The sequence below is a fragment of the Mycoplasma todarodis genome (assembly GCF_004335995.1).
Lineage (GTDB): Bacteria > Bacillota_I > Bacilli_A > Mycoplasmatales > Metamycoplasmataceae > Mycoplasma_K > Mycoplasma_K todarodis.
In genome coordinates this window covers 1-57671 of record NZ_PSZP01000003.1, presented here as the reverse complement: position 1 = coordinate 57671, position 57671 = coordinate 1, and the positions used below count along the sequence as shown (strand labels likewise).

The following is a 57671-nucleotide window of genomic DNA, read 5'->3' as shown; positions in this document are numbered from 1 at the left end:
GAACTGTTCTTTGATATTGTCGTTGTAGCTCTTATAGGTGGTATTGGCCACAAATTAATTAGTGAATTCCAACACAATGAATATACATGGCACTCAATTTCATTTGTTGTATTACAAACACTTTCAGTTTTATTAATATGACGTACTATAACAATGTACAGTATTAAATTTGAAGTTCATGATTTAAGGCATAGACTTGTAATTATTTCTTGTATGTTGCCGATGTCATTAATGGCAACTGCGGGGTATGTTCACAATTCTCATAACGATGCTTATACAATTTACTTGAATACTATTTCTTATGCAATGTTAATGGTTGTTGTTGCTTATATATTATTATCAGCTGCAAGATTTAATAAAGAGGATAAATTCTTTTATTGACACTTAATGATTAAAGGTCTAGCAAGAGTTGTTGCATTTGTATTAATAATTATAAAAATAATAGTTCCAATAATTTCCGAAGGACCAAATTCATTGGGTGATCCAAAATGAAAAGAATTCTTTGTTGCAATGTGAGCTTCTGAATTTATTATTCAAATGATTGCGGATATGTATTCATTTACAAAGAAATATATGTGTCACTTCCCAACTATAAGTCGACATTTACTTAAAGAAAGATATTCAATACTCTATATAGCTTTCCTTGGTGAAATGCTAATACAAGTTATTTCTTCATTTGCTGGTGAAAAATCTCATAGTGCGAATTCATTCATTTTTCTACTTGGGTCAATATTCCAAATATTCTTAATGTTTTGATTGTATTTTGATTTATTAAATTACAACCACTTGAAGAAATCATATAAATCAATGTGAATATATACATTTGTAATGTTGCTTCACTTCTTCTCTATGTTATTTATTTCAGCTGGATTATCATTAATTATCCAAAAACATGCAAGACCAGCTATATTGCTTCTGGCTATCGGTAATGCAATCCACTGAACAACTTCAAAACTCGTTTTATACTCATTTAAGAGCTTTAATAGAGATACAAGATACTTGAGACCTAAATGATTCCACAGTGTGTTAATTGGATTATTTATCATTGGTATCGTTACATCTTCAGTATTAGCTTATACTTATACATCACCACATATTCTTATATGGACTGTTATTGGATTACAAATAACCACGATTGTATTACTGGTTGTCACACTCAAGATTTCAATTAAGAAATATAAAGATATGACCTTAGAAGAATTCGATAAGATAGTTCCAACTATAAAACAAGATTGATAAACAACTGATTAAAGGTTGTTTTTTTCTTTATAATTCATATACTATGAAATACATATCAACAACATTACAAGAAACCAAAGAAATTGCTTATAAATTAGTTGAAGAACTAAAAAACAAAAACACTAAGTTTATTTTATTTAACGGACAAATGGGTGCTGGTAAAACAACCCTAATTAAATTTATAGCTGAAGCGCTAGGAGAAACAAGCGTTGTTACATCTCCAACATTCAATATTATGAAAGTGTATGATAAGTTTGTGCATATTGATGCTTATAAAATATCTGGAACTTTAGAAGAGTATGAAGATTATTTCGAAGATAAACTTGTATTCATTGAATGATCTAAAAATCTTGATGAAGAATTTGAAGATTCATTAATGATTGAAGCATCTATGAATGAAAAAAATGAACATATATATGATATTAAATAATAAAAAATACCGCATATGGGTATTTTTTATTAAAACATATTTTTTCAAATATTTTTATTATAATCACTATATTCTCATTTTTCCTTTTTATAAATATCATCAGTTACTCTAATTTTATCTTTTAAATGAGAGTGGTTTTTTTTGTCGTATTCTGGATGTCATTGGCCAGGTTTGACGGGGTATAAAGTTATTGTTCTATTAGTTGTTTGATTTAATGGATTTTCTCTATAAGATGAGAAGTCAGTTCCATTTTTATCAATAATATTATAGTTAAAGGAGTTATCGTATTCTTGTAAAGCATTTTTAATTATTGCGGGGACGTCGTAATTTGAAAGTAATGTTTTCTTATTGAAGAGTAAAGGTTGTGTTTTTTCTTTGTTATTCTTAAATGGTTTGATCATTAATGTTGGATTCATTCTAGAAAGGTGAACACCAGTACTTTCTGCCATATCATCGAATAATCATTTATTTTCCATCCAACCATCTTTATTCAAATTAATCATTTCTTTTGAATTATTATTTGTTAAACCGTCTTTTTGTCTTGCTGACCCGTGATCTGAAACAAAAATGACCATAGTATTATCCCATACTCGTTTATTCATCGATCTTACTTTTTCAGCAAAATCCCCAACATAATTAATGGCGCCAATTGTTGCTTCGTCTGAAGTTGCGTTATCATCAGGCTCATTTGTATTTGGGTTAATAGCTGCAAAGTTTGAATGTGTAGCTTCATTACCTAAAAATTTAAACATTGGTTTCTCAGTTTTTTCAATCGCTAAATTTTCTTTAATTTCCATAGATGCCTTAAGGTGTTCTTCTACCCAAGAATATTTTTTATTATTCTTATAATGTTTATTTAAAGCTTTGGGGTAAGTGACTGTTAAGTCTTTTTGTTCCGGGTATCAACGTTTTACATCCTCGGGGTGAGCAGCCGCTTCATTAATTTCTTTAGTTGCGTATTGCATCGAATGTCATTGCTGAGAATAACCTGCTTTTGACATCATATTCATCATCCTAGAGTGAGCAGCATGTATTGATTCTCAATTTGTTTTTTCTTTAAAAGTTCCGGTGTCCTGATTTTTTAATGTAAAATCTCACCCACCTAAAATTGCTGGTATCCCGAAATTAGTATATTGATTTGTGATTGTGTTTTTATATATGGTAAAATCATTTAATTTAGTTTGGATATCCTTTCGTTTCTTTAACATTTCGTATGCAGTATCTCCAGTTACTTCATCATTAAAAAATATAATAATATTTTTATGATTTTCTGATAATGTAGAAATCCTTTGAAAACTATCGAGTTTTTTATAAACTTCTTTTTTAACATCGGTTGTTTTATCGTTCGATCTTTTAGTTGCATTATTTCCACACGAAACAACACTTAAAATTGGTATTGTTGAAATTGCTAAAATCCCAACACCTATTTTTATTTTTTTATTCATTTTATACTCCCTTTTTATTCATTAACTTATTCAAATTATAAATCAACTTATAAAATACAATTTAAAATAGTTGTTCCAAATGATAAATAAGGAAAAGCACCTAATAAAAGAACTCTTAATATTGGGTTTGAATGTATAATACCTTTATGAAGATAATAATAGATACGTCAAATAAAGATTTATATGTTGCTCTTATTGAAAATGGTAAAACATTAAGATATAAATTACATGAAAATTTAGTTAAGAAAGCTGATGCACTTCCCGGAACTTTTTTGGAAGTTATGGGAGATATCAAAGCGAAAGAGATTACTGACTTTTATATCACTTTAGGACCTGGTTCATTTACAGGTGCAAGAACAGGTTTGGTGTTTGCAAGATCAATCTGTCAAATGACAAAAGCTAATTTGCATACAACAAGTTCGATCCAACTTATCGCAGGACCAAATGGAGAAAAAGAAGTTTTTATAGATGCGAGAAGTAAGAAGTCTTACTATGCAAAAGTTAAAAACGGTCAATTACAAGAATCTATAACATTAGTTCCTTTTCAGGACTCAACAATACAAGCATTCGATAACTTAATTAAAAATCCTGAGGAATACCTTTCACTTTTTAATCTTGAGGAAGATATTTTCAATGTTCACCCATATTACATAAAAGACGCCAAAATAGGTGGAAACTAGCCCTAAAAGGGTTATTTTTATACACTTTTAGCCTTTATGTGTTAAAGTTAATTAAAGTTAGTTGGATTTAAAAATACGTGATTGAAAGAAATACTTTATACCTTAATAAATTAATTAGAAGATTACAAATGAATAAAATCATTTAAAGACTACGAATAAAAGAAAGCGGGACAGATGAGAATATATTTAAAAGAAATTATTTTAAATAAGAAGTTTACGAAGAAAATTAAGCCAGAGATGAAAGAATTAATTGAAAAATTTAATGCTAATCCTACTGGTAATGCTATGTTAGCATCCAACATTGGATTGGTAGCTAAAAAAAGCGGAGATAATGAAGAATTAAACGAAGGTGTTAATAATGTTGTGATTACATTTAAAATTAACAAGAAATTCCTTACTTTAATTGGTAATTTAATTTACTCTCCAGAAACTAAAACTGGAACGCTGTTAGCATTTATTGGTCACATTAATGAGATGGAATCTTTTGATGGGATTGAAGTTGAAATTAATAGAGAAGAAGCAACTGCTGAACAATATTCATTTAACATTAAGCAAATTATGGATCAATCTGATAAGATCAATGCTGATTTGTCAGATCACAACATCGTAAAAGCACTTAGTGTTTATTCGGAAATATTATCTAGAGAAGAAGAAGCAACTTCTATGGATATACCAACTGATAAGATTAGGCTTATTAATGGTTATTTAGTTGATAACTCAATTTCAAAAGAAAGAGATAAAAGAAAATTAAGTTTCATCAGACACTTAGGTAGAAGAAGATATGTTGAACAAAAAGACGTTAAACATGTTGATAGGCAATATCTTTCACATGAAATAACAATCATGCATATTGAAGTTACTGGTGTTAAAAACGTCGGGGTAACAATTAAAGATGTAATTAAATCAAAAGGCCAATTACCTATGAGTGATAGAAAGAAATTTATCGCTACAGGTGATTACTCTGGTGTTTCGCCACTGGATTATTCAATTGCGGAATCAATCACAAGAAGACCATCATTTAAAATAATGATTGATGGTAAACATACTTCACTAAACAAATCTCATTTACACATTATTAACGTTGCAAGTACAATCAAAAATAGAACAATTTTAAAGGTTGTTACTGATATTGAAAATGATACTGTAAGTAATAATGAAGTTTTCCAATATTTATTTAATAAAGGAAGTTGAAATGCAATTAAACCTTTACCAAAATGAATCCCTGATTTTAAAGCTAAGCAATTCGCTAAATCAACTAATTTAAATGAATCACAAAGAAAAGCATTCAAGATATGTTCAGATAATACACCTGTTGCATTTGTTCAAGGTCCTCCAGGTACTGGTAAGACACACTTAATTGAAAAGTTAGTGGACTTTTATGCTTCTAATAAGAAAAAGGTTCTAATAGCCTCTCAAACTAACGTAGCAGTAGAAAACGTACTTGACAAACTACATAAAGACAAAGAATTCCCTTATTTACCTATAAAAATCGAATATAGAAATAAAAGTTTATATTCAGAAGAACAAATTGGTGAACAAATTGGTAAGAAAATTGAAAATATTACAGGTTGAAATCTTGAAGGTATGGAAATTCCAAATATTAAAGAAATTCATGCACCTAGAGATTTCAGAGTTGTAGGGAGTACAACTACTTCTTCAGCCATCGAAAACAAAAGATGAAAAGAATGATTGAAACAATTAGACGTTCTAATCATCGATGAAATTTCTAAGTCAAATGTTCCTGAAATAATAAGATTTACAACTATGGCTAAGAAAGTTATCTTTATTGGTGATCAGAAACAACTGGATCCAATGTCAGAAATAAATTGAAGTACTTTTGATAAAGACTTTAAAAAGGATAATGAAGATATTATTTCTAAATATATAAGTCTTTCAATATTTGAAAATAAATATGAAGATATGAGAAAAAGAAAAAGAGCGGTAATGCTTAATATTAACTATCGTTCAGTGGAACCAATTGCTAGACAATATGCAATGTTCTACAACAATAAACTTGAAATCGGCAGACAAACAGAAACTGTTATTAAATATAAAGGTGAACCAGCTTTCAAACCATTTACATTTATCTCAGCTTCAGGATCTAAAGAAGAATTTACAGGTCCTTCAAACTCAAGATTTAATATACGTGAAATTGATATCATCAATGATACACTTGAAAAATTATTGAGCACATTAGATGATCCTAAGAAATATTCAGTTGCAGTTATAACAACATATGGCGCACAAACTGAACAAATTCAAAAGAGTATAAACACACATATGATGAGAGAATATTTCCAATCATTTAAAGTTAATACTGTTGATGCATTCCAAGGTGATCAAGCTGATATTGTTATTCTTTCAACTGTTGTTGCGGATAACTCTGGAAGTAAAGGGTTCATTAGTGACTTCAGACGTCTAAATGTTTCTATCTCTAGAGCAAGAGACTTATTAATTGTTATCGGTAGTGAGAACAAACTATCTTCAATTATGTACGAAGTTCCGGAATGTGAACCAAGAGCTTATCTAGCGGAAATGATTGAGTATGCAAAAGAAAACGACTCATTTATTAAACCGGAGGTAAACCATGATTAAATATCTATATAAAACAAAAAGAATGCAAACAACATTCAACTATACATATGAAATTGGTTCATCACTAGATCCACTTACAAGAAATGTTCTTGATTTAATCATCAACAAACCAACTATTCAATTAAAAACATTGTTAGAAGAAGTCGGACTTATTGGGGATTTGGCTACATTTGTGGAAAGAAGATTCAGTTCAGTTATGAAAGGCTTTAATAGAAATACAACATTTAATTCTTATAAAAATAAAGAGTTTTTAAAAAGAGTTTTTGAAGAAGAAGCTATGATTGAACTTGAAGATCAAAAATTTGTTATGGATGTGTATGAAGATCTTGGGGTGATTAGGGTTAATGGTGATTTAATCACTATGCCTGACAACTTAAGGAGATTTGTTTCTCAACACTTGCAAACCAATGTTGGTGTTAAAGGGTTGAAAAATGTTTCCGAAGGTTATCCAGAAGGTAAAGTCGAATTCATTAATGTTGGTATTGACTTTAAATTTAATGGTCAAATAGAAATTGACGGAGTGATGATTGAAGTTAAACACGAAGCTTACAATCAAATTGCTAGACAACTTAAAAAGACTGCGTTCAATGCTAAAGAATTCGATGAACCTCAAGTTAATGATGAAACAATTGATTGTAAAGTCTTGACAAAAGAAGCTTTGAAACAAATATTTGAAGAAGAAGTACTTTACAATGGTTGAAAAGAAGGTGCTAAAGATGGAGTCATCACAATTTCAACTAAAGACAAACACTTTAAATCAACACACTTGCTAGTATGAAATAAAACGCCTTTATTTTATGAAAAAGTATGACAAGAAAAAGAGATTATTACTAATGAATACAAAGATAGAATTCTAGAAGCCGCATTCTTGAATAATAAACTTGTCGATTCATTAACAAATAGTTTGGTTCTTGATTTAATAAATAAATACGCAGGTAAAAATATTAATATGATTAATAATATCGTTAATAGAAGACCATTGGTATTTGAAGATATTGAAATTGCAAAAGCTATATTTGCACTTGATGATAAAAAGTCATTTAACTTCACAGTTGGAGAAGAAAATATAATTAGAATATTACAAAATCTTCCGGCTGAGATCAAGAAGATGTTTATGAGTTCTTTAAATAAGAATGTTATCACTTCAATTGAAGATCAATGAATCATTAAATTCATTATTGAAAATCACTTGAGCAAATCTTTATTACCTAAACAAATTAAGAAGTATGAATCTTGATCAAAAAGACAAGACGATATGCTTGATAAGTACTTTGAAATTATTAGGAAAATTACCGAAACAGGTATCAATAACGAAAAGCTCGAACTACTTTCTTCTAAAGAATTGAATAAATTGAAAATTAATAAGCAATTTAAAAAATGAATTAATAGAAATATTGAGAACCCTAAGGGTGAAGCGTTCAAAAGGATTATTCAACCACCTGCAATTACTAAAGCTAAGGAATGTTTGGTTATTGCCAACAAGTGAGTTAAATTTATTGATGAAATATCTTAATATTCCCATGATAACTTCGAAAGAAGTTGGGGACAATTTTAAAAAAACAGTTCAACACTGTTTTTTTAAAATAAATATAATTAATCTTATAGGCCTTAAATCGCATAAATAAAATCATCTAAAACTTTTAATTTTTCATATATTCGCCTAATTAATAAAGGTGTTAATTTGAAGACTTTTAAACGCTCTATAACTTTATTATCTAGTGTTTATTTAAGGAAAAGTATTAGAAATAAAGGGGTGAGAATCTTGCACATCCTCCATGAAGAAACTTGACACAATATTTAATCATCAATAACTAAGTTATTTTTTTGCTCAAATAAATGTTATGATCAACATTATTACTTTGCATATTGACGTTAAAGCGCTTCACTTTTCAAAAAGTAAAAGCAATGGCATATATTTCCTAAATGTTCCATTTTTAAATTATTTTATCGTATGTGCAGTCAAAAAGATGTCGATTCTTTATCTTCGAAAATAAGTTTCAATATTATTGGTTGAATACAAAATAACAAACATCGACTACACTTGAAAATACTGAGCATAAAACAACTCTTTTTTTTATTAAGATGTTAAAATATATTTATGAATCAAATTAAGAATAAATTATCAATCATCATTTCTGTATATAATATTTCTCGGTGAATTGGGGAGTGTATAGAGTCAGTGAAGCCACTTGCTGATAAGGAAGGTATTGAAATAATAATTGTGAATGATGGAAGCACTGATAATTCAGTGGAAATTATCAAGGAAAATATTGAGGGGACGAGAATCAAACTTTTAAATAAAACAAATGGAGGTTTATCTGATGCACGTAATTTTGGTGCTGCTAAGTCCTCTGGTGATTTTATTTGATTTGTAGATGGAGACGATTTTATTAAGCCGGAAAAGATAGATTTACTTTTGGATAACCTTAAAAAAGACAGGGATATTATTCATTTTAAATTTGAAAAAATTGATGATAGAACAAAGGAAATTTCTAAAAATACAGGTTGAATAAATAAGAATAATATAGATGAAAAAGAAGATAGGGATTTTTTTAAGAAAAACGGTATGGAAACTACCCCATGAACAAAAATATTTAATCGAAGAATATTCCAAAAAAATTCATGACCTTCAATTGTTCATGAGGATGAATTCTTTTTATCTAAATTATTCATGGATGATAATTTAAATATTTATTTTGTAAATGATTTTTTCTATAGATATAGAATTAATCGTGAAGGTTCAATCATTGCCCAAACAACAAATACAAAAAAACAACAACAATATATAAACAATGTCTTTGATTTTTTTGAAGGTTTAAATTATGATGATCCATATTTTATTGCTGGAATTTATATAATAAGTACTAAATTACATCTTTTAACAAAAGTTCAATATAAAAAATTCAAATCTTGAATTGGACTTGTGATTAATTCTGAGCAATTCAAAAATTATTTTAATAAAAATAAAGTTTTTAAAATAGCGAGATTGTTTTTAAAATTAAAATTATTTTGAGTATTTAAGCAAATGCTAAAACTTAAAAAATAAATAAAAAATAATGCACTTAAAAGGGTGTATTTTTTATTGGATATATAATATTTCTGAAAAAACTATTTTTGGGTTGTTTAAGGGGATGTGTGATAATGAAATGCGAGGCAAACACCTTTAAGTGGGTTATTTTTTAATTATGCATCTTTTAAATAAAAGTTAACAAACACAAAGAACGTGACTCAAATCTATTGTCATGATCGTTCTTGCAATAAAATTTATCTTATCTACGTTTATATTCCTTTAAATCAATTTAAATGTTCTTATAAACTCGCATTTTTTTCATAATGATTTGCTTTATATTTTGTTATTTTTTTTGATTCTGGGATAAATCATAATTGGTTATTTATAATAAATAATTGTTATAATCTTTTTATGTCTAATTCCAATATAAAAAAAAGCCACATTATGAAAGAGGAGTATAAAAAAAGGAACAAAACTTTAGTTATCGGTGTTCTTGCTAATGTTTCAACATCTATAATAGGTTTTATATTTTTAAAATTCTTTATTACTCATGTCGGTACTGAAATTAATGGTCAAAAAGAACTGATATTATCGATACTTTCATATTTTTCACTTGTTGACGGAGGGATAATTGTAGGGGTAATTTCCCGTTTGTATATCCCTATAAAAAATGAAGATTGAAAAGAAGTCACCAAAATAGTTAATTCTCTTGAAAAATTATTAAGAAAAGCTGGGATAATTTATTTTGTTATTGGTTTAATTGCGGCCGTTGCTTTTGCAACGATTCAAGAAAAGTCACTCGATATCAAAACATTATTTCTATTCCTTTTATTTTTTATACATGTAATACCAACAACAATAAATTATCTTTTTTTTGCAAAATATCAATGCTTAATTGAAGCTGATAACAAAAAATATATAATTACTTTTTGAACTGTTGCCTTTAAGGTACTTATATATGCGCTAGGGATTTTAGCCTTACACTTTATGCCCATAGTTACAACCACGGAAACTATTACTATTGCCGGAGAGAAAGTTCAATCTAAGGTGACTACAATAAATCCCAATAGTTTTTATATTATATTGTTGGTATTTATAGTAAATATGGCATCTGTGATGGCGAATATAATTATTTATATAAAAGAAAGTGATTATTATAAAAAGCATTTGATAAAAGGATTTAATGAAAGAACTAAATTAAATTCTTTAGTTATTTATACATTGGTATTCAAAATATCTTCAATGATTGTTTTTAGTACGGATACTATAACCCTTTCCATTATGTCGAAAGACGTTTCAAAGGCCACATTAATGATTACTATTTATGCTTTATATAATACACTTTCTTCCGTCATTAGATCTATATACGCCACAATTTTTTATAGTTCTTCTGGTTTGATAGGGAGGAATATAAATAAAAAAGATATAAATAAAATCATGGCTAAAATATATCGAAATTCCTTGTTATGCTCAGTAAGTATATTATTGATTATAGTAACCGTTGTCCCAATTGTGATAGATATGTTCTTCCCTGGTAGTAATTATTTTTTCCCAAAAATAGCAATTCTTTTTGGGGTTATTAACTTATTTTATATTTGTACCACCCCTTCTGAAATGTTGATCAGATCAAATGCTCATTTCAAACAAACATGGTGAATAGTATTTGTCGAAGCAATAATCAATATTTCGCTATCAATGTTATTAATCTATTTTATAGGTATATACGGAGTATTAATAGGGACAATACTATCAATGATGTTTAAATTCTTTGCAATGGAAATATATAATAAAAAGATTTGATCATTACATTTTACAAAAATGATTAATATCAAAATATTTTTTAGGATAAGCTTCACAATAATTTTAATTGTGTTGGCATACTTATGGATGATTTTTGAATATAAACGTGGTTTTAGCACTGACATATGAAATTCTTGATTTAACCCTGTTCAATTAGGGATATTAGGTATAGCATCACTCTTGTTTATGGAACCAATAATCTCATTTGTATTTCCTAATGCTATAAACAAAATAAAAAACAAAAATAAAAAACAAAATAAAAATAATGAAAAATAATAAAACATTGTGTCACTCACAATGTTTTATTATTGGGCATAAGTTGATGTATTTTTAGGGAATTAAATTTGCGAGACTATAATGAGATGAAGCGCGTTGCAAGATTACGGCATCTATCAAACTATTGTTTATAACTAAAATAAAGCTAAATAAGTTTAATTTTAGAAGTGTGGATTATTGCAGTTTATCCATCCATGGAGAGATAATTATTTAAAATTAATTTATGATTTCGAGCAAATTTGCCAGTATATAGATACATATTACTTAATAAACATGTTAACACCTAAAATAAATCATTGCCTCCTCTCACTATAACAATGTAAGTTTTATAGTCTTCAATGAAGTGAAAAATATAGTGTGAACAAGGTTACTACAAAGTTGAACAAAATAGCAGTAGGTGCATAAACAACAAAGGTTCAAGTTTATTTTTTAGACTATTTTATAATTTGTATAACATTCTTTTCATTTGTATTTTTAATATGAGAAGCTTTTTTAAGAAATGCACTTCAGTCTTCCTGATATAAAAAAACAAATTCTAAGTAGAATTTGTTTTATGATTTAAGACTCCTCGTCTATATTTTTTTATTTTTTTCGTAAATATTCATCGTTTCATCTTCTTTGTTTAAGTGGTAGTACTTCTTAAAGAAAGTACTCTTTTTGATCATTGATATATATGTTTTATTTGAAATGAATAATTTATTAGCATCCAGCACATACTCTGTAAATAATTTTTCATTATCAAGGACTCTATCAAGTGAATAATATCAATAATACGCTTGTTGTTTTCTACCACTGCTGATAACTCATTGTGCATTATCGTACATATTGCCATAAAAGAATCATTCTCTACCCACAACTTTCAACCCATGTTTATTAGGCACAAACAAAGGATCAATTATTGAATTTACATTTTTGAGATTGAATGTCGCTAAGTCGGAATAAATTTTGTCATTAGAATTAGTATTATTTTCTATAAAACTTATCTGCTTATTGGACATAAATTCGTAGTTTGTACTGATGTTTGGATTAAAATTAAACATATCTTTTTTATGATCTAATTTAAATGCTGTTGGAACAAAAATAATAGGTATCAACGCAACAATTGAAAGGTTGATGATTTGAGTAATTTTATTGCTATTAAATTTCGTGTTAAACTTATCGAAAAATGGTATTAATGATAAAAATAAAATCATTGGAGAACTTCAAATTATAGGTGTTGATATTCTAGCTGAAACATAGCTCGGTATTTTTTTAAAATTAAAATTAAAATATAATTCATATAAAGTAGCACTAATCATTAATGAAATGAATAAAGGTATCAAAATATTTTTATTTTCACCAGGGTGACAAATTAGGAGTAGACCAGAAATAAATAAGATAATAACAAAGAATACAAAGACATTTTTATTATCACTATGAATTATAGCTGTCATTATAGGGACTGAACTTACCTTGATAAAGAAAAACAGAAAACCTAATACAAATATAAGCATAATTGCAAAAAAGGAGATTTTAAATCATTTATTGCTAGAATACTTAATGCTTTTAATTTTATCTAACGGGATATTGCGAACTTCCAACTCAGGTATGAATCTTCAAGTTAAAATAATTGCAGGTGAGAAAAATAAAATTAATTTTAAATATTCAGATTGATTTAAAAACACTATTAAACCTATGGATAAAAAGATGGTTATTGTTGATGCAAACAATAAACTATCCCTTAAATTTCATTTTTCTTTAATTAAAAATAAAACAATTGCAATTGGAGACAGAAGTAGTATTGAAGTTGAAAAAGAAAGTAATGCAATCATGGAAGTGAGACAAACTTTAATATCATCAAAGAAAACAATGAATATAAAAATCATTAGTGTCATAACTGTTCAATTTACCGAAGAAGAACCTTGGTTCATAGTGAACGATGCAATTATTGGCATTAAAATTAAAATGGAGAATTTCGGAAAAAAGTTTTTAAAAGCTATTTTTTCATATATTTTCATTATGATCAATGAATATATATAAATGTGGAGCAATTCACTGAAAATATTGGCAAACTGTCCTTTGTTGTGGAACATAGCTAAAAATCAAAAAAACGTTTGAGAACTATAACTTCTTTGACTTTTTATGTAATTAAAATTATTGGAAGAAATATCGTTTGCAAATTTTATTTGGAATAACGAGTCTGAAGTTTGGTGTTTAAATCAAATTCTAATAATAAACATAATACTTATTGTTAGGATTGTTAAAAGTAATTTATGAAAAATATCTTTTGAATTATTTTGCTTATTTTTTGTTCTGAATATAACTAAACCAATATTTATCAAACCTATTATAGATATAGAGATCCAGATAATAATTTCTAAATAAATAAAAGGGATGTGGAACAACGTTAGTAAATTAATGATAATAAAAAAGTAAGCAATTATAGACATAACTCAAAGAAAATGTTTTTCTTTTGAAATGGCGAAAGGTGATATTAATATAAATAAACAAAACATAAATAAAATGATTGTTAACATTTTCCCTCTTTCTTTCTCAAAAAATAAATCGAGAATTCAATTGCACTAATTTTAGTAATGGTGTTTTAATTAAACACTAATTCTAAAAACATAATAAAGAATTATTTCGGCAATAGCTTGCGGTGATTATTAACACAATTATAATATATATTTGCTATTCAATAACACATATAATAAAAAATGGAATAATGTTATCAATAAGATAAAACTTGAAAAGTTTTGAAATATCTTAAAATATTGAGCTTTAACTCATAAGACCAACTAATGCATTTTTTTAAAAGCGGAATACTCTTAAATCTTTTCTAGAAAATCAGCGAAATAATTGGTGCATTATTGATGTGCCTCCATGTTTATAAGTTTTTAATAATAAAATGAAATATCTTTTATAATATAAAAAAGTGAACAGAAATATAAGAACCTCCATATTGTACAAAGAAGGGATTAATTTTTATAATGCATCACTTAAATAGGAGGTTATGATGAAAGTATTATTTATAAATAGCAAACACTTAAATGCTCCAGGAGGTGCAGAAAGGTTTGCGAAAGTGACTATGGACGTCCTTGGGGATGAGCATGAATATTCTGAGATATTTGAAATAGATGATTTAAAAGTAAAGAAAAATAAGGATATAACTTCTATATTGATTAAAAATAAGAGGAATGATTTTTTGAATAGGGTGGATATAATTTTTAGTTCTCTTTTCACTTCTTCAAAAAAGAGGAAGATAAATAGAAAAATAAATGAGTACAATCCAGATGTGATAATTGTTAATAATGGGATAACTTCGGGATGTTCCTATATTTCAAAAAAGAATTTGAAAAAAAGAAAGGTTTTTATAATCCAACACACTGATATCAATGTAACTGTTGGGGTAGGTTCTTTTATAAAGAAAACTTTGTTTAAATTAGTGACTTTAAAAAGCAAATATGTCAATTGAGTTGCATTTTCAAATAAAAGTTTATCAGAATCCGAGAAACACTTTAAATTCAAGCAAGGGCACTCACTGCCTTTATTCTCTAAAAAAAACCATGCTAAAAAAACGAGACCAACGGATGTTATATTCGTGGGGAGGCTATCGCAAGAGAAGAATATACCACTTTTAAATGAGGTTTTTTCAAAAATTCCCGAATTAAAAAAAGTTATAATCGGGCGAGGGGAACAAGCTAAATATATTGATTTAAAAATGGAAAATTTAAAATATTATGATTTTCTAGAAAACGAAAAGACTGTTAATGAAATAAGCAAAAGTAAGATGTTATTTTCTTGTTCTGATTTTGAAGGTTTTTCTTATGTGGCTGTGGAAGCTATAAATAACGGTGTACCAATAATGATTAAAGATAATTTCTTAGAAGCTGAAACACTTTCCGGTAAGGGAAAAAGGGGTTTTTGCTATAAAGGTAATGATCCGATTGAAATTTCAAATCTTATAAAATCTAACATAAATTTCTTTAAAGAAAAAGAGTATGTAGAACATATAAAAAGATTTGAAGAGTTCTCAAGCCAAAAGTGTAAAGAAAAAATAAAAAAAATATTCACCACTTAAGGGTGAATATTATTTTGTTTTTCCAACTAAATTAGTTTTAATTAATGTTTTTGTATTACCGCAATATCTCCCGTCATATTTGGCGGTTTTAATACTTTTGTTTCAAGTATCTCCATAAATCTCTAAAATATAATCCAACTCATTTTTAGGGAGTCTAACTTCAAAACCATACTTAATACTATTTCCTGGATCAACAATAGGTATTTTTCTCATATAGATACCATCATCAAAAAAATGTAAAGTTTCTTCATAACCATCATTCAAATCAGCTATGAAGAATTCTACAGGTGCTTCTCCCTTGAACATATACTTATCAATAACAACTTTGTCATCAACGGTATATTCATGTCAAGGTGTTAAACTCAATTTGTCTATAATTTTTTTGAAGGATTCACTTTCATAGAATTCTCTAGAAATTATAAAATCTAAATCTTGCATTTTACACTCTTTATCTCTATATAATCTTAAAACAGTTCCAAAACCCAAATATGCATAATGACCACTCATTAGTTTGTTTGTAATGTTTAAAATTTCATTTCTATGCTTATCTGAGGCTTTGTCATATTTTCTACCTTTTAAAAACCTTCAACCTCAAAACTTTATTTTTGTTACTATTTTTTTCATATGATTATTATATAATAATAAAATAAAATGCAACATATTAAAGGAAAATACTTATGCTTGTTTAGAGGTGTGGATGTTTAATATGTTAAGTACACACTACTTCATTATTAAATAATAATATTATAGTGATAACGCATTTTTATTGGGTTTTTTATGAGAAATTAATGTCTTTAATTTTGGTCATTATTTATCAAAACACTCAAATAAGTTAAGCGTATCCGGAGGTTAATTATTGATTTGTTGTAAGTTTAATTTAAAACTTCTAAATACAAAATTTCTTTTGTAAAGTGTGAAAAATTATTATTTTCTTAAATTGTCTCCCATGTTTTAGGGTGAAATTCTACGTATTGATATGAAAGATGCAAAATGAGTATTCTTCATATTTCAAAAAATGAATTAACGAGATAACAATAAAATAAATATGCATAAACGGGAAGTTGCCTACTTTTATTTTTGCTTTATAATGAGTTTATGAAAAAAATATTTATAATAGGTGGTTCTTCTGGAATTGGCGAAGAAATTATCAAACAATTTTCAGGTGCTGAAATTTGAAATTTTTCTCGTAACACCTCATTGATAGCTCAAAAGAATGTGGAGTTTGATTTAATGGAGGATCTAGCTTATGAGAAATTTTCGAATATTGTCTTTGAAGAAAAGCCGAATATATTAATATTTAATGCAGGTATTGGTGATTTTTCTTTTATTGGAGGCAAATCCGATAAAGTGCAAAGGTTATTTCAAGTCAATGTATTAACATACATAAAGATTTTTGAAGCAATAGTTGCATACTTAAAAGAAAATAAGATTGGGGTATTGGTTACAACCTCCACGGCAGCTTATATCAATGGTGCGGGTGAGGCTATTTACAATTCAACGAAGCATGCATTAAGCGCTTATATTAAATCATTATCAACTGAATTAAAGAATGAAAAATCTGAAACACATATAACCGAATTTGTGATGCATGCAACAAATTCAACGAGAATGACTAAAGTTAAGGCCACCACAGAAGAAAAAAAATATTTGGAAGAAGTTATAGCAAAATTATTAATCGCTTTTAAAAACAAACACCAACAATTCATCCCAAGGTATCACGAAACATATAGGAAAGTTTTTGAATTTTATAATCAAGATCCGATTGAGCAAGGGATACAATCTTTGGAATACAAAAGAAAAAAAGGAGAAAAATAATGGAAAAATACATTTTATTGCTATCTGGGGGTGTTGGAACGAGGTACGAGGCGAATGAACCAAAACAATATACTAAATCTGAAAATGGGGAATATTATATTGCAGATTCAATAAAACCTTTTATCCAATCTCAATATAAGTTTTCGGCAGTAGTTGTGGTCTGTCAAATGGAATATCAAAAACTAATAGAAACTATTTTCAAAAATATTTCCTTGGAACTCCCTATTATTTTTGCCAATAACGGTAGAACTAGGCAAGAATCGATAAATAATGGAATTGATAAAATTAATGATCTTAACAAGGGCAAAATAGCCCAAGTATTTATTCAAGAAGCTGTGAGGCCCTTTGTTCCGGTGGAGTTGGTAGATAATCTTGTAGAAGTTAACCAAAAATATGGTTCGGTTTCAGCGGCAATAAACCCTTTTGTCTTATATTCTAAATTTAACATTGAAACAAATGAAGCGTATGAGTTAATGGATAAGTCGGGAATGATTGAGTTGCAATTACCGAAGCGCTATGATCTTCAAAAATATAATAAATATAGAAATAACCACGGTGGAAATCACTTGGATTTATTGGATGAATCCGTTTATTTTATCGAAAATCAAGAAATGACACATTGTATTAAGGGTTCTTTTGAAAATATCAAAATAACTAGACCTGTTCATAGGTGGATTGCAGAAGCTATAAATAAATATAAGAAAAAAACAAACGAAGACAATAAATAAAAAAAGTTGCATTCGAAATAAAAGTGAAAAAATAAAGCAACTTTTTTAAACTTTTGCTTCGGCAGGTTTTTTTATTTTACTTTACGTCCTTTCTTCTTTAGGTGTTTCAACACAAAAAGAACTCTTTTCTTGAGAGATATTTTCTCCTCGCTTTCAAGATTACAATTTTATATGTTGGAATAAATAATTTTTTGAAGAACTTTTAAGTTAATGCGGAATATTGATAAGATAATATCAGACAGAGAGATCTATTAATATATTTTATAAACGCAGCTCAACTAATCATGAATGTAAAAATAAGGATATTGGATAATGTTTTTTTGCGGAAGACATCAACAAAAAGCGAGCAAAATATATTTTATCAAATGCAAAAGTATTGATAAATTAGACGTTTTAAAACGTTATATTTATGATTAGGATATTCTCTAAATGGTCAACATTAAATAAACAAAATTAATAACAAATAATTATGGGATACATAATGTGTAGCAAAAAAGGATAAACTAGGTTGAGATTAACATAATTTAAACTGCAGTTTATTTGTTTATATTTACCCCCTCTTTTTATGAGTGTGAAATTTATTTTCTTGGTTTATAGTGTATAATTTTTTTATGAAAAAACTAACTATCATAATAGCTTTATATAATAAAGAAAAATTTATAGAAGAATGTCTAGATTCATTAATGAAACAGGAAACTAACTATAAATACGATGTAATTATAGTTGATGATGGGTCTACCGACAATTCTTTTAAGCTTGCTAATAATAAAATTAAGGGTATGAAAAATTTCAAAATTATCTCTCAAAAAAATCAAAGACAAGGTGCTGCAAGAAATAAAGGTATTAAAAATTCACAAACAGATTTTGTGGTTTTTATAGATGCTGATGATGTTGTTTATCCGCATTTTGTTGAACAAATTTCTAATGCCATAGTTGAAACTAATAAAGATATTATTAGGTATAAATTCGATTATCTTGACGATCACACAAAACAAGTTAAAAAGGTTCGTTTTCCCATGAGTTTATATTTTAGGATTGCTTATGGGGTTATGTATGCCATTAATATTAAAAAATATCCGGATTTTAAATTTGTGGAAAAAGTAAAAGTAGAAGATATGTATACGTTTTTTAGTTTTTTTAATAATTCTTTGCCTGAGTTCCATTTAATAAAAACTCCAGTGTATAAATATAGGGTAAATATTGAGGGTGCTCAAGATTCAACTTGTATTAATGAAGAATACTTAAAAGATCTTAAAGTTGCTTTGGAATTTTATAAAAAATCTAAAAATAAAAATATTTTATATAGACTGGATTATTGACGTAAAGTTTATTTACTTAAAAAATATCTTAAAGCTATAAAAAAATAAAATTTATAGTTTGAAAAGTACTGGTTATCATTGGTGCTTTTTTTATAACCTATTGTATTGTGTTGATTACTAGAATAAAGTTTTTCCCTTTCTTTTTAAACTTTATAATCACTTTTATTATTTACATATATTTCAACTATTCTTAAATTCATTTTAAAGAAGACTTATTGATGGAAATGCTTAGCAATGTTGTTTTCTTAATATTTTATTCCTGAATAAAATAAGATAAAATGATTTAATTATTTTCTTATAGCCCATGCCACAAAATGACTAAAAGTTTCTTTATAATATTTAATGCTAAAAATATAATATAATATTTCTATGATTAAATTTAAACCAAGATTTGAGAAATTAGTTGAAGCTAATTTACCAAATGCAAAAGAATTAGCTAAACAATATGGTTTCGACTACATTATTAAGCTAAATTATAATGAAAATAAATTCGGAGCAACTCCAAAGATTAAAGGATCTTTGAAAATTAACTCTTCAAATATTTACCCTGAATATAAAACACCAATACTAAATGGAAAATTAGCCGACATCTTTAAAATGAAAGAGGATAATTTCTATGTATCTAATGGATCAGATTCCATATTAGATTTAATACCAACATTATTCGCCTCAGCAACAATGAAACAAAACATAATAGTTCCTGAATTAACTTATGGGCGTATTGCATTGACTGCAACAATTAATGATGTTGATCTTATTAAGATTCCTATGAAGAACTACGAGATTGATCTCGGAGCTACTTTAGATGCTATCAATGAAAATACTGCAATTGTATATTTAGTTAACCCTAATATGCCAACTGGTACAGTTATTGAAGAAGAAGCTTTAAAAGAGTTCATAAGAAAAGTCCCTTCTGATGTGTTGGTTGTAATTGATAATGCCTATTCTGAATATGCTTTTGGAATTGAAAAAGCATTCACTTTAGATAAAGAAATAGTAGAAGAATTTGATAATGTAATTATTACTCATACCCTTTCTAAATTATTTGGTCTTGCTTCATTTAGAATTGGTTACCTTGTATCTAATCCAAGAATTGTAGATCTATTCAGGAGGGCTGCTCAATACCTACCCGTGAATAAATACTCATTACAAGTTGCTAGGGTAGCTATGGATGATTTACCATACTATGATGATGTTATTGAAAAAACAAGGGTGGAAAAAGACTATTTAATGAAAGAGTTTGATGAAATGGAGTTAACTTACATCAAATCTCATGGTAACTTTATTTTTATTGAAACCATCAATGAAAAATTCACTAATTCTGAACTTAGAGAACACATATTAAAAACAGAAGGTGTTGTCATTCGTAACGTTAGAAAAATAGGTCTAAGATTAACTGTGGGTACACACGAAGAAAATGTTAAAGTTATAAGAGCTATGAAGGGGTTTGTAAATGATAAAAGTAGATAATGCTGTTATTTTAGCTGCTGGTAGAGGGAGTAGATTAAAACATCTAACGAGTGAAACACCCAAACCATTATTAGCACCGAGAGGCATCCCTTTTATTGAAGATATTATCCTTAAATTAAAAGAAAAACAAATAAATGAAATTTATGTTGTAGTTGGTTATTTAGGTGAAAAATTTAATTACCTTGAAGAAAAGTTTGGTGTAAAAATAATTAGAAACACTGAATGGAATAATGGTAACAATGTCACATCGATAAATGCCGTGAAAGATTGCCTATCTAATACATTGGTATTAAATGGAGATATTATTTTAAAAGGAAATCCAATTCAAAATGAATACGAATCTTCACTAACTTATGTTGAAAGCAACTCAAATATCGACGAATGAATAGTTGAGTTAAATAAAGAGGGTAACGTCGAAGGTTTTATCAAAGAAGGTCTAGGTAAAACAGGTCTTTATCAAAGAGAAATTATTTTTATCACTGAACCATTAGTAAAAGTAATGAAGGAAAATCTTGCAACTTTCGATATGGAAGAATACCAAGAATATCTAATGATTGATTCAGCTAAACAAGCAAAAATTCCTTTTAAAACTTTTGAAGTTGGTGAAAGAACTATTTTTGACCTTGATACAGTTGAAGAATTTGAAGAGTATGCAAATAGTAAGTAATTACTATTTTTTTATATTCAATGTATAATTATATAAATAATAAGAAGGGGTATATATGGCAACAATCATAATATTTTCATTATTAACATTCATATGACCCGTAATAATGACTATTACTTTGGGTAAGAAAAAAATAATTCAATATATAGTTGGGGTATTTATAACTTTCTTTTTAGTGATCAATACATCAGAGAGCTTACTAAGAAATTCAATTGGTAATGGGTATTCATTACCTGCGCTATTCTCAATATTAATTATAATTTCATTAATTCCAATGTTTTATTTTGGATATAAAAGGAAGTGTTGAACTAAACAAAATCTAAAGGAATCATTCGGTTGATTGTGAACTCTTTATTTAATTATCCTTAGCGCAACAATTATAAGATTATTTATTAATCATATTAATTCTGACACTATTGCTTATGCTAGGAACTCTATTTACATTAGAGAAGGGACTTTAGGTCAACATGGATTAGAGTTTTGATATAAAACTCCAACATATTATCATGTTGCAGCTTTAATTGATAATCCTGTTGATTTCTTTACTATTTATGGTGAAGTATTGCAAGTGATTTTATTTTCAATAGCATTAAACCTCATTGTAAGAAACATCCCTAATAAAACAGGTGTTGTGCTGGCATTTGTTTCTGTTCTAGTTGGTATGGCATCAGTTTATGCGTTATCACTGAAAACTTCAGGAATGAACTGAACTGCGGTATCAATAGCGCTGTTGTTTATATTAGCTTCTCGTAAGAATATTGTTTTACTTCTTTTGATTCCATTTTCAATGTCAGTATTCTCGTTCTCACCGATGCTTATACTTCCACTATCAGTTATATTCATTATCATCTTGAAAAGATGAACATTAAAAGAATTAATTTTTTCAATAATGATTTTAGGTTCATTAGGAATTTTCATGGTTATGAATATGATGAATGTTAATTACAAGTTATTCACTATATTTACAGTTATGTTCTTTTCAAATGTTGCCGTATATTTCATTTTGAAAAAAGATATTCTCATTAAAGTTCCAAACAAAGAAATTGAAAATCCTCTTTATAGAACGAAACTTACAAAGTTAAAAAAATTCTCAGAGTGAAAACATTTCCAAAGATCGCTTTACATATTCGCAGTTTCGCTATTCCTTTTTTCAGAATTAATAATGATTTTATACATTGTTGATGTATTGCACTTTGCCAAGATAGTTGGCGCGAAGGAAACAACATTAATGTTGAGTATTCCAATAGCAATATTTATATTTGGAATAGATGCTATACGAAATAAAAAACTCTCATATCAATTTGGGTGAACAATTGCAATGGTATTCGTTATGGTGTTGTATGCAATAGTTCAATTAGTTCCTGGAGTATTGCCTTACTTAGTGGATAGGGTTTCACTCCCTTATTCAATGGCTATAATATTAGTTTGTTTATTAAGGGTTGTTGAAATGGAGAAAAAGAAAGCTGTTGAATCAATATTCATGATTGGTTCTGCTACCACATTATCAATTTGTAATGTAGCAATGATAACTGGTGCATTAATGCCTTCAACAATATACTCTCCACCTTCTACAAATGTAGAAATGAACTATAGGTTTGTAACGAAGCAAGAAAGAAAAGACATTCTTGATAATATGCAAAAACACGATGTTATCTATTCAGATATAGCAATTTCAACAATTAGAGAAGTTTGAGATGAGCATGCATTCTTTGATAATAGTATGAGAAAAATGTTCTTCCCAGAAATGAGAGATAGACTAGCTGGAATTAGCGAGAAAAACTGGAATTCAATACTTGTTTATAATTCTAAGTATGTTAAAAATCCAAAATACTGAGATTTTGAAAAAGATGACTTAAATGAAGCTGGAGAAATCGAGTTTAAGAAAGATGTAGAAAACAAGATTTTGGTTAAAAAAGAAATCGAATATTATGCTCTTGCAAATTCAATTGATATTCTTAAATACGGAGAAACTTCATCAATCCTCAAAGATACTGGGGTTGATAAAAATAATACTTGATGAGATATTTGAGATAAACAACATATTTCTAATAAGAATAAAGACTCTAAAAATATAAATGTATTTATGTTTAGGAGAAAAAAATATGCTGACTTAGTAGCCGAACATTATAAAAACAAATATAAAATTGAAAGAAAAACTACTGGTAGCATGTATATAGTTAGATTAAAATAAAGCACTTTGGTGTTTTTTTTATTTCTAATGTGAAACATTTTAAGCAGATATGTAATATAATTATTCTATGCTAAAAAATAATTGAGTGAAATGACGAAAAACCAAAAGAGTATTATGCACTTTCAATATTCTTTTTTATCAATTATTTAAACTGTTTAGATTAAAGAAAAAATATATTGTATTTCAATCTTTCCTAAATAATAATTGAGGAACTTATGAAGAAGCTGTTTTTGAAGAAGTTTATAAAAGATACAACAAAACTCATGAAATAATCTGGATTTCAGGAGTTATCCCTGAAAAACATGGGGATAAAAATATTGTGTTTATCAATCCGTGATCTATAAAAGCCCCTAAAGTAATAGCTAAAGCTAAATACTTTATTTCGGGAACATATACCAAAATGCCTTTCCTTTCTAAAAAAACAAAAGTATTTTATTTAAATCATGGTTACAGTGTTAAAACTATGGGTCTTGATTGAGTTAATGAAGCTAAAGGACTTAAAAGAATTATTCGAAAATTAGCTGCAAACAATCAAAACAAACAAATTGATATTTGTTTTGCTCATGATGAATATGATGCATTGGCTTATAAAAGAGTTTTTAACCACAATGGTAAAAAGGAAACTAAATTCTTAAGTAATGGATTCCCGCATCTAAACAAATATGAAAAAGGTGAAGCTTTATTATTCTTACCTTCTTGACATGAAAAATCTGAAGTTGTTTTCCCTAATGTGAAAATGAAGAATAAATTTGTTTCGCCACATCCGAGAACAAAAAATATAAATGTTCCAGATGGTTGAACAGTTGTAACTCCAGAAGAAAGACGTCAATTAAAAATTAAGTATGTTATTTCCGATAATTCAGCTGCACCTGTTGAGTATATAAAATCAGGTATACAGGTTTATTGAATGGATGGTAAGTATGATAGGGATATCTGTCAAGATTTCCGTAAAGAATATAAAGATCTAGTAATTAATCTAGAAAACTTCAAACCGCTTTCTGAAGTTAAATATAAAAAAGTTGTTAAACAAATATTGGATGCTCCATATGGAGAAGAATCTACAAAAATAACTGTTGACAAAATGAATATAGAATAAACCTCCAATGTTGGTGGTTTTTTTAATATGTTGATATAATTAATCTATGTCTTCTAAACAACAAACTTTAAAATTGGATAAAGAGATCCATACAGAAAGAAAGCACAGAAATCTAAATATAGTTTCTGGTTTAGCTGCAACACTTATAACGGCCGTATTAGCCTTTGTATTTACCTTTTTCTTAATTAATCACATAGGTACAACTATAAATGGTAAACAAAAATTGATTTTAACTATTGTATCGTACTTTTCATTGGCTGAAGGTGGTATGACTATAGGTATCGCTTCAAAACTCTATAAACCACTTAGAAATGGTGATCATGAGGAAGTTACTCGAATATATAATGGTATGAAAAAAATGTATAAGATAATTGGTGTATTTTATATTGTTATTGGGATAGTTGGAGCAACAGCATTTTCATTAGTTTCCAGTGGAGTGAATGATTCTTCAAAAACATTATTTGTATTTGCCTTATTCATGATTAACGTTATTCCTGGTTTTTTAGATTATTTCTTTTTAGCTAGATATGTAACTTTACTTCAAGCTGACAATAAGAGTTTCTTGATAAATATGTCGTTAGCGCTATTTAAGATACTTTCTTATACAACTGCTATATGTATTGTTGTATTTGTATTTAAGGAAAAGGATTTAATAACTAATACACATGATATTAAAGGTATTCATGAAACACACACTGTTTCATCAACAACATTACCAATAAATAGAAAAGCTGTTTTAGCATTAGTTGCAATAGGTATTGTTGAATTTGCAAATATTATTGTTTATGCAGGTGTTTATATTTTAAAGAGACACTACTTTCATACTATGTTGGTTAAAGAAGTGAAGGAAGTTGAAAAAATACATGCGATAATGCTTTATACATTCATTTATAAATTATCAACTATGGTTGTATTTTCAACTGATGCAATAACACTTTCCTTCGCATCACATGATCAATCTAAATCTTTCTTACTATTAACTCTTTACAGTTTATATAGTTCTGTGGTTTCGATATTTAAAAATATATTTGTAGCTATGTTGGATAATACACGTAGTTTTGTTGGGAGAAACATGAACTCTCAGAAACATAAAGATAAAATTATTAGAGATTTATATGGAACTTCAATACTATTTGCATGTGTTATCTTTATTTCTATTACGGTGATATCGCCAATTGCGATCGACCTTGTATTTACTAAGAATAATTACTTTATGCCATCTATCTCGTTATTGTTGGCTGCTACGATGTTCCTTTACCTATTGTCAACTCCTTCAAGGATTATTGTTGAAGCTAAAGGTGATTTTAAGGGTACTTGAAAAATAATTGCTATAGAAGCAGTTATCAACCTTGCAATTTCTATAGGTCTAGTATTTAAATTTACTATTTACGGGGTAATTATTGCCACAATTATTTCTATGACGTTTAAGCTTATTGCATTTGAAATATATGCATACAAAAAATGAGGCTTTACATTGTTTACCAAAGCAAATTCAAGATGACTATTAATGATACTGTTTACCATTGCATTTGTTTCTGTGTCGCAATGATGATTAATAACACATTACGAAAGAGGGTTTGACTTCACGAATGGTTGAATGAAAACTTGATTAAACCCGATGCAATTATTTATGATTGGTGTTACTGGGTTAATTTCGATATGATCGATGTGATTCATATTATTTAAAAAAGATAAAACTAAGGAGAAAGAAAATGAAACCAATTCACAAGAAACTATATAAATATTTAGATACTATTAGAGATTTTTATGAAGAGAGAGGTTTAAAGTTAACTGCAACAGCAGGAACACTCTTAGGAGCTATTAGAGATAAGGGTATTATCGAATGAGATGATGATATAGATCTTCAAATCACCGAAAGAGATGCTAAAAAATTCCTTGAAATAACAGAAGAATTTGAGAAAAAAGTTGGATGAAACTGTTACTGACACGAACCAATTAATGGTTATAAATTTTTAGACAAAAAAGGAAATGAAATTCCAGTTGACATCTTTGTTCTTAGGCCAACCATTAAAAAGATAAGTTTATTTAAGAAAATAAAGATAAATCTTATTCTAATTAAAATCATTAAAATGTCAAGCGTTAAATGTTTCAGAAATAAGAAACATAAAATTATCACAAGAATAGCAAAACCAATTGCACATATGTTGATTTGAGGTAAGAAAACATATTCTGATGTTGAAAAACTTATGAGAGATGAATACTCAGAATTATATGCAGAATTATCTTCTCCAATAGTGAGAGGGAAAACATTGATTGACTTGAAAGATACAAAAGAAGTAATAGAAGTTCCGTTTGGAGAAACAAAAATGTATGTTTATAAGAATTTCGAGAAAAAACTTGAAAGAGAATATGGGGATTGAAGAACACCAAAAGTATGAGCAGATCATGGAAATGAATAATGCTCATTTTTTATTTTTAAATATATAATTAGACTATGAAAAAAATAGCAATATTACATTATTCACTTGGTGGAACTGGTGGACTTTCAAGAATGTCTACAACTTTAGCTAATCATTGAGCAGCTAAAGGACATGATGTTATTAGGATTGGACTTGATCAACCAGTTATCAATTCCCCTTATTCTGTTGATAAAAAAGTGGAGCAAACTACTTTAAGAAAAAATAAAGAAACAAGCACTAATAAGTTTAGTTTATCTCCGCTTTTTCTTTGAAGAGTAGCTACTACAATATTCCCTGTTGGACTAGCAACAAAAAAACGTTTAAATAAAGCGTTAGAAGATAGAGATGTAATCATAGTTCAAAATCCAATGATCTTAAAATGATTATCGAAGAAAAACAAAGAAAAAACAACTCTATATATGCATCACCAATATGGTGGTGGAGCACTTATGGGTAAATTAATAAATCTTCAAAAGCGCACAATTAACAAGAAAATTAAAAGAGTTGTTTGTTTAGATCCTAAAACGGAAAAAATATTAAATGAAAAATTTAAGGATGTTGAATTCAAATTTATTCCTAATTTCTTAAATGGAAAGATGGCTCCGCTGAATCCAAAGAGAAAAGATATTACTTTTATGGGTAGAGTTGCTTATATAAAAAATATAGATTGAATAGTTGATGCAGCTAAAGAAATAGAAGAAGATATTTATATTTATGGAAATATTGCTGATGACTATAGAAAAACTTGAGAGTCATTAGAAAAGCCAAAGAATCTAAAATACATGGGTAGAACTGATAATGCATTAGAAGTTCTTGCAAATTCTAAAATTGGTTTACATACAGGTTCAATAGAAGGTTATAGTTTATCAATGATTGAATCAGCTTGTGCCGGTAATTTATTAGTTAGTGCACCTTCGTGAGATTCTTATGATCCTAAACTTAAAGATATTATGTATATCGCTGAAAATAAAGAGGAATTTGTAGAACAACTTAAAAAAGCTATTGATGCTAATTTACCTACAAAAAAACAAGTTCAAGATATCAAAGAATATTATTCCTTTGATAAATACATAGAAATATTAGAAAGTTATATTTTTGTTTAAACAAGGTATAATTTTTTTATGCTTATTTTACTAATAATATCAACATTGTTAATGCCATTAATGGTTTCTCTATTATGAGATAAACAACATATAATATCAGTATATATAGTTTCTTTTATATCTATGTTTTTGTTCATCAATGTTACAAATTCATTCACTATTAACATTAAATTAATTACCACTATATTTTCATTAGGTTATATCACTCTATATTCTTTCTTAATATACAAGTCTATAAAGCTAAAAAAATTCAATATACAAAATTTAGTTAAAACTTTAAAATGAATAGCGCCTCTTTACATGTCTATGGCAATAATATTCTTTATTAGAATGTGATTTACAAGAATGAACACAGATGCTTTGGCTTATGCGGAAACTTCAAACTTTATTAAGCGCAATTCAAACGATAATACAGATCCAGTTTATAACTTGCCTTCATTTTATAGTTTTGCTGCAATGTTCCCAAGACCTGTCGATGTATTTTCTATAGGTGGTGATGTTATTGTTATTTCGATATTCTCAACAGCCATTTTCAAAATAATGGATGATGCAAGAAAAGAACAAGGGTTATTTTCATTGGTGGTAATAATGATAATTTCAATAACATTTGCACTTTCGCTTCCTTTTGTAACTTCTTCCGTTAACTGAGTTATTGTTTCTCTTGTGACTATTATTTTGGTCGCAATGAGGAAGAATACAAAAATGTTCTTACTTGCACCACTTGCATTTGGAATATTTTCATTCTCTTCACTATTGCTCGCTCCAATCTCATTAGTATATGTTTTTATGAAGAGAAGATTTACATTAAAAGAATTTATTGATTCAATAATTATTTCGATTATGGTTACGGTGGTCTTTGTTATGACTTTAGCAAACATGAGCGAGAAGCTTATGATTATTCCATTAATCATGTCTCCGTTGTTTTTCCTCTCATACACACCGATAATAAAAGATTCAGAGCATGATGGTTTCTTACTAAAGGTAAATAAAATAATCTTCAAAGGCAAAGAGCGTAAAGAACTATATAAAGTTACTAAAAAGTTTAAACTTATCTCCTCATTAGTATTAACAGCAATAGGTCTGTTGCTAATGATTGCAATAGCATATAAATTCGATAGAACGTCAAGTATTCAAGGGATAATCACAAAAATGGTTGTTGACCCTTATTTATGAGGTGTGCCAATGGTTATGTGAATGATCTTAGATGCACTATGAAAAAAAGAATTGACTTCTTGGATAAAAATAGGGTTGGCATTTGTGGTTATTTGTGCAGCATATTATGTATTAATTAAAATATCTCCAAGAGTACCTCGTTACATTCTTTTAAGAACAGTAGACCCCGCCGCTTCAATTGTTTTGGTTTTATTCTCACTATTCTTATATGAAACGTATCCAGCTGAGAAGTTCACTTGAAAATCGTTAGCACTAATACCAATGGTTATAACATTCCCTGCTATAACTGTATTCCATAAATCTGAGCCAAGATATTTCTCTACAAACCCTTCAACTAGTGTAGCTCAAAATTATAAATGAGTTAAAAATAATGAGTGAAAAACATTAGAAAAATACAAGGATAAAAAGGTTTATTCAGATGTTCCGGCATTTATCATGGGTATCAATGGAAAAGATAATCACTCACTAATGAATGCGAGTCAACACAGAGAATTATTCCATGGTGACCTATTCGTAACTATGTTAGGTAGAAAATGATATGTCGAACAGAACTTTGATAGTATTCAAAATAATATTGAAAATGATGGGATTTATAAATGAACAATTGAATATGCAAAAATTTATGAGAAGAAAACTAATGGAGCTAGTTGAAATAATATCGACAAAGCTGAAGTGTACGCTTTTAGACATAAAGAATATGCAGAAGACATCCTTAAACACTTTGGATGAAACAAAAAAGATCATCTTAAAATAGAAAATGGTATGTACATAATTGAAAGATAATTTAAAAGTAGTTTTGACTACTTTTTTATTCCTAATAATTTAGGCATATGCAATTTATTTTATGGGAAAATCACAGTACAGAAACCATGGAGCAACCTTAAACAAAAGAAATTTATAAAATAAAAAATTGTATTTGATTGACTTTTAAATAAAAACATATATAATAATATAAGTGTTATTGAAGGTAGTAACCGCCTAGGCTTGCCTAGGTATTCTCACCTACTTAACACGGAGCTTCGGCTCCATTTTTTTATGCAACAAAAAAACAACAAGCTAAATTGTTGTTTTACCATAATCTTCACGAAGGAATTTATTTATACCATTGATGAATTGTGGAATGAATTCTCTACCTACTTTAACATGTCCAGCTTTTTCCATAAATAGTGCTGAAGTCTTAAGTGATTTATTTTCTTGTCTTTTATTTCAAAGGTTGTGACCCATTGAAGGTGGAACGATGAAATCTTTTTCACCATGGATAATCATTAGTGGTTGTTTAACTTTATTAATTTCTTCTAGGAAATCTCTTTTACCTCAATATGTACCTGTAAGTAATCTATATAAAGGGAAAGCTTGTGGCATTGTTATTTGATGTGGTACTTTAAATTGATCTGTCATAGCTGCCAGTTCAGCTCTTGGTGATGTATAACCTGATTCTTCAATTAATCTTACATCTGTTTTTGATTCATTAATTGTTCTTTGATATTTTGTAGCAAATGAAATTGTACTTGCTGCACCATTCGAAATACCATATATAAGAAGATGTGCTGGTGAGTATTGTTTAATAACTGCTTTAAAAGCATTATTTAAGTCATCAGCCTCCTTTAGTGCATATGTTCTATGAAGGTCTCTATTAGCTCCAAAACCACGCATATCGAATGAAAGCATTTTGTATTTCTCATTATTATTGATTACATTGTTTGAACTATCAGTTGCTTTAATATTGTTATAGAAGATTTGTGCGTATCTCATTGCTGTGTAACGAGTTCCATTCAGCCCATGAACGAATAATACTAAGTTATCATGTTTCTTAATTGGATCCGCTTTAGGAGCTCATTCATAGATGTTCGTTACATTCTCATCTATCTTAAATGTTGCTGGTGATTTTTTAGGTTCTTCACTTCATCTTGAAGCAAATGGTGCATAACCTTGTTTCTTATCTAACTCAGCTGTTGCAATTATATTTTCGCTTTTACTTTTTTCAAGTGAAGGACGCTTAATAAATATTCATAATATTGGGAATATTATAGAAGTTAATAGCATTCATAAAGAAATGATGATTGTAAGAATGAAGATTGTTAATGAAATCCCCTTAGAAACACCTTTCATTTTTTTTCAATGAAAATGTTCGAATAATATAAGACCAATTTGAAAAGGTATTAGTACAAACAGTGTTGTATAAGATATAACACCATATAAAGGAGATTTTAGAGACACTAAGATTCCAATTGTACAAATTAGAACCATTATAAATGCGGCGACATGCGCTTTATAAGAGTGTGTATTCTTTACAGGCACTGATACTATGGTTGCTAAACCAAATGTACCAGAGATAGCGAATATAATTCCACCCATGAAAGTTATAAGTCCAGCTGATATACTTCCTACCTTGCTATACACGAGACCTATTGTTAAAGCAACAGCAAATATTTCAATAAGCACTTGAAGTGTATAAAGCACTAATATTGATTTTTTGGTTGGGGCCTGAGGCTGTTTTATTTTGTTAATTTCTATTGTTTGTGTTCTTCTCATCTTCTCACCTTGACTTTCTTTATGAAATTATAATGCTTTATTATGAGTATTTAACAACAATAGAGTTATAAGAATTTAAGTTTCAAAACAACGCACCTAATTAAATGAACTTTTTTATAATATCAATCTTGTTGCCAAGTTAAAAGGTATAATAAAACTATGAATATTAAAAGACACTTTTATAACGGAAGAGAGTACTCTCTAGATACAGAACAAAAAGTATTGAAATTGCTACCAAACTTCCACGAAAAACTAAAAAATAAAAATTTATGAGGGAGATTTGGATTTAAAAAAATGGGTGGTTCATCAGTTGGTGATGTTTTAGAAACAGATCAATTTAAATCACCATTTAAAGCATTCGCTAGAATGTCTTGATTGGATATGCCGATTTTAAATAAAAAGTATATTAATGCTGGGGTTGCTGTTGAACCTAAAGTTCTTGATTTAATAAGATCACAACCAGGAGTTCAATCAGTTCAAGGTTTCGATGCTAAAGAATATAACTACGATTATTTTGCGGGTAAAGATGATATCATCGGAGGACTTCCAGATGGACTTGCTCAACCTGGTAACGTTGTTATTGAGGTTAAAACTGCTGGAGCTAAAAAACTCGAACAATGAAAACGTTTTGGTGTTCCTGAAGCTTACTTAAAACAAGCACAACTTTATACATATCTAATGGGGTTAGAAACTTACGCTATTGTTGGTACATTTTTAGAGGAAGAAGATTACGCTTTACCTGAGTTATATCCAATCCAAGAACGTAAAACAAAAACATGACCATTTAGAATTAATAGAACACAAGTAGAAGATGATATTAATACGGTTAAAACTTGATATAGAAAATATACATCTGCTGGAGTATCTCCACAATATGACGAAAGAAGAGATAAAGATCTAATCGATTTCCTACTTTGTCGTGATGAACAAGAATGAAAAGAATTGCAAGAAAAATGACTTATACAAGGAAAAATTGATATTAGCACACTATAAAAGGGTGTTGCTTTTTTTGAAAATATTTTCAGAATATTTTATTAAAATTGAATGTTAATAAATAAAAATATGTGTAATAATTAATATGCACCCGTTTTTAAAGGGGTAAATTAATTGAGGAGGTGACACTTGTCACTAAGGAAATTAAGCAGGGCTATTTCTTCTGAAATTAAATTTTCTAATACTGATTTATTAATACATGAAGTGATCATGAAAAACGCAAAGAAAGTTCACAAAATGTCAGCAACTGAAATTGCTAATTTAGTACCATGTAATCATTCGTCGGTTTCAAGGTTCATTAAAAAAGCAGGATTTATTTCATGGGTTGAATTTGTTAACTCTATTATATTTGAGCAACGTATTCTATCAAGGATATCAATAGATTCACTTCAAGAAAAAATCAACTTAGAAATAATTAATTCACAGAAAACAATAGCATCTGAAAAAAATCAAAAAGCAATGGAAGAAATTGTTGAACTATTACTAGACAAAGATAAGACCTTTATATTTTATGGTCACAGAATGTCTGGAAATATAGCTCAATATTTAACATGGAATTTTACGGCTTCAGGTTTATTTGCTACGCATACTTATTTCTTAGAGGAGTTTTTTGGACTATTGAATCCAAGAAGTATAGCAGTTATACTTTCTTGTCCAGAAGGTAAAGAAGAATGTATACGTGCAGCACAAAGAGCAAGAGCGCTAGGAGTAAAAGTTATTTCGATTAATATTGATGGTAATAAAGAAATTGAAGATTTATCACATATCAATATTTCCGTGCCTTCATTAAGTTATTTTGAAGATTATGAGTATAAAAGTTTACTTAAAAAAGAATTAATGAGGCATGTTGGAATGGTAATTTGAGAAAAATGAATAGCAGTCAAAAGCAAATAGCACGACCGTGCTATTTTTTTGGTCATCATAGCACGAAGTCCTAAAGCATAATTATATTGCAGTGAAAAACTGTTTATTTTATGAAAGGAAAATATGTCGTGAAAACAAAAGAAAGCTAAGGCGATGGCTTCTTTATCAAAACTTTCAAAAGCGTTCATGTTACCGATTGCATTACTACCGGTAGCTGGACTGTTCCTTGGTGTTGGTACAACAATAGTTGGACAATCAATGGAATATTCTGGAATTTGATGAGTTGGTCGTGTCTTAAGAACAACTGGGAATATACCATTCCAAAATCTTCCGGCGTTATTTGCTGTTTCAGTAGCTATAGCATTCACTAAGGATGCTGGGGTTGCAGGTCTAACAGCTATTATCGCATGATTGGTATTCAATATGTTCATGGCTGCATTTATGAAACACGGAGTAACCGAGTGAAGAATAATTGCAGACTTTAAATTAAATTGAAAAAGATTCCCGAATAATGGTTCATCAATAACTGGTGTTGCAAATACTGACTTCCACAACTTTGCATTCACTATGAGAAACCAAGGGTACATTCCACCATATCAAACAACTGGTGTTACAGTTGGTGGATTCGGTGCTCACCATATCGGTATGAAGGACGTTCTTGCACAAGATCTAACAGCAAGATTTGGTTCAACAATTAACCCTTCAGATATTACTGTATTTGATGCTAAATCAATTGAAAAAGCACCACTTACATACGATCTATGATTCTGAAAAGGAGCTCTTGGAGTTACACCTTCAATTGTTACTCCAGTTCTTGGAATCGGTGCCCAAACAGGTATGGGTAGCTTCGGTGGATCACTAAATACTGGTGTATTTGGTGGTATTGCAGTAGGTGCGTTAGTGGCAACTATCTACAATAAATTCTACAAAATTCAATTACCAAAATTTATTGCATTCTTTGGTGGTGTTAGAGCCGTTCCAATTATTGCATTTATCGCGGTATTACCACTATCAGCATTATTTATTATTCTATGACCAGGATTTGGTAACCTGTTAACAGAATTTGGTAAATGATCAGGAACTCTTCCATTAGGATTAGATTCATTTGTATTCGGTATAGCAAAACGTTCATTAATCCCATTCGGATTACACCACGTATTCTATGCACCACTATGATGAACATCAGCAGGGGGACAAATCTCAGACTTTATGTCAGCCAGCGATGTTAAATCAGCAACAACACTAACTGCACAAGGGGACCAATCAGGAATGATGGCCGTTCTAGCAGATGGTAAATTAAAAGTTCAAGATGTATGAGCTTCAGGACTACACATTGGTAGATTCCAATCAGGAGAATTTGCAATCATGATGTTTGCACTTCCAGCGGTTGCGATTGCTATGTGATTAACTGTTCCTAAACAAAACAGAAAAGCAGCAATGGGTATCTACTTCTCAGCTGCACTTACATCATTCTTAACTGGTATTACAGAACCACTAGAATTTACATTCTTATTTGTATCACCAGCACTATACTACTTAGTACATGTTCCTATCTTTGCATCATCATACTTATTGGCAAATGTTACAGGAATTAAGATTGGTATGACATTCTCAGGAGGAATGCTTGACTGAATTATCTTCGGTATTATCCCTTCATTGAACGGTCATGACACAAGATGATGACTTGTACCAATTGAAGGTATTGGATACGCTGTTGTTGAAGCAACACTATTCTACTTCATCATCAAATGAAAAGATATTCAATTACCAGGAAGAACAACTGGAGAATTGAAACTATATACAAAAGCAGATGTTCGTGGTAAAAATGGAGCCGTTGGCGGGGAACCAGGCGATAGCGAAGGTGTACCAGGCGGACAAAGAACATTAGACATTATTCAAGGTCTTGGTGGTATGGATAACCTTGAAAACGTTGATGCTTGTGCAACAAGATTAAGAGTTGCAGTTAAAAACCCTGAAAAAGTGCAAAGTGAAACACTTAAAGGGTTAGGTGCCGTAGCCGTAATTATAAGTGGTAACGGTACTCAATCAATATTCGGTGGAGAAGCAGATATTATTAAAACAAATATTAAAGAATATATGGAAAAAAAGGCGAATGAGACAGAAGATTCGCAAGTTAAAAAGGCGGTAGCATAATGAAATTAAAAACAATGGCAACACTAGGTTTGGCAGCCGGTACAGTCGCAGCATCAGGTGCAATATTCGTTGCGGTAGCAGAGAAAAATGCTGAGAAAAACAACGGAACTAAAATCTCTAAATTTGAGAATCTTATTGATAACATGGGGGTTCCTGTTAACTATGGGGAATCTCAATATGAATCAAGAATTGCACCATTTGCTGATTTAGGTTCATGACACGCTTTTGCTCTCCCAGATTACGAATCAAAAGGTTTCTGAGGTGGATTCACTCAACCTCTTATCGTTCGTAAAGAATATCCAAGATCAATTGGTAAATCTTTAGATATTCTTCAAGTTTCAGAATATGATATTGACAAAAAAGGAAATATCGTTGAAGATTCTGAAGTTAAAAGACCTTTTGGAACACTCCCTAAAAATAAAGTTCATATTAAGCAATACCCAGGTGGGCTGTGACAAGAATTTGAATTCGATGACTTTACAGTTCAACTAAACTTACGTTTTGTCCAAAATAAAACATCATACGTAAAATATAATATTGTTAATAAATCATCAAGTAAAAAAGCATTCAAGCTTTCTTGACACGGGGAAACATTCCCAGGTGCTAAAAATGCTATTCAAACTACAATGAATAAAAATGCAAAAGTTACTGAAAATGCATTTAAACGTAACAAATTCGGTCAAATCCTTTCAGGAAAAGGTGCAGGAAAAGCTCTTTACTATATCAAGAGTGCTTGAGCTAAAAATGATCTTTCTTCAAAAACTGGTAGCTCTAAATACATTCTTGCAGAAGGTAAAAATGGGCATGCTCCTGATACAGACCACACATGATCTGTTGCTAAAGTAAATAATTTAAATTACTTTAAGAATCATGCAGCTGAAGTGAAACTTGCTGAAGTAACTAAAACAACAACAAATGGTGTTGATAAATATACTTATAAAACTTCTACAGCAACTGCATCAGATTTAACACCTATTGCAGATGCTTCACAAGAAAAAGTGATGAAAAACACAATGACAATTAAATTTAATAAACCAAATGGTAGTGGTAACTTCCTTGGACATTCAGACGAATGACAATGAAACATGAAATTTGGTCAAGATGTTAACATCACAACTGGCGATAAAAGTTACGAAGCAACACTTAAAAAACCATTCATAGTTGGTGCTAATTCTTCAAATCACATGTATGTAGGTACTTCATTTACATTTACAGCTGAAGAAAGATTAGGGTTCAAATATGAAAAACACGGTGATAACGAAGGTGAAACTGTTGTTGGTCAAATATTTGGTAAAGGTTCTGCTGGTGAAGCATTAGAAAATGTTAAAGAAGCTGACAAACTATTCCAAAAATCAGTTGATAGATGAGAAAGATATATTAAAAACTTAATTGGGAATGATCCAAATAAAAACTTTGATTATCAAAAAGTTGCTGTTAAAGCAATGGAAACTCTAGTAAACAACTGAAGAGGTAATGCTGGTATGCTTGAACACCAAGGTGTTACTCCATCATTATCAATCCAATGATTTAATGAATTCTGATCATGAGATACTTGAAAACAAGCAACAGCCGAAGTTAACTTCGATCCTAAGCTTGCTATCGATAACGTTAAAGTTATGTACGATTATCAAGTTACTCAAGATCCAGAATCTAAAAAACTATGAAACTACTCAAAAGTTAGAGCGAAAAATGATGTTGGTATGATTCCTGACCTTGTTGCTTATGAACAAGGCGAAACAAACTGACGTGATACAAAACCTCCTCTATCAGCATGAGCGGTTAATAACGTTATTAATACAATTATGGATAAATTAGATCCAAATGATAAAGATCCTCATACAGGTAAAACATACAGAGAATTAGCTGTTAACTTCGGTAAATTCATGTATAACAGAATTGCTGCTTACCACGCATGATGATACTCAAATAGAGATGGTGATCATAATGGTGTTAATGAATACGGAGGAACTATCTTCGATGGTTCAGGTGGATGAGTAAATAACTCTAAACAAACAATTACAACAGCCGTTGCTTGAGAATCAGGAATGGATAATGCTCCTAGATTCGACTCAAACGGTTCATCACCAAAAGACCAAGATGCGAAAAACTTCGATAACGGTCTTGAATATACAATTCAAAGAAATAAAGACGGTACAGCTAATGGATATGTTATCCAACAAGAATCAGTTGACTTAAACTCATACATGTATGCAGAAAAAAGATACATGATTCAACTTGCTGAAAGACTTAAAGATATGGGTGTTAAATATAGTGAATTAGCTGGAAATGACAAAAATTCTAAAACTTACAAATACCTTGTAAAACCAGGTATTGAAGATAGACTTGCTCAAGTTCACAGTTTTGATAAAACTAAAAACATCATGAGAGGATTCGGTAAATCATTTGAAGGTGATATTAAAGCATTCAAAAATGACCTTAACTTCTTAGGTAACTATATTAATGACAAAATGTATGATAAAAAATCAGGGTTCTTCTATGATTTAAAATGAAAACTTGGAAGCAATAATAAACGTGACGAAAGTCAAGATATGTTACTTTCAAATCGTGGAGCTGGTCCAGAAGGATTTATTCCTCTATGAGCAAAAGCAGCTACATCAGATCATGCTTCAAAAGTTAGAGATTTCATAATGGATCCACAAGGATTCAACACATACATGCCATTCCCAACAGCAGCTAAAAATAATGAGAAATTTGAACCAGATCAATACTGACGTGGTCCAGTTTGATTAGATCAAGCTTACTTCGGTGTTCAAGGTCTTGAAAGAAGTGGATTCCACAACGAAGCAACATATATGGTTGATAAACTATATAGACATGCTGACGGGTTAATGGAAGGTGCTCCAATTAGAGAGAACTATAATCCTCTAACTGGTAAAGGGCTAAATGCGAAAGGTTTCTCTTGATCATCAGGAATGTATCTATTAATGTACAAAAACTTTATTCAAAGTAACGGAGGTAAATAATGAAATTGCTAAAATCTAAATCAATTAAAATTGGTCTTTTAGTAGCTGTTACAGCTGCAGTTCCAATTGTTACTACCTCATGTAATGTAGATCAAACTAGAGAACAAAAAGATATGCACCTTGATAAAAGTGATTTTGATTCAAAAGAATACTCAACAATCAAAGAAATGATTCAAACAACAGTTCAAGAATCTATGTTTAATCAATATTATGCAGATCAAGTTGTTTATAACTCATGAACTACAAAAAATGCTGCAACAGGTAACTGAGAGTATAATGGTAAACAAAAACGTTACTCAAATGTAAAAAATGTTGTTACTGAAAAGGATGCTAGAAGATTCTTCCTTGATGAAAAAGGTGGAATTGGTAACTTCGGTTCAGATTATGTTGGTTGAGCAATCAATCAAATCAGAGAAAATTCAGCGGTAACTAAAGACTTACAACTTTTACTAAATAAAATGAGTACTATTTACAATAGAACAATTGTTATTTATCCTACAAAAGTTGTTGTAAAACAAGGTGAATTTGTTAAAGGTAATAAAGCTACTGAAGGTAAATACTTACATGCAGAATTTAGAGCTGACTTACAAACACCTATGAAAAGAAGATTCATGAAAAAATTCATGACTCTAAATATAGACATTCCTATTGATGATTCATCTCTAACAGATGATCCGGCAATTGAAATGAAAAGACTTAAAGCAATTTTAAATGTTAAAGATGCTAAATCTATAACAACAACTACACAGTTAAGAAGAGTTTTAAGTGAAGCTTCGATTTTCGGAGGACAAGCAACTGTTGACAAAGCTAACCACTCTGTTGTTGCAGACGCTTCATTCAGTAAAATGTATAACCCAGCAAAAAGTGCTGATTTAATGGGTGGAATGTACCCATTAAACGCAGCAAAATCTGATCCTTATGTTCCAGAATTCACAGGTCAAGTTGATCTTAAAACTGGAAAAATAAATGATAAGAAAACAAGCATTGATAAAGAATATAACTTTGGTTATTGAGACCAAAAAGCTAATGTTGAAGCTAAGAAATTCAAAGGTTCTCAAAAGGTTTCAGAATTAACAGAATTCATTAAAAATAAAATGTTTGTTAATTCAGAACAACCAATCATCAAAGAACTATTTGGTAAAAATGGTAACTGAGATGTAAAAGTTGTTGCTCGTACATGAGCTGGTAATGAAGGTTCAAACTACTTCCTTTCAGATTGAATTGAAAATCTTGGACACAGAACAAACTACTTCTACTACTTCACAAATAAAAAAGATGCCTCACAAACTTTCTACATGAAAGCGGGAACATCGTTAGCGCATCCGAAAGAAGGTAATTAATGTCATTCCAAAGTACAAATATATGAGCCAGAGGAGCGGCAATGACATGAGATATATTATTTATAATTGTCTTATTCGCTGCATTCATGGTTCTACTATCATGTATCAAATGAACAATTAAACTGTTTAAAAAAGATGCAGAATTACCATTCGAGAAAAGTAAATTAACAATAGCTTTCTTTATAGGTTCAATCGTTGCAATACTTGCAATGACTATTGGAGAAATGTTATGAAGATATAATGCATTCTATGGTGTTTCATCATTCTATGTTGCATACTGATGACATTATCTAATATTCACAATATTTACTTATATTGTTGTATTGATTATTTGAATCTTCAAAGCACGTTTCTTAAAACTTTTCCCAGGGTACAAACAAGAAATAGTAGATTTCAAAGAAGGAACTGTTGCATTTGGTAAAGGAGTTGCTAATGGTGTTAAAAACACTCCACAATTCTTTGCTAAAAAAGCAAACTCTTTCAAAACTAAAAAACAGGAAAGAGATTTCCAAAAACAATCTAAAAAGAATGAACCAGATGAATTAGTTGCACCAATCGGTGGTAAATTAATTGAATTAGCAAAAGTTGATGATCCAGCTTTCTCACAAGGATTATTAGGTAAGGGTATTGCTATTCTTCCTAAAGCTGAAAAAGTAACTTTCTCAGCACCAGTATCGGGTAAAATAACAACTATTTTCCCTACAAACCATGCTTATGGAATTGAAACACCAAGTGGAACTTCAATTCTTGTTCACATTGGTATTGATACAGTTAAACTTGATGGTAAACATTTTGAATCATTAGTTAAACAAGGTGACTTTGTTAAAAGTGGTCAAGATATTATTAAAGCTGATTTAGCAGAAATTTCTAAATTAGAATATAATATAACAACCATGATTGTATGTACTCCTGAAACAAAAGGTGAACTACAACTTGAAAGTAAAGCAAAAACAATTGCTAAGAATATTAAATACGGGACAGTTACACTTCCTGTAGAAGAATAATTAGATAATTATTTGCTAATAAAGGAGAAAACATGAAAACACAAATGCCAGTATGATTATTCGCTATTACACTTATTATTTTCATAATAATAGGAATAGCAGGTATTGTGATGTTCTTCAAAACACAATCTTATAAAAAGAGTGTGTTATTAAGAAATGAAACATTACCACCATTAAAACAAATTAAGTTAAAGTGATATCAAAATTGAGGGCCAGTATTTGGTTTCTTGATAAGTGTTATTATGGCTCTTGGTGTAATGGCGGTAACCGGAATGTTTATCTCTTAAGTTAAATACACAATTATTCAAATATAAAAAGGTTTCTATTATATAGAGACTTTTTTATTCGCCTTTTTTTGTATAATTTTTGTATGAAAATTATTATTGGACCAGCAAAGACTTTTAATTTAGAAAACGTAGTCGAGTCTACAACACCAAGACCAAAATACATTATGACTGCAAAAGAAATCTTTCCTAAATTTAAAGCGCTTTCACTAGAAGAGCATAAAGAACTTTATGGATTATCAGATAAGAAGACACAAGAAGTTTACGACATGCATCAAGATCATGGTAAAAAGCTTTACTATGCAATAGAAATGTATGCGGGACATGTGTATAAAGAATTAAAACTAGATGAATATGATAAAGAATGATTAAATGAACACGTTGTAATCATCGATTCACTATATGGAATTATTAAACCATATGATTTAATCGCTCCTTATAGGTTATATTTTAATCTTAAGCAAGATATTGTTGATTTAAAAGAAATATGAGCAGATAAAATTAATGATTACTTCAAGGATGAAGATGAAGTTATCAACTTGGCATCAAAAGAGTACTCACAATTCATCAAAAGAGAAATGACAGAGTTTGAATTTGAGGGGACAAACTTCAAACTTAAAGAAGCTAGAGGTAAAAAGCTTCACGAATTAATTAAAAAGAAATAGATTTTAAAGGAACCTTAATGAAAATTAGGTTTTTTTATTTGCTTGTTTTAGACAATATCACTCACAATATCACTCACAATATCATTAACAATTGCTAAAAATGCATTCAAATATAATGGTTTGGTGTTGAAGAGTAATTCAATACTAAGGAGAGAAAAATGAATAAAAAAATTAAATTATCATTGGGAGTAGCAGCGACATTAACAGCTATAGCAACACCAATAGCAACCACCATTTCTTGTGGAAAGAAAAAAGCAAAACCTGAGACAACAAAAGATAAGAACGTTGAAACGAAAAGTGTTGAACAAGTCAATGCTGTGGTTAATTTAGATAAAATATTTGAAAATGCTAAAAAGAAATCAACTGATTTAAATGTAGCTAATAAATTAGTTAAAGAAGTTAATGGAGCTAAGTATTTCGATACAAAGTCAACCAAATATGTTGATCCTTTATATTATGCAGTATCAGACATACTGAAAGAATTAATGACTTCAATGTCAAAAGATGCCCCGAAAATAAAACCTTTACTAGGGAAATTAACTAAGAATAATAATTTTTATAAAATAACTGAAGATATAGTTGGAGGCGTAATTGATGGGAAACTTTTAGCTTTCGATAAACAAGATAAAGAACTTCATGATAAAGATATAAAAGATAATAAGAAAAACCCACATAAGATTAAAAGAGCGTCTTTAAGAGATTTATTAAATCCAAATAGACAAGGAGGTCTTTTAACACTAGGATTAGCTTTAATGAATGATACTGATAGTTTTCAAGAACTTGTTGGTATGCTTATTACTTCCGTTTGAGATAAATCAAAAGCTGACTTTGAAAAAGTTGGAATCACTGTAGGTGAGTTTACATCATTCCTAAAACAAATAAATAATTCTAAAATTACTGTTTCGATAATAATAAACGGCAAAACAATTAATTTACTTAAAGATATGAGAATAAAACTGCCTTCAATTATTTGATCTATTCTAAAGGAAACTGACAAAACATCATTAACTAAGAAATTAGATTCATTGATGTCCGTTATAAAACCATTCTTAATAAGTAAAATGCCTAAGAAACCTATTGGTAAGTTTATTATGGATTTATTGGATAGTAAAAGTAAAAAAACACCTGCAAAGAATATCTATAGCAATAACAATAATCAACCAGGTCTAGGTTCTATTTTAAGTCTGTTGAGTTCACCTGCATTAACTAAAATTCAAATAATGCTTGGAAAGATTATGTCTGGTAATTTAACACCTCTAGATCCTAAAATGAAACTTTCACAAAAAGAAATAAATGATTTAATGACTAAACTACCACTTTCGGAAAATATTAAGAAATTCGCAACACCTGTAATTTCTATATTGACTAAAATAGCTGAATTGTACCAAGTTAAATAGCATTAAAAAGCTTTTTGCGATAACCTTTGAGTTATCCCATTAATGAAAAATAGTATAAAATAAAAGTATTTTTTTGACCTATACCAGGATTAAAATAAATACTTTTGTTTTTTATTTGTTTTACCTATATAATAATTGAAGTATATAGTTTCAACCATATACTATTATTCACTTATAAAAAAAGGAGTGTTGAATGAAGAAGAAGACAAAACAAGTCTCGTTAGGATTGTTGGCAGCTGTTTCAGTAACAGTTGTTCCAATAGCCACCATAATTTCTTGCGGTAATAATAAAACTATTTCCGAGAATCAAAAGATGATGAAGAAATATGAAGAAGAAATATTGAAACATGATGATGATTCCAATAAAGTTATAGATTCAAAAGGAGTTAATTTAGTTGCATTAGGCGACTCAGTAGCCTCTGGATATACATTATTAGAAGGTATCACAGAAGATAAACATAGAGGACACTATGACAAAAAAACAAAAAAGGTAAGCGGAATTTCATATAGTTCATACATCGCCAGAGCATTCCAAGAAAAGAATGTATTAAGTGACTTCGATAACTTCGCGATAGCAGGGGCGACAACATCAACCTTAGCTAAACAACTTGATCCAAAATTCGAGTTATCTGAAAAAGAACAAGGGACACAATTTCAAGTGGATTTTCTTGTTGATGGAAAAGAAAAAGAGAGATTTAAAACAATACACAGTAAACTTCAAAAAGCTAACTTAGTAACTATATCTATTGGTGCCAATGACATATTGGGACAAATAACAATAGGTGGACAAACAATATATGATCTATTGCTTGATCCAAGTTCACTTTCATTTGAGGGTGATTTAAATAAATTTATTGATTTTGGTGATGAAACCAAAATGGAAAAAATAATTGAACAGGCAAGGTTAAATTTAATTCGTTCAATCGCAAAGATTAAAGAAATTAACCCAACAACAAAAATTGTATTGGTGGGTTACCCGATGCCAATGAATCAATTAGCGCCATTATTAAAAATGATGAAAACTGATAAGAATGGTAAAACAATCGAGGTTGCTGTTGAACTTTTAAGAAAACTTTCTTCTATTTCTACTGAAATATCAAGGAAATTTAAAACTGTTGATTACGTTGATGCTTATTCAACAAGTGAATGAGATAATAAATCACTTTCATTAAGTTCTGAATTATTCGATATACACCCAGGACCAAAAGGTTATAGGGAAATGGCAGCAACGATTCTCGCTAATTTAAATGGTGATGGCATTTCAAAAGAAGCGCTTAAATCAAACTTCTCTAATGATGGTGATATAGAAAAAAGATTGAACAAAGATTATCATTCGACTATTCTTAAATATTCGGAAAAAGATGAAAAAGGTAATTTTAAAGAAACTAAATTAGAGCCTGAAGCTCAAGCGGTACAGGACAAGGTTAAACCAACAAAATTAATTAAGTTCATGGCTAGGTCAATTGATTTAATTATGGAAAAAATAATAACTTCCAAAAAATATAATGAGAACACATTACCTGCTATAGAAACTCTTAAATCTCAAGGGGTTAAAAGAACTAAATTGTTAAATACAATAGAAAGAATTAAACCATTAATCCTTTCTATGATGAAATCTGCAAATGAAGGTTACAAAAGTCAAGATCCAAAAGTGCGTGAAGCTATAGATCAGGATTTGAAATATATATTTGCAAGAGTGGTGAAAACTATAATGGAAAAAGTTAAAACTTTCGAAAAAGCATCGCAGGATTCAATAACTAACTCTATTGGAACTAAAGCTACTACGGGAGCAATAAACAAGCTATTGGACAAATATTTCAATGTTTCTATGAAATATTTAAATTCAAATAATGCTAAATCTATGAGGTTGTTTAAGAACTGGATTTCATCAAAACAAGATGATGTAAAAATCATAGAAAGCACCCTAAACAAAGGTATTTCAGCATTTGAATACACAAAAATATAATGAGTTATGATAGAAGAAAATATCAAATAATTTTATAAAAAAAGTGTTTAATATACATATATTGGTATTGACTTTTTAAATAAAACCAATAAAATAATAAAGATGGAATTAATTTCCAAAGGAGAAAATTATGAATAAAAAAACTAAAAAGATATCACTTGGAGTAGTTACAGCATTAACAACAGTTGCTGTACCAGTAGCTACTGTAATCTCATGTGGTAAAAAAGATGAAGCAAAAAAGGATGAAGCAAAAAAAGTTGAGAAACACGCCTCAGAAAAAATAACAGCTAAAGTTAACTTTGATCAAGTTCTTAAAGAAGCTAAAGTGAAATCAACTGATCAAAATATAAAGAATGGACTAGTTAAAAAAGGTCATTTTGATAAAAACCATAATCTAATGGTAGATGGAACAGGTTCAACAACATACTTCGATACAAAGTCAACTAAATATGTTGATCCATTAAATGCTGTAATAGCTGGCACAGTGGAAGAATTGTTAAAATCAATCGCAAAAGATGTTCCGTCTATGAAACCAATTCTAGAAAAATTGCAAAAAAATGATGGTATTTACAAAATAGCGAAAGATATCATGCACGGAGCCCTTGATGTTGAAATTTTTGAAAAAACTATGGTTGGAAAAATGTCAATTAATAAAATGTTAACTGGTGGTAAAGATGGTCTAATGATGGTTATGCCAACAATACAAAAAACGCCAGACCAATTTATATTAACTATTCTAGATTCAGTTTGAAAAGAAACAAAAGCTGATTTAGAAAAAACAGGAATCACTGTTGGTGAAATCGGAACACTATTAAAAGAAATTGATGGTAAAAAAATGAGTATTTCAATGACAGTTGATGGTAAAGAATATACACTTTTAAAAGAAACAAAAGTTGAATTAAATTCACCAATTGCACAACTGATTAAAGGTATGTTCTCACCTAACAGTAAATTATTACTTTCTAATAAAATTGAAAGTTTACAAACTATGATTCATACAATGCTCCCTAAACTCCTTAAATTACCCAAAAAACCTCTTGGTGAAATCATCATGGGAGCGGTAGGTAAATTAATGAGTGGACAATCAGGAACACCTGCACCTACAACGTCTTCAAAAAATCTTTACACAGCTGCCCCTAAAAAAGATTTAATGGAAGTCTTAGAAATCATTACAAATTCAATCGCAAGAATTGCTCTTAAGAAAACTACACCAATTGAAGCTTCAGAAAAAGTAACAGTAGCGGATATTGAAGGATTAATGGATCAACTACCTATTCCGAAAGAAATAAAAGAATTTGTTAAACCAATCGTTTCAATATTCACAAAAGTAGCTGAATTATACCAAGCATAATTTAATAATTAATAAACAACCTACACTGGTTGTTTTTCTTTATAATTAAATCATGGAAAAAATAGAAGAAAAAATAACCTTTGCAAAGCTTAAAAAACTACTTACATGTCAACCTTATTTTGTTTGACATTCAATTGATGATTTAGGTTTTGATAAAAATGAAGATGATAATGATCAATTCACATTTCAAATACCCGGAATTATAGATATTATTGCCCCAACAATTACAGAAGTTCAAACAAAAACATTCCATAGAGTTAATAGAGAATTCTTTGAATATGTTCGTTCTATGGGTAGAGCGGCTTGAACTCCAAAAATGATGTCTATGGAAGAAAGAGCAGAAGAAACTAAGAAAATGATGAGAAATCCTGGGATTGATATTATATTTGAACCAGTATTCCAATATGGTGATGCTTTCGCAGTTCCAACTTTATACGATAAAAAGAATAAAAAGATTTCAAACTTAAAAATTTCTTCTTCAACAAAAAGGATAGATTTGGTGAAACCTTATTTTGATTATCAAATAGCTGATAAATGCAAGGTTCCTGTTAATGAAATTTCTTACTTTGTTCTAGATACTAAAAAATATAAAGCGTTTGAAATCGGGTTTTATGAAACATTCAAAGTTAATACTTCATCAACTGCAAGGAATGATAAAAACGCTAAAGAACATAATGACTTTGTTACTATGCGTAAAAAGAAAACTGGTAACGGAGTTAATAAAAAGGGTGTTCACGATGAACAACACACAATATTTGATATAGTTGCTTGTGCAACACCATTTGGACCTAAAAAGAACCCTATTATGTTTGAAGGTATTGATTATTACTTAAGATTAATTAGAGAAGCCAAAACAGCTAGTTTCCAAGATGGTTTAACACCAGAGGATAATGGTAAGTTTGGAGCAAACCCTATGGTTTCTACTATTATTGAATACTTACACCCGGAATTCATGGGATACAATGGTAAATTTGTTAAGAAAAAAGATATTCAAGAAGGGAAAACTCTTCAAGAAATAGCAAAAGATAGTGTTCTTGTTGATGCTTTAATAAATCGCTCTTTATCAATTACAGATAGAGATGATGCTATGTCATATATTGATAAGCTAGATAATTCAAGAGTTATTTGATATGACTTTGAAGGATTCTCATTACCATTCCCAACTATTGATGGATTCAATCCATTCCAACAAGCAACTTTCCAAGTTTCTATAATTGAAACTAATAAAATGGAAGAAACATCAGGGATTAATCATATTTTTGACCCTAAAACATTTTCATATACAGACTTCCCCAAAATGATAGATTTAATCTATTCAGGTGGAGCGGATTACTATGTTGTATTTAATGCTGGTTACGAAAACCCAAGAATGTTAGAAATGGTTGCAACACTTAGAGATATGAATTATCCTGGTTGAACAGAAGTTCAAGATAAGGTTTATTGAATCATCGAAAGAACAGTCGATCTTGCAAAACCTTTTGCAGCTGGTTCAAAAGACAGTCTTCCAGTTATATTCATCCCTGAACTTAAAGGAAAACATTCAATTAAATTAATTGAAAAATACATTACAAAACACAAATATTGATTCAAAGATATGATTAAACCATATAAAGATTTAACAATCCAAAATGGTGGTATGGCTATGGATGCAGCTATCCAAAGAGCTATCAATGTTATTGGAGATGAAGAATGAACTGAAAAGCAAGTTGTTCTAAAAGAATATTGTGAAAATGATGTTCGGGCAATGATAATGGTTTATACATTAATTAAAGAACTATTAAACGACACTAAGTAGTGTTGTTTTTATATAAAAAAACACCATGATGGGTGTTTTTAATTATTCGAATCAATAGTTATAGAATCTACCAGAGACATCTTTAATATCTGAAATAGAAATAAATGCTTGTGGATCTATATTTCTTATTGAATCAACAAGTATCTTTTTCTCTTCTGAAGAAACTATGAAGTTAAATTCATAACGTCTATCTGTTTTGTATGCTGAACTTACTTTGTGATATGAGTAAGGTCTATTAAATAATAAGTTGATATCTAGATATCTAATAACTGCATCTTTCTTAGTTGTAAATAGTTTAATCTCAGTCTTTTTAGATTTAGGGAATACTTTATCTAAAGTCATATTTGAAGTTCATGCGAATATCATTGAACATATTGCAGCGGTTGATGTTGCAGCGACAATAACTTCATCATGATCGATTATTACTTTATTTACTGTTATACCTATTGCAACAACGAATAAAGCTATTATCAATGAAATGAATCCAATTGGTTTATTCTTTTTAGCTGATAATCAAGTAACAACAAATTTAGAACCACCAGTAGAACCACCAGCTTTATAAATTAAACCTACACCTACACCATATATAATCCCTCCAATAATAACTGAAATGAAAGGAAGGGTATAGATTGCTCATTCAACTTTATTCTGTTTATAGAATTCCACTGTATGACCAAAAGGTTTCACGAAGCTGTAGAGGTGTGAATAATCAAAAATGAAAGAGAAGAGATATTGAGTGGCAATAAAAATAATTGTTATTATAGTGAATCTCTTCCCTAATTTAAATCAACCAAATATTGCAAATGGTATATTAGCAATAAAGAATATTACATAAGACATTGAAGTTGATAAAGAAGGTGTGAAACTTTGTCAAACATAGAATAATGTTTGAGTTATACCTCTAAGTCCAACATTATATAAACCTCATGGTTTTATAAATACATCCAAGGCTAAAGTTGTAATTATCGCAGCAAGAATTAAGAGTAAAGTAGTTTTGATATTTTTCTTTAAAGGAGTTGCTAAACGAATATATTTCTTAGGTTTTTCAGCAACCCTATCTTTATTTCTTGAAGTTAAATAGTGGGTAGAAACCGGTCTTGAATATTTCTTTTGTAATCTTTTTAATTCAAAAGTAAGTTTTTTACTTTCGATTTCCTGATCTCAATTAACACTTTCACTTTTTCTTCGTTTAAAATCATTTTTTAATTCTTCGGCTTTTGATTCAAAGATGGCTCTTCTAAATAATTTTTGATTTATTAAAGCGTTATATTTGAAAGCATATTTATTTTTACATCTTATTAATTCTGTTTTTCTTTGCTTTCGAAGAGCTTTAACTTCTTGAGTTGAAGTTGCATTAGCAATCTTCTTTTTATATTTGGTTTCAATTCTTTTCTTGCCTGATTCATAAGATGTTTTTGCGCTAGCAATCTTTTCTTTGTATGAATCAACACTTATTTTATTAACTTTTTTTATTTCGTTTTCCATTGATGCCTTCCTACATTAAAAAATGTTTTGTAATTAAATTATACGATTCAAACGAATAAAAAGAGTAATAAGAGTTTTTTTATTGGAAAAACAACATCATTTTTTATGGCCTAAGTGGCAAACTCCCCTTTTATAAAAACTTAATATAATGCATTTTCTATTTAAGAGAAATATTTAATTATTAAAATAATAATTGGATTTGTAGATGAAATAATCAATGAATTTTATTGTTTATAGTTTCTTATTGACGAAAAGAATAAATTTTTTTACAAAAAAGGTATTTTTTTATATATAATAATTAAGCACTATATGAAAACCATGTGGAGAAGTAGCTCAGCTTGGTAGAGCGCTACGTTTGGGACGTAGTGGTCGAAGGTTCAAATCCTTTCTTCTTCACCATTTGGGGGGGTAGCTCACTTGGCTAGAGCACCTGCCTTGCACGCAGGGGGTAGTGGGTTCGATTCCCATCCTCTCCACCATGTCACGGTAGCTCAGTTGGTTAGAGCATCCGGTTCATACCCGGAAGGTCGAGAGTTCGAATCTCTCTTGTGACACCAAATGGAATTATTCCGTCGTACGTGGACCTATAGCTCAGTTGGTTAGAGCACTCGGCTCATAACCGATCGGTCACAGGTTCGAGTCCTGTTGGGTCCACCATATCATCCTTTTTAGAGGATGTTTTTTTTATGTCTTTTTTATATCGATTGTTATTATGTGAATAAAAAAACAAACACCTAAAGTGTTTTTGTTTAATATTATTTATTAGTTACGTATAAGTCGCGTAATTGTTTAAGAATTGATTGAAGTTTATCTATAACAACACCTGAAATTCCTGTAACTTCTTCCATGTGTTTTTTAAGTCTATTTGTAAGAGGGAAAGCGTTTGCATTTGGCTTTAGACCACCTTCACCACTTAGTATTGCATCTGCTAGGTAAAGAGCGTCATCAACTACTGGTTGAATATCTTGCATATCTTTCTCAAAAGTTTCATAAAGATCTTCTCCTTTTTTCAAGTGGAATAAGTTATCTAGTGAATCTTTATTTAATTTTCCTTTTTCAACGAAGATATCAGCCATAACAACATTGCCCATTACAACCTTTAACTCAAGATTTTTAGAAAGTAGGGGGGAATCTTCCATTTTCAACATGAAAGGAGCCGCTATTGTTAATAAAGGACCTAAGTGACCCAAGACAGGTCCAAGTTTACCTTCGTCGAAAGGAACAAAGTTAGTTTCAAAGTAATCTTTTAATTGATTCATTAAGTTATTTTGATTTCTGGCACCAATATGGAAGATATCTTTTAAACTTTTACCTTTTGAAGTTTTAAAATCATTCACAAAGAAGTTTTTAATGAATTCAACATCTTTTTCAGACATTTTTCCTAATTTATCAAGTAATACATCTTGTGAATTTAGTTCATCAATTATTTGATTAATTAAGTTAGCAATTAGAACTGAAAGTGGATCTTTATAACTTGAATCAGAAGTGTCGAATATCTTTACTTCTTTTTCATTTATTTGTTTTCTTACTTTTTCTTTGAATTCGCTATATTTCTTAACTTTAAGTTTATTGTTATCTTTAGCTTCTTTTGCAGTATCGATTGCTTTTTGTATGTCTAATTTAAATGTGTAATCTGCTTTTACGTTTATTTGGTGTCTAACGTTTGGATTAATTTCCTTTTCTTTTGAATCTTTTGAACATGCAACTATTGGTAATGCTACTGCAGTTGTAAGAACTACAGAACCTAGTGTTAATGCTATTTTCTTTTTTTTCATAACTTTCTCCCTTTGTTTTCTCTTTAATTTTGATAATTATATGATAAATACTTAGAAAAAACAATTATTTACAATCAATATAAAAATAAAATAACAAGAAATATATTGTGAATACAAAATATGAATCAACAAAATAACTAACATTGTTAATACAAAAGATAGATAAATCATTATGCTATAATAAACACATGTTAAATAAAAAGATATTCGCGCTAATGCCATTAACACTTGTTGTAACACCATTTATAGCAGTCAGTTGTGGTAAAACTACAGCGCCTAAAGACACAAAAAAAGATACAAAAACAGAAACATCAAAGGAAAATAAAAAACCAACAAATATAGTTCCAATAGATATGAGTAAAAACATAAATAACTTGGAAACAATTTCAAAAAATAAAAAGAACGTAGTTGTTTTCTTTGCGGATTCACTTGTAGGTAATTCAGTTGCTAATTATGTAAATAATAATGATGCAATAAAAAAAGATATGCAAGGGTTTACAGCTTACGATAATATAGTTTCTTCGAACTATACTAACTTAGGAGTTCCAGCTATAGTTGGTGGTTGAGATTACACATTAAACGAACAAAAATACGGAAAACTTAAAGATGTAAAAAGTTCAGAGATTTTAAACCAAGCTTACGACAATATGATGGGTATGATGGAAAAAGCGGGTTATGCACAGCAATGACATGCGATGCAATACTATAATGATCCAACAGGAACATGAGCTGTTACACCAGAAAATGCAATGAGTAGAATTGGAAAAGGTAGAAATATCACAGTTACTGATTCAAAAGGTATTAACAAGAATTTCAAGAAACCTGAAACTGATGGTCCAGTTGCTGACTTAACTGCTTCAGTAGCTATCAAAGATAATATTAAAGCTGCTGATACTGAAAAACCGATGTTTAAATTTATCTTCTCAGAAGCAACACACCTTAAGTTTGCTAGATTAGAAAACAATAAAGCTGTTGAAGGTGATGGAACAGATATCGCTAAAAATAAATCAATGGAATCAACTATTGGCATATTCCAAGAGTTAGTATCTAAAATTAAATCATTTGGTGATGAAGTTTATGATAATACTATGATTGTATTTGTTTCTGATCATGGTGCTGCACATGATGGTGCTGATAAAGACGCGTTTAAGTATTCTTCTGATGATATGAAAAAATTCGTTAAAGATTTTGATAAATATAAAGATGTTAAAGAAGCATTTGGATATTATTCAATTTTCAGAAATAACCCTTCATTAATGATGAAACCATTTAAAAGCAATGGTGCTTTCAATCTGGATCATAAAACACTACTATCGATTTATGATGTGCCACAATTAATTAAAAATGAATTAAATGAAAATGGTTCAAAATTTGATTACGATTTAAACAAATCAAAAAATCATATGTACAATGAAAATCCACTTAAGCTTACAACAAGAACTCTAGATGTTTACAACGAAAGAAGTTGAGCTATTGATAAAAAATACGGAAGAGATCACACAATTCCTGAAATTGCTTTACAAGTGAAAGATAGTATCTTTGATATTAATAACTGAAAATGATCTCCATTCATTAAAGAAAAGAATTGACAAGCATTCCCCAAATTAACAAAATAATATAAAAAAAGACCTTTTAGGCCTTTTTTTATTTGCTTAAAGTCTAAAAAAAGTATAGAAAAACAAAGAGGGATTCGAACCCCCGCGGGCCGTGAAGCCCCTGCTGGTTTTCAAGACCAGTCCCTTCAGCCAGACTTGGGTATTTGCCCATTTGTGAAGTGCTTAATTATTATAATATAAAAAAAGAATTTTTTGCAAGAAATTATTAGAAACTTTTTTAAAACTAAAAAATGATTAATGATAGGTTCAATACTTATACCTTTATATTGTGTATAATTTAAAAAATAACAAGGAGTACAAAATGGCACTACAAAGAGATAACAGAGCATTAATTAAATTTGAAGGAAGAATTGGTGGAGATTCATATGAAACATCAACAGCTTTCCCTGGCGGAACTTCAAGAAGAACATATCCATTAATCATTGGATCAAATTCATTCATTGGAGCTGGTAAAGATTTTACAACAGGTAAAGAATACAAAGGTTTCGAAGAACAATTAATAGGAATGGAAAAAGGAGAGAAAAGAATTATTGAAGTTATTTTCCCTCAAAACTATCACGCAGCAGAATTTGCAGGTAAAGTTGCTCGAAGTTGAATTAGATGACTACTCATAAGGTGAGTGGTTTTTTCTTTATTGAATAAAGTTTCAAATGTTTACAAAAAAGTAAAAACAAACATTTTTTTGATAAATAAATAACTTTTTTAGTTAAAAAACTATATAATATATTTTATGAACGCACAAGAAACAAAACAAATAAGTAATGCACTTTTAATATTCGAGACAAAGATACAAAAAGTACAGCTTAGAGAACTTAAAAAACAAGGTTTAAACATTTCTCATAGAGAGTTAATTTACATTGTTTTTATTAAAAATAATGAAGGTAAAAGAATGCTCGAAATTGGGAAAGAAATGGGATTAAGTAAAGGAGCATTTTCAAATACAGTTAAAACTTTGGTAGAAAAAAAATTAGTAAGGAAAGAAAGAATGGAAGATGATAAAAGAGTTATCATACTTACATTAGATGAAAAGGGTGAAGAAGCATATAAAATTCACGGTGAAGCAAGAAGAAAGATAACTAATTCTTTGACTAAGTTATTATCAAAAGAAGAGCAAGAATGATTTGTTGCTGTAACTAGTAGATTACTTTCTGAATGAACAAGAAATAATGCATTTTTTTATTTTAAAATAAGTTTAATTCTGCTTTATGCTAAAATAATAACAGTAATAAGTTTCATATTAAAACTTTATATAGAGGAGGAAGAATGAAAAACATGTCAACAAAAAAGAAGGTGTCGGTAGTACTTTCGATAGTAGCAGCAATATTAACAGTAATAGCTTTAATAATTAGTGTTGTTTTCGTCGCTGTTGCAGGAAGTACAATTCATACTCAAACACAAAATTACAGTGTGAATCAAAAAACTATTATGTGAATTGCGGATTTAGGGAAGCCATTTTTTGGTAGTTCAACAGAAATTGCTATCTTAGGTATTGCATTATCATTCATATCTTTAATTGCAATTACAATACCATGAATTGTGATTCTTGTTAGGAAGAAAAGGAAATCAATTTCATTCAATGGTTCAAAAATCGTTATTGGTATTTCGGCAGTAACAGCAGTAACAGCAATTACAGGTATGGGACTTGCTTCAGTAGCAACTGTTGATTTTGTGAAAAATACAAACATGAAAAACGTTTCTACTTATTTTGAAGAAAATGCGGTTAAGATTTCAGAAGATAGAGAAGAAGCAGCTAAAGCAGGATTACTTTATGTTCTGGCTAACAAAGATGATCTTGCAGCTTTCTCGGAAGCTTCAACAGTACAAATGTCTATTGCTTCAACAGTGTTTGCTGTTGTTCAAAAAGAAATCAAAGAAAAGAACTCTAAAATCCTTGGTGAACTTAAAGAGTTTTCAAAGAAAAATCCAAATATTTATGAACCGGTAAAAGGTAAGTTTTTGGGTAATTTAATTAAAGGTACTGCAAAAGAATCTGCAGCAGAAGTGTGAATTAAAAATCTTCCTTCTTGAACGGACTTAATGCAAGAATCTAAAAAGATTGTTCATGGAGCGAATATCCTAGTAAATAATGATGCATACATGAATCTAGTTTCTGGTGATTATCCAGAAATACATAAACTAATTAAAAAGACATTCGATAATAATGAAGCATTAGCATCTATCCCATATGCTGCATATCCTCCAAAAACTCAAAAGATTTTAGGGCAACTAGGATTCTTTAAAGAAGATAAAGATGGAAAAGTTAAAGAGGGTGTTTTTGAATGAACAACTAAATTAGGTTTATCAGCAACTAAATTTGAAAAACGTGTATTAGGTACAATTGCAAAAATGTTTAAACTTCCTTACAAAACACATGAGGATCAAGTTAAATCAAGAATCACATTACTAGAATGATTAAATACAATCATCAATGGTATTGATTATATTTCTAAAGATGAAACATTGAAAATCCAAAAAGATTTCAATAATATTCAAGGTGATTACATTACAGCAACACCAGATAAAATCTACATGCCAACAACTAAACAAGATGGTACTTTCTCACTTGAAAAGAAAGATCAAATGCTTATGGGCGAAGTCGGAGATAATACATATGATATTAAGTTAAACATGATGAAATACATCCTTTCTAACCTAACAAAAGATAAGGGTGGTATATTCGATGCTTTACATGCAAGACAAGCTAATATGACATCATTATCATTCATTGAACACATGTTGCAATCAAAAGGTTTAAAAGCAATGGTTAATCAATATCCTTCTATGAATAAATATTTTGATAATAAAAATAAATACATAGAAACAAAAGAAGCTAAGAGTTTAGCTAAGAAGATAGAAAATTTCGTAAAATAATCAATCATAAATTCACTTTGTAATGAGTGAATTTTATAATACCCTTAATAAAAATGTGTATAATTCTTTATATGAAATTAGGAATAATAGTAGACTCAGCTTCTGGTATCTCAGAGAAGGAAGCAAGAGCAAAAGGATGAGGTTATTTACCTCTACATATTTTTATGGATGGTGTTGATTACGCCGAAGGAAGAGAAATTACTGCGGAAGAAGTTTATGAAACTTTAACAATTGAAACTGCAACAAGAACTTCTTCGTCATCTTCAGCTGACATTATCAAAGAATTCAAAACTATGTCTGAAAAATTTGATCATGTAATCTTCTATCCATTATCTTCTGGTCTTTCTGGACAATATTCAACAACATCAATGTTCGCAAAAGAATTTGATAATGTTCATGTTTTCGAATCACACTCACTTTCTTTACAAGCTAAGTGAAGTGCTGAGTATGCTGAAAAACTTGCATCAGAAGGAAAGTCAATTGAAGAAATACTTTCAGCATTAGAAAAAACAAAGGATAACGCTTTCGCTGTTGTGGTTCCAGGGACATTGGAATGATTAGTTAAAGGTGGAAGGGTTAAGTCTAATGTAGCTTCAATGGCTAATATGTTAAAAATTGTTCCTATGATTAAATTTGAAAAAGGTGAACTTTTAAAATACGGTAAAGGTAGAACATTTAATAAAACCGTTATCAAAGCTGTTAAAGGGGTTCAAGAACATTTTGATGGAGAAGAATACAAATTACTTGTAATACACACTTCACACCCTGAATTAGATAAGCATGTTAAAGTTGCTGAAGAGATGACTGGTAAAAAAGCAATCGTTATTTCTTTACCATCTGTAATTACAATGCACGTTGGTTTAAAAGCAATAGTTATTGCTGGTGTTAAAAACTTTGAATAATTAATCCTGTTGGGATTTTTTTTATTTGCGAATAAAAAAAGACAAGCAATTAAGCTAGTCTTTTTTAAATGAATGTTAATTAAGCTACGTATTTTTCTGGGTGTTCTTTCATCATTTTAGCGATGAATTCTTTTTTATCCATTTTTCCGTATTTGTTCATTAATTCAACACATTCT

General features: G+C 29.3%; 43 protein-coding genes and 5 tRNA genes (1 of these 48 running past the window's edge). 41 read left to right on the top strand and 7 right to left on the bottom strand.

The annotated features are described in order from the left end of the window. Both C4B25_RS00780 and tsaE read left to right on the top strand, forming a co-directional pair. On the top strand, positions 1-1239 hold the 3' portion of the coding sequence (locus tag C4B25_RS00780; protein ID WP_131613165.1) for a low temperature requirement protein A. 75 nt of this gene lie to the left of the window's left edge; 1239 of the gene's 1314 nt are visible here — the last part of the coding sequence; its start codon lies beyond the left edge, outside the window; the stop codon is at positions 1237-1239. Positions 1240-1282: 43 nt separating this feature from the next. Further along, positions 1283-1669, top strand: coding sequence for a tRNA (adenosine(37)-N6)-threonylcarbamoyltransferase complex ATPase subunit type 1 TsaE (gene tsaE / locus C4B25_RS00775; protein WP_131613164.1), 387 nt, complete (start codon positions 1283-1285; stop codon positions 1667-1669). Between the two features lie 29 nt (positions 1670-1698). Here the strand turns inward: tsaE and C4B25_RS00770 are convergent, their stop codons facing one another. After that, positions 1699-3114, bottom strand: coding sequence for a sulfatase-like hydrolase/transferase (locus C4B25_RS00770; protein WP_131613163.1), 1416 nt, complete (start codon positions 3112-3114; stop codon positions 1699-1701). 146 nt (positions 3115-3260) lie between these two features. On the opposite strand from C4B25_RS00770, the gene tsaB reads away from it, so the two are divergent. The 5 genes from tsaB to C4B25_RS00745 all read left to right on the top strand — a co-directional run bounded on the left by tsaB (position 3261) and on the right by C4B25_RS00745 (position 11475). Further along, the gene (gene tsaB / locus C4B25_RS00765) at positions 3261-3794 is read left to right on the top strand and encodes a tRNA (adenosine(37)-N6)-threonylcarbamoyltransferase complex dimerization subunit type 1 TsaB (protein WP_168380652.1); all 534 of its coding nucleotides are present in this window, start codon (positions 3261-3263) and stop codon (positions 3792-3794) included. Between the two features lie 174 nt (positions 3795-3968). After that, the gene (locus tag C4B25_RS00760; RefSeq protein ID WP_131613161.1) at positions 3969-6389 is read left to right on the top strand and encodes a DEAD/DEAH box helicase; all 2421 of its coding nucleotides are present in this window, start codon (positions 3969-3971) and stop codon (positions 6387-6389) included. After that, on the top strand, positions 6382-7902 hold the full coding sequence (locus C4B25_RS00755) for a hypothetical protein (protein ID WP_131613160.1): 1521 nt from the start codon (positions 6382-6384) through the stop codon (positions 7900-7902). Before C4B25_RS00760 ends, C4B25_RS00755 begins: the two co-directional genes overlap by 8 nt. A gap of 585 nt (positions 7903-8487) precedes the next feature. Further along, positions 8488-9435: a glycosyltransferase family 2 protein gene (locus C4B25_RS00750; protein WP_131613159.1), complete on the top strand. Its 948-nt coding sequence runs from the start codon at positions 8488-8490 to the stop codon at positions 9433-9435. A 375-nt stretch (positions 9436-9810) separates the two neighbouring features. Beyond that, positions 9811-11475, top strand: coding sequence for a polysaccharide biosynthesis protein (locus C4B25_RS00745; protein WP_131613158.1), 1665 nt, complete (start codon positions 9811-9813; stop codon positions 11473-11475). 572 nt (positions 11476-12047) lie between these two features. On the opposite strand, the gene C4B25_RS00740 is transcribed toward C4B25_RS00745, so the two are convergent. Continuing rightward, the gene (locus tag C4B25_RS00740) at positions 12048-12908 is read right to left on the bottom strand and encodes a hypothetical protein (RefSeq protein ID WP_131613157.1); all 861 of its coding nucleotides are present in this window, start codon (positions 12906-12908) and stop codon (positions 12048-12050) included. A gap of 91 nt (positions 12909-12999) precedes the next feature. On the opposite strand from C4B25_RS00740, the gene C4B25_RS00735 reads away from it, so the two are divergent. Together C4B25_RS00735 and C4B25_RS00730 are read left to right on the top strand one after the other, a co-directional pair. After that, complete coding sequence (locus C4B25_RS00735) at positions 13000-13494, top strand: hypothetical protein (RefSeq protein ID WP_131613156.1); 495 nt, start codon at positions 13000-13002, stop codon at positions 13492-13494. 973 nt (positions 13495-14467) lie between these two features. Then, complete coding sequence (locus tag C4B25_RS00730) at positions 14468-15535, top strand: glycosyltransferase family 4 protein (protein ID WP_131613155.1); 1068 nt, start codon at positions 14468-14470, stop codon at positions 15533-15535. Between the two features lie 9 nt (positions 15536-15544). Here the strand turns inward: C4B25_RS00730 and C4B25_RS00725 are convergent, their stop codons facing one another. Continuing rightward, positions 15545-16159: a hypothetical protein gene (locus tag C4B25_RS00725; protein ID WP_131613154.1), complete on the bottom strand. Its 615-nt coding sequence runs from the start codon at positions 16157-16159 to the stop codon at positions 15545-15547. A gap of 471 nt (positions 16160-16630) precedes the next feature. Between C4B25_RS00725 and C4B25_RS00720 the strand changes: the two genes are divergently transcribed. The 11 genes from C4B25_RS00720 to C4B25_RS00670 all read left to right on the top strand — a co-directional run bounded on the left by C4B25_RS00720 (position 16631) and on the right by C4B25_RS00670 (position 30300). Then, positions 16631-17350, top strand: a complete 720-nt coding sequence (locus tag C4B25_RS00720) for an SDR family NAD(P)-dependent oxidoreductase (protein WP_131613153.1) — start codon at positions 16631-16633, stop codon at positions 17348-17350. Further along, positions 17350-18078 carry a 2-C-methyl-D-erythritol 4-phosphate cytidylyltransferase gene (locus C4B25_RS00715; RefSeq protein WP_131613152.1) on the top strand — a complete coding sequence of 243 codons (729 nt, stop codon included), beginning with the start codon at positions 17350-17352 and terminating at the stop codon, positions 18076-18078. The genes C4B25_RS00720 and C4B25_RS00715 overlap by 1 nt, the downstream gene beginning before the upstream one ends. A 611-nt stretch (positions 18079-18689) precedes the next feature. After that, on the top strand, positions 18690-19445 hold the full coding sequence (locus tag C4B25_RS00710; RefSeq protein ID WP_131613151.1) for a glycosyltransferase family 2 protein: 756 nt from the start codon (positions 18690-18692) through the stop codon (positions 19443-19445). 321 nt (positions 19446-19766) lie between these two features. Next, complete coding sequence (locus C4B25_RS00705) at positions 19767-20867, top strand: pyridoxal phosphate-dependent aminotransferase (protein WP_131613150.1); 1101 nt, start codon at positions 19767-19769, stop codon at positions 20865-20867. After that, positions 20851-21534: an NTP transferase domain-containing protein gene (locus C4B25_RS00700; protein WP_131613149.1), complete on the top strand. Its 684-nt coding sequence runs from the start codon at positions 20851-20853 to the stop codon at positions 21532-21534. The genes C4B25_RS00705 and C4B25_RS00700 overlap by 17 nt, the downstream gene beginning before the upstream one ends. Before the next feature lie 55 nt (positions 21535-21589). After that, the gene (locus tag C4B25_RS00695) at positions 21590-23725 is read left to right on the top strand and encodes a hypothetical protein (RefSeq protein WP_131613148.1); all 2136 of its coding nucleotides are present in this window, start codon (positions 21590-21592) and stop codon (positions 23723-23725) included. A gap of 67 nt (positions 23726-23792) precedes the next feature. Further along, positions 23793-24821 (top strand): CDP-glycerol glycerophosphotransferase family protein, encoded by a 1029-nt coding sequence (locus tag C4B25_RS00690; RefSeq protein WP_131613147.1) that lies wholly within the window; start codon positions 23793-23795, stop codon positions 24819-24821. 46 nt (positions 24822-24867) lie between these two features. Next, complete coding sequence (locus tag C4B25_RS00685) at positions 24868-26562, top strand: lipopolysaccharide biosynthesis protein (RefSeq protein WP_131613146.1); 1695 nt, start codon at positions 24868-24870, stop codon at positions 26560-26562. After that, positions 26534-27241 carry a LicD family protein gene (locus C4B25_RS00680; RefSeq protein ID WP_131613145.1) on the top strand — a complete coding sequence of 236 codons (708 nt, stop codon included), beginning with the start codon at positions 26534-26536 and terminating at the stop codon, positions 27239-27241. The genes C4B25_RS00685 and C4B25_RS00680 overlap by 29 nt, the downstream gene beginning before the upstream one ends. A gap of 35 nt (positions 27242-27276) precedes the next feature. After that, positions 27277-28344: a glycosyltransferase gene (locus tag C4B25_RS00675; RefSeq protein ID WP_131613144.1), complete on the top strand. Its 1068-nt coding sequence runs from the start codon at positions 27277-27279 to the stop codon at positions 28342-28344. A gap of 18 nt (positions 28345-28362) precedes the next feature. Continuing rightward, positions 28363-30300, top strand: coding sequence for a hypothetical protein (locus C4B25_RS00670; protein ID WP_131613143.1), 1938 nt, complete (start codon positions 28363-28365; stop codon positions 30298-30300). 273 nt (positions 30301-30573) lie between these two features. On the opposite strand, the gene C4B25_RS00665 is transcribed toward C4B25_RS00670, so the two are convergent. After that, on the bottom strand, positions 30574-32049 hold the full coding sequence (locus tag C4B25_RS00665) for a hypothetical protein (protein ID WP_131613142.1): 1476 nt from the start codon (positions 32047-32049) through the stop codon (positions 30574-30576). 159 nt (positions 32050-32208) lie between these two features. On the opposite strand from C4B25_RS00665, the gene C4B25_RS00660 reads away from it, so the two are divergent. The 12 genes from C4B25_RS00660 to C4B25_RS00605 all read left to right on the top strand — a co-directional run bounded on the left by C4B25_RS00660 (position 32209) and on the right by C4B25_RS00605 (position 48846). Continuing rightward, positions 32209-33042, top strand: coding sequence for an MAGa7180 family putative nuclease (locus C4B25_RS00660; protein WP_131613141.1), 834 nt, complete (start codon positions 32209-32211; stop codon positions 33040-33042). 129 nt (positions 33043-33171) lie between these two features. Then, a complete protein-coding gene (locus C4B25_RS00655) occupies positions 33172-33936 on the top strand; it encodes a MurR/RpiR family transcriptional regulator (protein ID WP_131613140.1) in 765 nt (254 codons plus the stop codon). 93 nt (positions 33937-34029) lie between these two features. Further along, positions 34030-36060 (top strand): PTS transporter subunit EIIC, encoded by a 2031-nt coding sequence (locus C4B25_RS00650; protein WP_131613139.1) that lies wholly within the window; start codon positions 34030-34032, stop codon positions 36058-36060. Next, entirely contained in the window at positions 36060-39044 is a 2985-nt protein-coding gene (locus tag C4B25_RS00645; protein ID WP_131613138.1) for an MGH1-like glycoside hydrolase domain-containing protein, read from the top strand. Before C4B25_RS00650 ends, C4B25_RS00645 begins: the two co-directional genes overlap by 1 nt. After that, positions 39044-40384 carry a hypothetical protein gene (locus C4B25_RS00640; RefSeq protein WP_131613137.1) on the top strand — a complete coding sequence of 447 codons (1341 nt, stop codon included), beginning with the start codon at positions 39044-39046 and terminating at the stop codon, positions 40382-40384. The genes C4B25_RS00645 and C4B25_RS00640 overlap by 1 nt, the downstream gene beginning before the upstream one ends. Beyond that, positions 40384-41388, top strand: a complete 1005-nt coding sequence (locus C4B25_RS00635; RefSeq protein WP_131613136.1) for a PTS sugar transporter subunit IIA — start codon at positions 40384-40386, stop codon at positions 41386-41388. Before C4B25_RS00640 ends, C4B25_RS00635 begins: the two co-directional genes overlap by 1 nt. A 32-nt stretch (positions 41389-41420) precedes the next feature. Next, positions 41421-41675, top strand: a complete 255-nt coding sequence (locus tag C4B25_RS00630; RefSeq protein WP_131613135.1) for a hypothetical protein — start codon at positions 41421-41423, stop codon at positions 41673-41675. Positions 41676-41758: 83 nt separating this feature from the next. Then, entirely contained in the window at positions 41759-42337 is a 579-nt protein-coding gene (locus C4B25_RS00625) for a YaaA family protein (RefSeq protein WP_131613134.1), read from the top strand. A 158-nt stretch (positions 42338-42495) separates the two neighbouring features. Continuing rightward, positions 42496-43734, top strand: a complete 1239-nt coding sequence (locus tag C4B25_RS00620) for a hypothetical protein (protein WP_131613133.1) — start codon at positions 42496-42498, stop codon at positions 43732-43734. A 193-nt stretch (positions 43735-43927) separates the two neighbouring features. Then, complete coding sequence (locus C4B25_RS00615) at positions 43928-45700, top strand: SGNH/GDSL hydrolase family protein (protein WP_131613132.1); 1773 nt, start codon at positions 43928-43930, stop codon at positions 45698-45700. A gap of 130 nt (positions 45701-45830) precedes the next feature. Continuing rightward, positions 45831-47051, top strand: coding sequence for a hypothetical protein (locus tag C4B25_RS00610; RefSeq protein WP_131613131.1), 1221 nt, complete (start codon positions 45831-45833; stop codon positions 47049-47051). A gap of 52 nt (positions 47052-47103) precedes the next feature. Then, positions 47104-48846, top strand: coding sequence for a DUF2779 domain-containing protein (locus C4B25_RS00605; RefSeq protein ID WP_131613130.1), 1743 nt, complete (start codon positions 47104-47106; stop codon positions 48844-48846). Positions 48847-48888: 42 nt separating this feature from the next. Here C4B25_RS00605 and C4B25_RS00600 read toward each other — a convergent pair whose 3' ends face one another. Further along, a complete protein-coding gene (locus tag C4B25_RS00600; RefSeq protein ID WP_131613129.1) occupies positions 48889-50331 on the bottom strand; it encodes a YitT family protein in 1443 nt (480 codons plus the stop codon). Positions 50332-50653: 322 nt separating this feature from the next. On the opposite strand from C4B25_RS00600, the gene C4B25_RS00595 reads away from it, so the two are divergent. The 4 genes from C4B25_RS00595 (at position 50654) to C4B25_RS00580 (ending at position 50988) form a co-directional block, all read left to right on the top strand. After that, positions 50654-50730: transfer RNA gene (locus C4B25_RS00595), tRNA-Pro, on the top strand. Positions 50731-50733: 3 nt separating this feature from the next. Then, positions 50734-50810 (top strand) — tRNA-Ala (locus C4B25_RS00590). Position 50811: 1 nt separating this feature from the next. After that, positions 50812-50888 (top strand) — tRNA-Met (locus C4B25_RS00585). A 23-nt stretch (positions 50889-50911) separates the two neighbouring features. Then, positions 50912-50988, top strand: a tRNA-Ile gene (locus C4B25_RS00580). A 98-nt stretch (positions 50989-51086) separates the two neighbouring features. Here the strand turns inward: C4B25_RS00580 and C4B25_RS00575 are convergent. Continuing rightward, on the bottom strand, positions 51087-52106 hold the full coding sequence (locus C4B25_RS00575; protein WP_131613128.1) for a hypothetical protein: 1020 nt from the start codon (positions 52104-52106) through the stop codon (positions 51087-51089). A gap of 188 nt (positions 52107-52294) precedes the next feature. Between C4B25_RS00575 and C4B25_RS00570 the strand changes: the two genes are divergently transcribed. Further along, positions 52295-53722 carry a sulfatase-like hydrolase/transferase gene (locus C4B25_RS00570; protein WP_131613127.1) on the top strand — a complete coding sequence of 476 codons (1428 nt, stop codon included), beginning with the start codon at positions 52295-52297 and terminating at the stop codon, positions 53720-53722. Between the two features lie 59 nt (positions 53723-53781). Here C4B25_RS00570 and C4B25_RS00565 read toward each other — a convergent pair. Further along, a tRNA-Ser gene (locus C4B25_RS00565) sits at positions 53782-53871 on the bottom strand. Between the two features lie 152 nt (positions 53872-54023). Between C4B25_RS00565 and C4B25_RS00560 the strand changes: the two genes are divergently transcribed. The 4 genes from C4B25_RS00560 to C4B25_RS00545 all read left to right on the top strand — a co-directional run bounded on the left by C4B25_RS00560 (position 54024) and on the right by C4B25_RS00545 (position 57495). After that, a complete protein-coding gene (locus tag C4B25_RS00560; protein WP_131613126.1) occupies positions 54024-54419 on the top strand; it encodes an FKBP-type peptidyl-prolyl cis-trans isomerase in 396 nt (131 codons plus the stop codon). A gap of 33 nt (positions 54420-54452) precedes the next feature. Continuing rightward, positions 54453-55022 (top strand): MarR family winged helix-turn-helix transcriptional regulator, encoded by a 570-nt coding sequence (locus C4B25_RS00555; RefSeq protein WP_131613125.1) that lies wholly within the window; start codon positions 54453-54455, stop codon positions 55020-55022. Then, positions 54986-56593, top strand: a complete 1608-nt coding sequence (locus C4B25_RS00550; RefSeq protein ID WP_131613124.1) for an Asp23/Gls24 family envelope stress response protein — start codon at positions 54986-54988, stop codon at positions 56591-56593. The genes C4B25_RS00555 and C4B25_RS00550 overlap by 37 nt, the downstream gene beginning before the upstream one ends. A 71-nt stretch (positions 56594-56664) precedes the next feature. Continuing rightward, positions 56665-57495 (top strand): DegV family protein, encoded by an 831-nt coding sequence (locus tag C4B25_RS00545; RefSeq protein WP_168380651.1) that lies wholly within the window; start codon positions 56665-56667, stop codon positions 57493-57495. The last annotated feature ends 176 nt before the right edge of the window (positions 57496-57671 follow it).